At 65.5% G+C, this 55612-nt stretch carries 55 protein-coding genes (2 of these 55 only partly in view); 25 read left to right on the forward strand and 30 right to left on the reverse strand.

Annotated elements, in window-relative coordinates:
- Window positions 1-284, reverse strand: the 5' portion of a protein-coding gene (locus LPB04_RS01440) for an adenylyltransferase/cytidyltransferase family protein (protein ID WP_193687045.1). It extends 193 nt beyond the left edge of the window; only the first 284 of its 477 coding nucleotides appear in the window; the start codon lies at window positions 282-284; its stop codon lies beyond the left edge, outside the window.
- Between the two features lie 20 nt (window positions 285-304).
- Window positions 305-1489 carry a PilT/PilU family type 4a pilus ATPase gene (locus tag LPB04_RS01445; RefSeq protein ID WP_193687046.1) on the reverse strand — a complete coding sequence of 395 codons (1185 nt, stop codon included), beginning with the start codon at window positions 1487-1489 and terminating at the stop codon, window positions 305-307.
- Window positions 1490-1646: 157 nt separating this feature from the next.
- Here LPB04_RS01445 and LPB04_RS01450 point away from each other — a divergent pair, with 157 nt between their 5' ends.
- From LPB04_RS01450 to LPB04_RS01470, 5 genes are all read left to right on the forward strand, one after another.
- Complete coding sequence (locus LPB04_RS01450) at window positions 1647-2588, forward strand: hydrogen peroxide-inducible genes activator (RefSeq protein WP_193687047.1); 942 nt, start codon at window positions 1647-1649, stop codon at window positions 2586-2588.
- A 74-nt stretch (window positions 2589-2662) separates the two neighbouring features.
- Window positions 2663-3517, forward strand: coding sequence for a 4-hydroxybenzoate octaprenyltransferase (ubiA, locus tag LPB04_RS01455; RefSeq protein ID WP_193687048.1), 855 nt, complete (start codon window positions 2663-2665; stop codon window positions 3515-3517).
- An 83-nt stretch (window positions 3518-3600) separates the two neighbouring features.
- Complete coding sequence (locus LPB04_RS01460) at window positions 3601-3915, forward strand: DUF883 family protein (protein ID WP_193687049.1); 315 nt, start codon at window positions 3601-3603, stop codon at window positions 3913-3915.
- Window positions 3915-4292 (forward strand): phage holin family protein, encoded by a 378-nt coding sequence (locus LPB04_RS01465; RefSeq protein WP_193688822.1) that lies wholly within the window; start codon window positions 3915-3917, stop codon window positions 4290-4292. The genes LPB04_RS01460 and LPB04_RS01465 overlap by 1 nt, the downstream gene beginning before the upstream one ends.
- Window positions 4285-4647 (forward strand): YqjK family protein, encoded by a 363-nt coding sequence (locus LPB04_RS01470; RefSeq protein WP_193687050.1) that lies wholly within the window; start codon window positions 4285-4287, stop codon window positions 4645-4647. Before LPB04_RS01465 ends, LPB04_RS01470 begins: the two co-directional genes overlap by 8 nt.
- A gap of 48 nt (window positions 4648-4695) precedes the next feature.
- Here LPB04_RS01470 and proC read toward each other — a convergent pair whose 3' ends face one another.
- Complete coding sequence (proC, locus tag LPB04_RS01475; protein WP_193687051.1) at window positions 4696-5505, reverse strand: pyrroline-5-carboxylate reductase; 810 nt, start codon at window positions 5503-5505, stop codon at window positions 4696-4698.
- Window positions 5506-5514: 9 nt separating this feature from the next.
- Window positions 5515-6216: a YggS family pyridoxal phosphate-dependent enzyme gene (locus LPB04_RS01480; protein ID WP_193687052.1), complete on the reverse strand. Its 702-nt coding sequence runs from the start codon at window positions 6214-6216 to the stop codon at window positions 5515-5517.
- A gap of 80 nt (window positions 6217-6296) precedes the next feature.
- On the opposite strand from LPB04_RS01480, the gene LPB04_RS01485 reads away from it, so the two are divergent.
- From LPB04_RS01485 to LPB04_RS01495, 3 genes are read left to right on the forward strand one after another with little or no spacing between them, the layout of a single operon-like run.
- Window positions 6297-7340, forward strand: a complete 1044-nt coding sequence (locus LPB04_RS01485) for a type IV pilus twitching motility protein PilT (protein WP_193687053.1) — start codon at window positions 6297-6299, stop codon at window positions 7338-7340.
- Between the two features lie 2 nt (window positions 7341-7342).
- Complete coding sequence (locus LPB04_RS01490; RefSeq protein WP_193687054.1) at window positions 7343-8479, forward strand: PilT/PilU family type 4a pilus ATPase; 1137 nt, start codon at window positions 7343-7345, stop codon at window positions 8477-8479.
- A gap of 33 nt (window positions 8480-8512) precedes the next feature.
- Window positions 8513-8995: a glutathione peroxidase gene (locus tag LPB04_RS01495; RefSeq protein ID WP_193687055.1), complete on the forward strand. Its 483-nt coding sequence runs from the start codon at window positions 8513-8515 to the stop codon at window positions 8993-8995.
- 89 nt (window positions 8996-9084) lie between these two features.
- On the opposite strand, the gene LPB04_RS01500 is transcribed toward LPB04_RS01495, so the two are convergent.
- The 8 genes from LPB04_RS01500 to LPB04_RS01535 form a co-directional block, all read right to left on the reverse strand.
- Window positions 9085-9621 carry a hypothetical protein gene (locus LPB04_RS01500; protein ID WP_193687056.1) on the reverse strand — a complete coding sequence of 179 codons (537 nt, stop codon included), beginning with the start codon at window positions 9619-9621 and terminating at the stop codon, window positions 9085-9087.
- A gap of 98 nt (window positions 9622-9719) precedes the next feature.
- The gene (locus LPB04_RS01505; protein ID WP_193687057.1) at window positions 9720-10109 is read right to left on the reverse strand and encodes a hypothetical protein; all 390 of its coding nucleotides are present in this window, start codon (window positions 10107-10109) and stop codon (window positions 9720-9722) included.
- A 143-nt stretch (window positions 10110-10252) separates the two neighbouring features.
- Window positions 10253-10939, reverse strand: a complete 687-nt coding sequence (locus LPB04_RS01510) for a pentapeptide repeat-containing protein (RefSeq protein ID WP_193687058.1) — start codon at window positions 10937-10939, stop codon at window positions 10253-10255.
- A gap of 18 nt (window positions 10940-10957) precedes the next feature.
- Window positions 10958-11272, reverse strand: a complete 315-nt coding sequence (locus LPB04_RS01515) for a hypothetical protein (RefSeq protein WP_193687059.1) — start codon at window positions 11270-11272, stop codon at window positions 10958-10960.
- A gap of 148 nt (window positions 11273-11420) precedes the next feature.
- The gene (locus LPB04_RS01520) at window positions 11421-14210 is read right to left on the reverse strand and encodes a TonB-dependent receptor domain-containing protein (protein ID WP_227496584.1); all 2790 of its coding nucleotides are present in this window, start codon (window positions 14208-14210) and stop codon (window positions 11421-11423) included.
- Window positions 14211-14590: 380 nt separating this feature from the next.
- Window positions 14591-15832 (reverse strand): glycolate oxidase subunit GlcF, encoded by a 1242-nt coding sequence (gene glcF, locus LPB04_RS01525; RefSeq protein WP_193687060.1) that lies wholly within the window; start codon window positions 15830-15832, stop codon window positions 14591-14593.
- Between the two features lies 1 nt (window position 15833).
- On the reverse strand, window positions 15834-16877 hold the full coding sequence (gene glcE, locus LPB04_RS01530) for a glycolate oxidase subunit GlcE (protein WP_193687061.1): 1044 nt from the start codon (window positions 16875-16877) through the stop codon (window positions 15834-15836).
- Window positions 16878-16885: 8 nt separating this feature from the next.
- Entirely contained in the window at window positions 16886-18376 is a 1491-nt protein-coding gene (locus LPB04_RS01535) for an FAD-linked oxidase C-terminal domain-containing protein (RefSeq protein WP_407943893.1), read from the reverse strand.
- 64 nt (window positions 18377-18440) lie between these two features.
- Between LPB04_RS01535 and LPB04_RS01540 the strand changes: the two genes are divergently transcribed.
- Window positions 18441-18995, forward strand: a complete 555-nt coding sequence (locus LPB04_RS01540; RefSeq protein ID WP_193687063.1) for a cob(I)yrinic acid a,c-diamide adenosyltransferase — start codon at window positions 18441-18443, stop codon at window positions 18993-18995.
- A 9-nt stretch (window positions 18996-19004) separates the two neighbouring features.
- The gene (locus tag LPB04_RS01545; RefSeq protein ID WP_193687064.1) at window positions 19005-20048 is read left to right on the forward strand and encodes a rhomboid family intramembrane serine protease; all 1044 of its coding nucleotides are present in this window, start codon (window positions 19005-19007) and stop codon (window positions 20046-20048) included.
- A gap of 89 nt (window positions 20049-20137) precedes the next feature.
- On the opposite strand, the gene pepA is transcribed toward LPB04_RS01545, so the two are convergent.
- Entirely contained in the window at window positions 20138-20995 is an 858-nt protein-coding gene (pepA, locus tag LPB04_RS01550; protein WP_193687065.1) for a flocculation-associated PEP-CTERM protein PepA, read from the reverse strand.
- A gap of 411 nt (window positions 20996-21406) precedes the next feature.
- Between pepA and LPB04_RS01555 the strand changes: the two genes are divergently transcribed.
- The 5 genes from LPB04_RS01555 to LPB04_RS01575 all read left to right on the forward strand — a co-directional run bounded on the left by LPB04_RS01555 (window position 21407) and on the right by LPB04_RS01575 (window position 25601).
- On the forward strand, window positions 21407-21670 hold the full coding sequence (locus LPB04_RS01555) for a XapX domain-containing protein (protein WP_193687066.1): 264 nt from the start codon (window positions 21407-21409) through the stop codon (window positions 21668-21670).
- A gap of 29 nt (window positions 21671-21699) precedes the next feature.
- A complete protein-coding gene (locus tag LPB04_RS01560) occupies window positions 21700-22392 on the forward strand; it encodes a hydrolase (RefSeq protein WP_193687067.1) in 693 nt (230 codons plus the stop codon).
- A gap of 64 nt (window positions 22393-22456) precedes the next feature.
- On the forward strand, window positions 22457-24328 hold the full coding sequence (locus tag LPB04_RS01565; protein WP_193687068.1) for an amidohydrolase: 1872 nt from the start codon (window positions 22457-22459) through the stop codon (window positions 24326-24328).
- 2 nt (window positions 24329-24330) lie between these two features.
- Window positions 24331-25011 (forward strand): YoaK family protein, encoded by a 681-nt coding sequence (locus LPB04_RS01570; RefSeq protein WP_193687069.1) that lies wholly within the window; start codon window positions 24331-24333, stop codon window positions 25009-25011.
- On the forward strand, window positions 25008-25601 hold the full coding sequence (locus LPB04_RS01575) for a TMEM175 family protein (RefSeq protein ID WP_193687070.1): 594 nt from the start codon (window positions 25008-25010) through the stop codon (window positions 25599-25601). Before LPB04_RS01570 ends, LPB04_RS01575 begins: the two co-directional genes overlap by 4 nt.
- Here the strand turns inward: LPB04_RS01575 and LPB04_RS01580 are convergent.
- Window positions 25596-26477 (reverse strand): DMT family transporter, encoded by an 882-nt coding sequence (locus LPB04_RS01580; RefSeq protein WP_227496585.1) that lies wholly within the window; start codon window positions 26475-26477, stop codon window positions 25596-25598. The genes LPB04_RS01575 and LPB04_RS01580 overlap by 6 nt on opposite strands.
- Window positions 26478-26664: 187 nt before the next feature.
- On the opposite strand from LPB04_RS01580, the gene LPB04_RS01585 reads away from it, so the two are divergent.
- On the forward strand, window positions 26665-27747 hold the full coding sequence (locus LPB04_RS01585) for a DUF3466 family protein (RefSeq protein WP_193687071.1): 1083 nt from the start codon (window positions 26665-26667) through the stop codon (window positions 27745-27747).
- Window positions 27748-27916: 169 nt separating this feature from the next.
- Here the strand turns inward: LPB04_RS01585 and LPB04_RS01590 are convergent, their stop codons facing one another.
- Window positions 27917-28600, reverse strand: coding sequence for a FadR/GntR family transcriptional regulator (locus LPB04_RS01590; RefSeq protein ID WP_227496586.1), 684 nt, complete (start codon window positions 28598-28600; stop codon window positions 27917-27919).
- A 115-nt stretch (window positions 28601-28715) separates the two neighbouring features.
- Between LPB04_RS01590 and LPB04_RS01595 the strand changes: the two genes are divergently transcribed.
- Both LPB04_RS01595 and LPB04_RS01600 read left to right on the forward strand, forming a co-directional pair.
- Complete coding sequence (locus tag LPB04_RS01595) at window positions 28716-29585, forward strand: fumarylacetoacetate hydrolase family protein (protein ID WP_193687072.1); 870 nt, start codon at window positions 28716-28718, stop codon at window positions 29583-29585.
- A gap of 84 nt (window positions 29586-29669) precedes the next feature.
- Complete coding sequence (locus tag LPB04_RS01600) at window positions 29670-30653, forward strand: Bug family tripartite tricarboxylate transporter substrate binding protein (protein ID WP_193687073.1); 984 nt, start codon at window positions 29670-29672, stop codon at window positions 30651-30653.
- A 205-nt stretch (window positions 30654-30858) separates the two neighbouring features.
- Here the strand turns inward: LPB04_RS01600 and LPB04_RS01605 are convergent, their stop codons facing one another.
- The 10 genes from LPB04_RS01605 to LPB04_RS01650 form a co-directional block, all read right to left on the reverse strand.
- On the reverse strand, window positions 30859-31791 hold the full coding sequence (locus tag LPB04_RS01605; RefSeq protein WP_193687074.1) for a cytochrome c oxidase assembly protein: 933 nt from the start codon (window positions 31789-31791) through the stop codon (window positions 30859-30861).
- Window positions 31752-32084, reverse strand: a complete 333-nt coding sequence (locus LPB04_RS01610; RefSeq protein ID WP_193687075.1) for a hypothetical protein — start codon at window positions 32082-32084, stop codon at window positions 31752-31754. The genes LPB04_RS01605 and LPB04_RS01610 overlap by 40 nt, the downstream gene beginning before the upstream one ends.
- Before the next feature lie 14 nt (window positions 32085-32098).
- Entirely contained in the window at window positions 32099-32713 is a 615-nt protein-coding gene (locus LPB04_RS01615; protein ID WP_193687076.1) for a cytochrome c oxidase subunit 3, read from the reverse strand.
- Window positions 32710-34614 carry a cytochrome c oxidase subunit I gene (gene ctaD / locus LPB04_RS01620; protein ID WP_193687077.1) on the reverse strand — a complete coding sequence of 635 codons (1905 nt, stop codon included), beginning with the start codon at window positions 34612-34614 and terminating at the stop codon, window positions 32710-32712. Before ctaD ends, LPB04_RS01615 begins: the two co-directional genes overlap by 4 nt.
- Window positions 34611-35627: a cytochrome c oxidase subunit II gene (coxB, locus tag LPB04_RS01625; RefSeq protein ID WP_193687078.1), complete on the reverse strand. Its 1017-nt coding sequence runs from the start codon at window positions 35625-35627 to the stop codon at window positions 34611-34613. The genes ctaD and coxB overlap by 4 nt, the downstream gene beginning before the upstream one ends.
- Window positions 35628-35629: 2 nt before the next feature.
- Entirely contained in the window at window positions 35630-36184 is a 555-nt protein-coding gene (locus LPB04_RS01630) for a c-type cytochrome (protein WP_193687079.1), read from the reverse strand.
- Window positions 36181-36984 carry a substrate-binding domain-containing protein gene (locus LPB04_RS01635; RefSeq protein WP_193687080.1) on the reverse strand — a complete coding sequence of 268 codons (804 nt, stop codon included), beginning with the start codon at window positions 36982-36984 and terminating at the stop codon, window positions 36181-36183. Before LPB04_RS01635 ends, LPB04_RS01630 begins: the two co-directional genes overlap by 4 nt.
- Complete coding sequence (locus LPB04_RS01640) at window positions 36965-38752, reverse strand: methanol/ethanol family PQQ-dependent dehydrogenase (RefSeq protein ID WP_193687081.1); 1788 nt, start codon at window positions 38750-38752, stop codon at window positions 36965-36967. Before LPB04_RS01640 ends, LPB04_RS01635 begins: the two co-directional genes overlap by 20 nt.
- A 175-nt stretch (window positions 38753-38927) precedes the next feature.
- Entirely contained in the window at window positions 38928-39803 is an 876-nt protein-coding gene (locus LPB04_RS01645) for a DUF3494 domain-containing protein (RefSeq protein ID WP_193687082.1), read from the reverse strand.
- 220 nt (window positions 39804-40023) lie between these two features.
- Window positions 40024-40914 carry a LysR family transcriptional regulator gene (locus LPB04_RS01650; RefSeq protein WP_193687083.1) on the reverse strand — a complete coding sequence of 297 codons (891 nt, stop codon included), beginning with the start codon at window positions 40912-40914 and terminating at the stop codon, window positions 40024-40026.
- A 234-nt stretch (window positions 40915-41148) separates the two neighbouring features.
- Between LPB04_RS01650 and LPB04_RS01655 the strand changes: the two genes are divergently transcribed.
- From LPB04_RS01655 to LPB04_RS01680, 6 genes are all read left to right on the forward strand, one after another.
- The gene (locus tag LPB04_RS01655) at window positions 41149-41844 is read left to right on the forward strand and encodes an RraA family protein (RefSeq protein WP_193687084.1); all 696 of its coding nucleotides are present in this window, start codon (window positions 41149-41151) and stop codon (window positions 41842-41844) included.
- Entirely contained in the window at window positions 41838-42770 is a 933-nt protein-coding gene (locus LPB04_RS01660) for a hydroxyacid dehydrogenase (protein WP_193688825.1), read from the forward strand. Before LPB04_RS01655 ends, LPB04_RS01660 begins: the two co-directional genes overlap by 7 nt.
- A gap of 52 nt (window positions 42771-42822) precedes the next feature.
- Complete coding sequence (locus LPB04_RS01665; RefSeq protein WP_193687085.1) at window positions 42823-44145, forward strand: MFS transporter; 1323 nt, start codon at window positions 42823-42825, stop codon at window positions 44143-44145.
- 46 nt (window positions 44146-44191) lie between these two features.
- Window positions 44192-45163 carry a Bug family tripartite tricarboxylate transporter substrate binding protein gene (locus LPB04_RS01670; protein WP_193687086.1) on the forward strand — a complete coding sequence of 324 codons (972 nt, stop codon included), beginning with the start codon at window positions 44192-44194 and terminating at the stop codon, window positions 45161-45163.
- 144 nt (window positions 45164-45307) lie between these two features.
- A complete protein-coding gene (locus LPB04_RS01675) occupies window positions 45308-46360 on the forward strand; it encodes a porin (RefSeq protein WP_193687087.1) in 1053 nt (350 codons plus the stop codon).
- A gap of 100 nt (window positions 46361-46460) precedes the next feature.
- Window positions 46461-48068, forward strand: coding sequence for an MFS transporter (locus tag LPB04_RS01680; protein WP_193687088.1), 1608 nt, complete (start codon window positions 46461-46463; stop codon window positions 48066-48068).
- A 6-nt stretch (window positions 48069-48074) separates the two neighbouring features.
- Here LPB04_RS01680 and LPB04_RS01685 read toward each other — a convergent pair whose 3' ends face one another.
- Entirely contained in the window at window positions 48075-49061 is a 987-nt protein-coding gene (locus LPB04_RS01685) for a tripartite tricarboxylate transporter substrate binding protein (RefSeq protein WP_193688826.1), read from the reverse strand.
- A gap of 191 nt (window positions 49062-49252) precedes the next feature.
- Between LPB04_RS01685 and LPB04_RS01690 the strand changes: the two genes are divergently transcribed.
- Window positions 49253-50752 carry a CitMHS family transporter gene (locus LPB04_RS01690; protein ID WP_193687089.1) on the forward strand — a complete coding sequence of 500 codons (1500 nt, stop codon included), beginning with the start codon at window positions 49253-49255 and terminating at the stop codon, window positions 50750-50752.
- 64 nt (window positions 50753-50816) lie between these two features.
- On the opposite strand, the gene LPB04_RS01695 is transcribed toward LPB04_RS01690, so the two are convergent.
- From LPB04_RS01695 to LPB04_RS01710, 4 genes are all read right to left on the reverse strand, one after another.
- Entirely contained in the window at window positions 50817-51773 is a 957-nt protein-coding gene (locus LPB04_RS01695) for an IS1595 family transposase (RefSeq protein WP_193687090.1), read from the reverse strand.
- Window positions 51774-51871: 98 nt separating this feature from the next.
- Window positions 51872-54301, reverse strand: coding sequence for a hybrid sensor histidine kinase/response regulator (locus LPB04_RS01700; RefSeq protein ID WP_227496723.1), 2430 nt, complete (start codon window positions 54299-54301; stop codon window positions 51872-51874).
- A 12-nt stretch (window positions 54302-54313) separates the two neighbouring features.
- Window positions 54314-54970: an MEDS domain-containing protein gene (locus tag LPB04_RS01705; RefSeq protein WP_193687092.1), complete on the reverse strand. Its 657-nt coding sequence runs from the start codon at window positions 54968-54970 to the stop codon at window positions 54314-54316.
- 170 nt (window positions 54971-55140) lie between these two features.
- Window positions 55141-55612: the 3' portion of a LysR family transcriptional regulator gene (locus tag LPB04_RS01710; protein ID WP_193687093.1), read on the reverse strand. Its footprint extends 461 nt past the window's final position; only the last 472 of its 933 coding nucleotides appear in the window; its start codon lies beyond the right edge, outside the window; it ends in the stop codon at window positions 55141-55143.

Genomic DNA, 55612 nt, shown 5'->3' on the forward strand with positions numbered 1-55612 from the left:
TCCACCACCAGGCTGACCGATTCCAGGGCCGCCAGCACGGCCATCCGGTCCGCCAGCGTGTTCAGGGGACGGTCATCGCCTTTCCCCAGGCGTTTCACGGAAGCGTCGGTATTGGCCGCGACCACCAGCGAAGCGCCCAGTTCGCGCGCCTGCGCCAGGTAGGTCACGTGGCCGCGGTGCAGGATGTCGAAGACGCCGTTGGTCAGCACGACAGGTTTTGGCAGGGCGGCGACGCGCGCCTTGAGCTCGGCGCGCGAGCAGATTTTATTTTCGAAATTCGGCATAAGGTTCGGCTTTAAATGCGTCAGCTTGGATTTGCAGGGTCTTCCGGCTCTTCTTCGAGCATCATCGACAGCGGCGAGGCCTTGGCGCCGCCCTCGTCGGCTTCGCGCCGTTCGCCCGACAACTTGATTTGCAGGCGCAGGCCGTTGGCCGAATCGGCGTTGCGGATCGCCTCGTCGTAGCTGATATGGCCCTTGTTGTAGAGCTCGTAGAGGGCCTGGTCGAAGGTGCACATGCCCAGTTCGCGCGACTTGTGCATGATCTCCTTGATGCTGTGGAAATTCCCCTTCAGGATCATCTCGCCGATGGTCGGGGTATTCAGCAGGATTTCGATCGCGGCTTTGCGGCCCTTGCCGTCCTCGGTGCGCACCAGGCGCTGCGAGACGATCGCGCGCAGGTTGGCCGACAAATCCATCAATAACTGGTTGCGGCGCTCTTCCGGGAAGAAGTTGATGATGCGGTCCATCGTCTGGTTCGCATTGTTCGCGTGCAGGGTGCCGAGGCACAGGTGGCCGGTTTCGGCAAAGGCGATTGCGTGCTCCATGGTTTCGGTGTCGCGGATTTCGCCGATCAGGATCACGTCCGGCGCCTGGCGCAGCGTGTTTTTCAGGGCGTTGTGCCAGGAGTGCGTATCGACGCCGACCTCGCGGTGCGTGACCAGGCAGTTCTTGTTCTTGTGGACGTATTCGACCGGATCTTCGACCGTGATGATGTGGCCGGCCGAGTTGCTGTTGCGGTAGTCGATCATCGCGGCGAGGGTGGTCGACTTGCCGGAACCGGTGCCGCCGACGACCAGCACCAGGCCGCGCTTGGTCATCACGACGTCTTTCAGGACTTCGGGCAATTCCAGCTTCTCGAAGTTCGGGATTTCGGAAGCGATCGTGCGCACCACCATGCTGACGCTCTGCTGCTGCACGAAGACATTCACGCGGAAGCGGCAGACGTTCGGCAGGGAAATCGCGAAATTGCACTCCATCTGCGCTTCGAACTCGGCGCGCTGGCGCTCGTTCATCAGCGACAGGGCCAGCGCCCGCGTCACTTCCCCGGTCAGGCGCTGCTGGCTCATCGGTTTCATCGCGCCCTGGTGTTTCATGCTGGGCGGGAAATCGGCCGAAATGAAGAGATCCGAGCCGCCCTGCTGGTGCATGACGGTCAGCAGTTTCTGGATGTAAGCGAGGGCTTCGGCCGGGCCAAAGGTGGAGGTCATGGTGCCTTTCTGAACTGTTGGGCAAGGATTCGTCGTCGATCTCACCCAGAGCGCATTATATCGACTAAGATTCTGGTTAAATTACTATCCTGGCTGACCACGCCGGGCGGTGGCAGGTTTATTATTGCATCTCTGCAATGCGACTGACCATACTTCTATGACACTCACCGAGCTGAAATACATCGTCGCCGTTGCGCGCGCCAAACACTTCGGCCATGCCGCCGAGTCGTGTTTCGTAGCCCAACCCACCCTCTCGGTCGCCATCAAGAAGCTCGAAGACGAGCTCGGCGTTACCTTGTTCGAGCGCGGCGGTTCGGAAGTGTCGGTGACGCCGGTGGGAGCGCAGATCGTGGCCCAGGCCGAACGCGTGCTCGAGCAGACCGCCGCGATCAAGGAGCTGGCCAAGCAGAACAAGGACCCGCTGGCCGGCCCCCTGCGCCTGGGCGTGATCTACACGATCGGCCCCTACCTGCTGCCGCCGCTGGTGAAAAACCTGATCGACAATGTGCCGCAGATGCCGCTCGTGTTGCAGGAAAATTTCACCGTCAAACTGCTGGAGCTGCTGCGCCAGGGCGAACTCGACGCTGCCATCATGGCGCTGCCGCTGCCCGACCACGGCATGCTGATGCAGACCCTGTACGACGAGCCCTTCGTTGTCGCCACGCCGCGCACCCATCCGTGGTCGAAGCGCCGCGAGATCCCGGCCGACGACCTGAAAGCGGAAACCATGCTGCTGCTGGGCAGCGGCCACTGCTTCCGCGACCAGGTACTCGAAGTGTGCCCGGAAATGGCGCGTTTCTCGTCGCCGGGCAACGGCATGCAGCGCACCTTCGAGGGCTCGTCGCTGGAGACGATCCGCCACATGGTGGCCAGCGGCATCGGCCTGACTGTCCTGCCGCGCGCCTCGGTGCGCGACATGGAAGATCCGAACGGCATGCTTTCCTTCGTTCCCTTCTCCAAGCCGGCGCCCTCGCGGCGCGTGGTCATCGTCTGGCGCAAGAGTTTTACGCGGCGGGCGGCGATCGAGGCGGTGTGCAATGCGGTGGCGCAGTGCGACTTGCCGGGGGTGGATATGCTGGCGCTGGAAAAAGCCGCGTAAACTCGTCGGGGGTGCCAAACCCGGTAAAATCGCTGTCTTGTCCACAATAATTCTTGCACGACAAGAAGCGACTCATGAACAAGCTGGCGCTCTACTTCCGGCTGGTCCGCGCTGACAAGCCGATCGGCATCCTCCTCCTGCTCTGGCCCACGCTGTGGGCGCTCTGGATGGCCTCCGGCGGCAAGCCCGATCCGGTGGTGGTCGTCATCTTTGTCCTCGGCACCGCCCTGATGCGCTCGGCCGGCTGCGCCATCAACGATTACGCCGACCGCGACTTCGACAAGCACGTCAAGCGCACCGTCGACCGGCCGCTGACTTCCGGACGCATCAAGGGCTGGGAGGCGGTCATGGTGGCCGCCGTGCTGGCCATCGTCTCCTTCCTGCTGATCCTGCCGCTCAATGCCCTGACCAAGCAGTTGTCCGTGCTGGCCGTGATCGTCGCCGGCTCCTATCCGTATTTCAAGCGCTTCTTCGCGATTCCCCAGGCCTACCTCGGCATCGCCTTCGGCTTCGGCATCCCGATGGCCTTTGCCGCGGTGCAGGGCCAGGTACCCGCCATCGCCTGGTGGCTGCTGCTGGCGAACGTCTTCTGGGCGGTCGCCTACGATACTGAGTACGCGATGGTCGACCGCGACGACGATTTAAAGATCGGCATCCGCACCTCGGCCATCACCTTCGGCCGCTTCGACGTGCTTGCGGTCATGCTGTGCTATGGCGCGGCGCTTGCCATCGACCTGGCCTGCGGCTGGATGCTCGGCCTGCGCTGGTGGTTTGTCGCGGGCGTCGTCGTCGCCGCCGGCATGGCGCTGTACCACTACACCCTGATCCGCGACCGCGACCGGATGCGCTGCTTTGCCGCCTTCCGCCACAACAATTGGTTGGGTGCGGCACTATTCGTTGGTGTCGCGTTAGACTATGCATTAGGATAATATTGTCCGAAATGCACGACCCTTGTGTTGCACGATCGTGGCCGCCTGGCCGCGACCCACATTTAGATAAAGAGGACCTCCCCATGATGGAAAAAATCCCGACCCAGACCGGCGCCCGCGACCAGCTGATGGCCGACCTGAAGACCGTTATCCAGGACGCCGAAGCCTGGCTGCGCCACGGCGGCTCGCTGACCGGCGAAGAGCTCACGAAAGCGAAAGCCAAGTTCGAAGGCGCCCTGACCAGCGCCAAGGAAGGCCTGGCCAACCTGGAAGTCGTCGAGAAATCGAAAGCTGCCGCCAGGGCCACGGACACCTACGTCAAGGACAATCCGTGGAAGGCCGTCGGTATCGGCGCCGCTGTCGGCGTCGTGCTGGGCATGCTGATCAATCGTCGTTGATGGTCTTCACCGAGACGGTCGGCCGGATCGGGTCGACGCTCGTTTCCATGGCGCGCACGCGCCTGGAGCTGGCCGCCGTCGAGGCGCGCGAGGAAGCGCAGTCGCTGCTGGGCTATGCGGCCTGGACGCTGCTGGCCGCCTTCCTCGGCGCTTTCGCGTTCATGCTGGTGGCCCTGTTCGTCATCGTGCTGTTCTGGGACGAGCACCGGTTGCTCGCGATCGGCGCCATGGCCGGCGCGTTCGCCCTGGCCGCCGTGCTGATCCTGGCGAAGGTGCGTGCCGGCTTCGCCGCGCGCGGCCCGATGCTGGCCGCCACGCGCGCGGAACTGGGCAAGGACATCGGCTTCATCCAGGGCACGGGAGCGGCACATGAGTAAGGGGAAAAACGGCGAGAAAACACCGCTGGCGATGCGCCGTGCGCACCTGGTTGCGGAATGCGCGCGCCAGCGTGGGGACCTGGCCGATCACCTCAATTTGCTGAAGGCGCCCGTGGAGCGGGTCCAGGGTGCGGCAGGGTTTATCGGCGCGCATCGCAAGACCTTGCTGGCCGGTGCCGGGGTCGCGGCTGGCATGATGATCGCGCGGCCCAGGCCGGTGCTGGGCGTGATCGCGGCGGGTGCGTCGCTGTGGCAGGTCGCGCAGCGCGTGGTGCCGCTGGTGCAGAGGATGCTGCCGACGGTGCAGCGGGTGCTGCCGATTGTTCGCTCGCGCTTGGGCGGGCATCTGGAATAGCCGGTCAGGCTAGCGCTTTGCATGGTGGGCACAGGGTGCCCACCGCTCTTAATCCTTCCCCAACTCGTCTCCCAGCTCGCGTCCACGTGCGGCTGCCGCCTTCATGGCTGCGACGATCGCTTCTTTCACGCCCGCCGCTTCCATGCTGGTTATCGCCGCATGCGTCGTGCCGCCCTTCGAGGTCACGCGCTGGCGCAATACGTCCAGGGATTCGTCAGACTGCGCCGCCAGCTGGGTGGCGCCGCTGAAGGTCGCCAGGGCCAGCTCCCTGCCCTGCTCCGCGCTGAGACCCATCTCCTGCGCGGCGGCGACCATCGCCTCCAGAAAATAAAACACGTAAGCCGGACCGCTGCCCGACACCGCCGTCACCGGATCGATCAGGGCTTCATCAATCAGCCACACGGTCTGGCCGACCGCGCGCAGCACCTCGTCGGCGGCCTTGCGCTGCGCCTCGCTCACGCCGGCAAGGGCCACCAGGCCGGTAATGCCCTGCTTGATGAGCGCCGGCGTATTCGGCATCGCGCGCACGATGGCGCCGTAGCCTCCCAGCCAGCGCGACAGGTCCGTGCCGCGGATGCCGGCGGCGATCGACAGCACCAGCGGACCTCCCGTCAAATGCGGCGCCAGCGTGCCTGCCACCTCGCGCATCTGCTGCGGCTTCACCGCCAGCACGATCACGTCGACATCCGCCACCGCGCCGTCGATGCCGCCCGCGGTCGTGGCGCCGTATTGCGCCGCCAGCCGGGCAAGGGCTTCCGGGTTCGGATCGACCACGTGTACCTGGGTGCCGCCGACCTTCGCCAGGCCGGCGATCAGCGCAGTCGCCATGTTGCCGCCGCCAATAAAAGCAATCTTCATCTCAATCCTTCAGTCGTAATGGCGTAAGCCGAAAATGGCGCTGCCGACGCGCACGATGGTCGCGCCTTCGAGAATCGCGGATTCCATGTCGCCCGACATGCCCATCGAGAGCGTATCGATGGCCAGACCGCCCGCGCGCAGGCTGTCGGCGAGCTGGCGCAGCCTGGCGAAGGCGGCGCGCTGCAAGGCCGGGTCGGTCTGCGGTTCGGGAATCGCCATCAGCCCGCGCAGCCGCAAATTCGGCAGCGCCGCGACCTGGCGCGCCAGCTCCGGCAGCTCGGCCGCCGTGGCGCCGCTCTTGGTCGCCTCGCCGCTGATGTTGACCTGCAAGCAGACGTTCAGCGGGCCGAGCTCCGGCGGACGCTGTTCCGACAGGCGCTGCGCGATTTTCAGCCGCTCGACCGTGTGGACCCAGGCGAAGTTGGTCGCGATCGGGCGCGTCTTGTTGCTCTGGATCGGGCCGATGAAATGCCACTCCAGGGGTAGGTCCGGTTGCGCGCGCGCCACGGCGGCGATCTTTTCGACGCCTTCCTGCAGATAGTTTTCGCCGAAAGCGCGCTGTCCCGCAGCCACCGCTTCGAGCACGGCTTCCATTGGGAAGGTCTTCGATACGGCCAGCAGCTGCACGCTCGATGGCGGCCTGTTGGCGGCCCGCACGGCGGTCGCGATTATCGCTTCGACAGCTTGCAAGTTGGCGGCGATTGTGGACATAATTGTTTTCTATAGGAAATTTTCGCGCAGGTACTGAAGAGGTACGCCGGAGCTGTTCCTCCACCGCATAGGGATTATAAATGGACATCTCAGAACTACTCGCCTTCTCGGTGAAGAACAAGGCCTCCGACCTGCACCTCTCGGCCGGCCTGCCGCCGATGATCCGTGTGCATGGCGACGTACGCCGCATCAACCTGCCGCCGCTCGAGCACAAGGACGTGCACGCCATGATCTATGACATCATGAACGACGGCCAGCGCAAGCAGTACGAAGAAATCCTGGAATGCGACTTCTCGTTCGCGATCCCCGGCCTGGCGCGCTTCCGCGTCAACGCCTTCAACCAGGAACGCGGCGCCGCCGCCGTCCTGCGTACCATTCCGTCCAAGATCCTGACGCTGGAAGAACTGAACGCGCCGAAGATCTTCGGCGAACTGGCCTTGAAACCGCGCGGCCTGGTACTGGTGACGGGTCCGACGGGCTCGGGCAAATCGACCACGCTGGCGGCGATGGTCAACCACCTGAACGAGACCGAATACGGGCACATCCTGACGATTGAAGATCCGATCGAATTCGTGCACGACTCGAAGAAATGCCTGATCAACCAGCGCGAAGTCGGCCCGCACACCCTGTCGTTTTCCAACTCGCTGCGTTCGGCATTGCGCGAAGACCCGGACGCGATCCTGGTCGGCGAACTGCGCGACCTCGAGACCATCCGTCTCGCCTTGTCGGCCGCCGAAACCGGCCACCTCGTGTTCGGTACCCTGCACACCTCGTCCGCGGCGAAAACGATCGACCGTATCGTCGACGTCTTCCCGGCCGAAGAAAAGGAGATGGTGCGGGCGATGCTGTCGGAATCGCTGCAGGCCGTGATTTCGCAGACCCTGCTGAAAACGAAGGACGGTACGGGCCGCGTCGCCGCCCACGAAATCATGATCGGCACGCCGGCGATCCGCAACCTGATCCGCGAAGCGAAGATCGCCCAGATGTATTCGGCGATCCAGACCGGCAGCAATGTCGGCATGCAGACCCTGGACCAGAACCTGACGGACCTCGTGCGCCGCAACGTGATCTCCAGCGCCGCGGCCCGTTCGGCCGCCAAAATTCCTGAAAACTTCCCGGGCTAAAAATGGAACGCGACCAGGCCTCAAAATTCATGTTCGACCTGCTGCGCCTGATGGTCAGCAAGGGCGGCTCGGACCTGTTCATCACCGCCGGCTTCCCGCCGGCGATCAAGATCGACGGCAAGATGACGCCGGTCTCCAGCCAGCCCCTGACGGCCGCCCACACGGCCGATCTCGCGCGTTCGATCATGAACGACAAGCAGACAGCCGGCTTCGAGCTGACGAAAGAGGCGAACTTCGCGATCAGCCCGGGCGACCTGGGGCGCTTCCGCGTCTCCGCTTTCGTCCAGATGAGCAGCGTCGGCATGGTGCTGCGCACGATCACGACGCAGATCCCGAAGTTCGAGGACCTGGCCCTGCCGAACGTGCTGAAGGACGTCATCATGTCCAAGCGCGGCCTGGTGATCATGGTCGGCGCCACCGGCTCCGGTAAATCGACGACGCTGGCCGCCATGGTCGGCTACCGCAACGAAAACAGCTACGGCCACATCATCACGATCGAGGACCCGGTCGAATTCGTCCACCCGCACAAGAACTGCGTCATCACGCAGCGCGAAGTGGGCGTCGATACCGACAGCTTCGAGGCGGCCCTGAAGAACTCCCTGCGCCAGGCGCCGGACGTGATCCAGATCGGAGAGATCCGCGACCGCGAGACGATGGAACATGCGATCGCCTTCGCCGAGACCGGCCACCTGTGCTTGGCCACCCTGCACGCGAACAGCGCCAACCAGGCGCTCGACCGCATCATCAACTTCTTCCCCGAAGAGCGCCGCCAGCAGCTGTTGATGGACCTCTCGCTGAACCTGCGCGGCCTGATTTCGCAGCGCCTGATCCCGAAGAAGGAAGACAAGGGCCGCGTAGTGGCGATGGAAATCATGCTCAATTCTCCGCTGATCTCGGACCTGGTCTTCAAGGGCGAAGTCCACGAGATCAAGGAGATCATGAAGAAGTCGCGCGAACTGGGCATGCAGACTTTCGACCAGGCCCTGTTCGACCTGTACGAGGGAGACAGGATTTCGTACGAGGATGCGCTGCGCAATGCCGATTCGGTCAACGACCTGCGCCTGAACATCAAGCTCAACAGCAAGAACGCGAAGGACCGCGATTTCTCGAGCGGGACCGAGCACCTCGGCCTGGTCTGACCGCGCGCGGGTGATACGCGTTATCATCCTGCCATGAACGTTTTCGACTTCCAGGCCGCCCTGTTGGACGGCACCCCCATCGACCTGTCGCGCTACCGCGGCAAGGTACTCCTGATCGTCAACACGGCCAGCGCCTGCGGCTTCACGCCCCAGTACAAGGGCCTGGAAGAAGTCTATCGCCAGTTCCGCGAGCGCGGCGTCGAAGTGCTGGGTTTTCCCTGCAATCAGTTCGGCCACCAGGAACCCGGCGGCGAAGCCGAGATCGGCGCCTTCTGCGAAAAGAACTACGGCGTGAGCTTCCCGCTGTTCGCCAAGGTCGAGGTCAACGGTCCCGGCGCCCATCCCCTGTTCCAGCACCTGAAGCATGCTGCGCCGGGCGTGCTCGGCACGGAACTCATCAAGTGGAATTTCACGAAATTCCTGGTCGGGCGCGACGGCAAGGTCGTCAGGCGTTATGCGCCGCAGACCAAGCCGGAAGAGATCACGGGCGATATTGAACAGCTGCTGGGCCGGTAACAAAACCCTCGCGACGCGGCACCCGGAAACGCATCCGCACATGAAAAAAGCCCGCACTGGTGCGGGCTTTTTTCACTACAGGCGTGCGCTTACTTCGTGATCGGCGTCGGCGCTGGAGCGGCCGGCGTGTCGACTGGCATCGGGGCCGTGGACGGCGCGACGGTGGCATCGACATTGGCGCTGACCGGCGTCGTGGCCGGGGTCGTGGTCAGGACGGGGGCAGCTGGCGTGGTCGCCGCGGCACCGGCCTGCACTTGGGTCGAGGACGAGGTCGAACCCGCAGCCGAGCTCGAACCGGAGGTCGATGCCGACGTGTCCGCGGCTTCAGTCTTGGCTTTGGCCTTCGCCTGCTTGTGCTTCGGCTTGGCGTGGGCGGTTTTCTTCGCCTTCGGGGTTTCCGACTTCGCTGCCGGCTGGGCGTCCACCGTCGTGGTCGTGGTGGTCGTGGCGGTCGCAGGCGTCGCCTTGGCGTTCAGGGTCGTCTTGACGTCCTTGTTGTCCACCAGCACAGCGGTCTTTGCATCGACCTTGCCGGTATGGGCTTTGGCGGCAGGGGTGGCCGGGGCTTGTGCGAAGGCAGCGCTTGCAAACAGGCCGGCGATCAGGGTGGCGGTGATTTTCTTCATGGTGTGGCTCCTTGTATTGGTCGTCGTCCGTGCGACAGTATCCGGGCAGAGAAACCCGCGGCGACGCGGGCTTCATCGGTCATTGGTGCTTGCCTGGCTTATTTGGTTTTTGCGGTGGCCGAGACATCGGCGCCATGGGTGCCGGTGTGGGTAGTGGTGGTCACCTCGGCTGGCGGCTTCACGCTCGATTTGGCGGCGGTCTTGGCTTCCTTGGCGTCGGCCTTCACGGCGGCCTTGGCTTCCTTGGAGTCGCTCTTGATCGTTTCCTTGGCTTGCTTGGTATCGGCCTTCAGGGTCGCCTTCGCTTCCTTCGTATCGGCTTTCACGGCAGCTTTCGCTTCCTTGGTATCCGCTTTTGCATCCGCCTTGACTTCCGCCTTGGTCGGTGCCGGCGTCACGGTCGTGGCGGTGGTGGCGGTGGTAGTGGTTTGGGCGAATGCGGCGCTTGCGAACAGACCGGCGATCAGGGTGGCGATGATTTTTTTCATGGTGCGGCTCCTAGTGGGTTGTCTTGTCAGTGCGCGTTTCTTACGTCACTGAGCCAATAACGGAGCGGCTACCTGGGCTGTTGACGTGTTTAACAATCCCTTACATTCCTGGCATTTGCTTACAAGTGCGCCAACAAGTGTTGCTATGCGACGGAGAGTCCCATCGCCCGCAGCAGTTCCGCGGCCTGGCGCGGCGAGATCGTCGCGCCCGCGAACAGTTTTGCATTGACCAGCTTCAGCCCGCCCAGGTCCGCCTCGCGCAGGTCGGCACCCTCGAACCGCGTGTCCTTGATGTGGGCGTCGCGCAGGCTGCCGCCTTCGAAGACAGCCTCGCGGAAGTCGCAGCCCGACAAATCGGCGTCGGCGAAGTCGAGTCCGACGAGCGTCATCTTCCTGAAGGACATGCGGCGCAGGTCGGCGCCGATCAGGAGCGAATCTTCGAACGAGAGGCCGAGATAGCTGACCTCCTCGAAGGCGGCGCCGGTCAGCTTGCAGCTGCGAAAGGTGCAGGAAGCCAGCCTGGCGCGGCGCCAGCTGGTGTTGTTCAGGTCGCAGGCTTCGAAGCGCGCGTCGACCAGGTCGCCGGCCTCGAAATCGGCCTGCCCTGCCCGGCAGCGCTGCCAGTGCGTGCGCGCCAGGTTGGCTGCGTAGAACGAGGTCTCGGGCAGTGCGCAATTCCTGAACACGCTGTCCTGCAGGTTCAGGCGCGCCAGGTCGGCGCCCGAAAAATCGCAGTCTTCGAAGACGAGCAGCGCGTCCTCTTGCAGCAGCTGTTCGATGCGGGCGCGGTCGATCGCTTCGCCGGAAACGGTGCTGGTGTGACGCGTCATGGGGAAGCCGTGTCGACGCTAGCGCGTCTGGACCTGCGCCGTCCGGTGGATCACGCAGGCGCGGTTCACGTCTTCGAGGAAGCGGATCGCTTCGCCCTGCGACAGCGAGGGCGGTATCAGGCGCGCGAGCGAGGCGTCCTCGCTGACCCGGTCCAGGCCATAGGCAATGCTGGGCGACACTTCGCGCGCGGATTTGCCGTCGCTGTTGTACAGCGAATCGTAGACCCCCACCTCTTCCCACAGCGGCACGAAGCCCGGGCTGGTCGAATCTTCGAACACGACGACGGGCTCGAGCCCGCCCTCCTCGCGCACCAGGCGAAATACGAAACTCATTGCTTTCTCTTGCGGATATCGAAAAGGAAGGGATGCTATCACGACCGTGCGGACGATGCGGGCGCAGTGCCGCGCGGCAGCGTCCCGCAAAAAAAAGACCAGGCCGAAGCCTGGTCTCTTGCTAGGACATCGTCAAACGCTCAGACGATCAGAAGGTGTAGCTTGCCGCGACGCCGAAAGTACGGAACTGCGGCGAGGTCGTGCGCCAGCCGTCGCGCCACTCGATCGGACGGTCTTCGCCGAACAGGTTGTAGACGTACAGGTTCAGCTTCACGTGCGGAATGCCCGAGTAAGCCAGCGTGTAGTCGACGGTGGTGTTGTGGTCCACACGTTCGCAATCGGCCAGGTTTGCCGCCACCACTTTCTGCGTGGCGCAGTAGGTTGGCTGCAAGATGCTGTTGTTGCTGTAGCCGCTGGCGTAGTTCCAGGTGACGCCGTGGTCGAAGTCGCCCTGCTTCACGTAGGCGCGTGCCTTGACGGTCATGCGCGAACCGAAGTCCCAGGTGCCGACCATGTTGCGGTCGTAGGCATTCGTCGCTTCGCTGAAGGTCTGGTACTTCAGCACATAGGTGCCGTCCAGTTTCAGGCGCACGTCCGTGCCCAGCAGCTTGAAGCGGCCCGACGCATCGAAGTCGATGCCCGAGACGCGCGTCTTGCCGCTGTTGACGTACGGGTTGTAGACCATGCCCAGCTGGCCGACGTTGCCGTAGTTGATGGTGTTGTTCGGCGCGTACTTCTTCACCAGGGCCAGGAACTCGTTGTCGGCGGCGCTGTTGTCGACACGGATCAGCTGGCCGGCAGGCAGGTCCGCCTCGCCTTTCAGGATGTCGGTCGTCGCGCGGGTACCGATCTGGTTACGACGCTCGATGAGGTAGTAATCCATCGCCATCGTCCAGTTCTTGACCGGTTCGAAGACCAGGCCCGCGGTGTACGAACGGGAGGTTTCTGGTTCCAGTTCCGGATTCGAACGCACGAAGCTCGGCAGGTTGCCCACGCATTCCGCGTTGCGGAAGGTGTTGGCCTGCGCCTTGTCGGCGGCGGTGGCGCCGGCGCCTTTTTGCACCAGGTCGTTGAGCTGGTTGGCGATCGGGCAGCGGCGCGGGTCGACGACACTGGTGGCGACCGAACTGCGGCCCAGGCCGTTACCCGATTCGACGATGTTCGGTGCGCGGAAGCCGCCCGATGCGGTGGCGCGCAGCAGCAGATTGCTGGCGGCGTTCCAGCGCAGGCCCAGCTTCGGCGACAGGTGCGAGTCGAAGCCGTCGGTCTTGTCGGCACGCAGGGCCGCGCTCAGTTCGACGTTCTTGACGACTGGCACGCTCGCTTCGGTGAAGACCGCGTACTGGTTGACGGTGTCGTCGACCTGCAGGCCGAACACGCCGACCAGCTCGCCGCGCAGGACGTTGTCCGAGCTCTTCATGCGGTAGCCGTTGCTGCGGATGTCGGTACCGACCGCGACTTTCAGCGGACCGGCAGGCAGTTGCATCACGGTACCGTCGATGGTTGCATCGAAGAACTTGATGTGCGCTTCGCCCGACGTGGTACGGACCGGGAACATCGCTTCGAGCAGGGCCGGATCGTTCTGCTGGCCGAACTTGTAGGTGCCGTTGACGATGGCGTTGGTGTAGCCGGTGGCGCTGACGGCGCGGGTGGCTTTCACGGCCGACGATTTCATCGAACCGACGGCCGAACGCCAGTCGAAGCCGCCGATCGTGCCGTCCAGGGTCAGCATGACGCGCGACTGCTCGGCTTCGGTGCGGTTGAAGTTGAAGCCGTTACCGGTGTCCATCATGCGCGCACGGTATTCGGTCGGCACGCTGTACGGATTCATCGGGTGACCGACCGGCAGTTTCGGATACGAGAACGGCCCGACCATCTTGTTGCCGTACACGTCGTACCAGATGCTCGTCGAGCTGGTCGCGCTCTGGTTGCTCACGCTGAACGGCGCGACGATGTATTCGCTGGTCGAGCGGGAGGTCGTCACTTCGAAGTTGGCGTTGATATCCTTGCCGATGCGGAAGTGGGTGTTGCTGGCGATCGCATGGCGCTTGTTGTCGGTGGTCAGGCCGGAGTACGGCAGCGCGTCCCATTTGCACAGCTTGTCGGCCGGGTCGATCGCATCGGCCGGGCAGCCTGGTGCGGCGACGATGTTGGTGCTGCTGCGGAAGTAGTTACCGGTCGGCGAGTAGGAGCTCTTCGCATCCCAGGTCGAGCGGCCCGGGGTCTGGCGGTGCCATTCCGGGTAGTACGGGCGCAGGTCGCCGACGCTGTAGCCGTCGCTCTTGTAGCCTTCGGCGGTGATGTAGGTATTAAAACCCTGCTGTTCGAGGTCGCCGAAACCGACGATCGCCGAGACGTTACGGTTGCGGTTGTCGTGGAAATGCTGGGATTCGGTGTAGCTGCCGCGGATCTTGGCGCCCTGGAAGTCCTTGCGCAGGATGATGTTGACCACGCCGGCGATGGCGTCGGAACCGTAGATGGCCGACGCGCCGTCCTTCAGCACTTCGATGCGCTCGATCGCGTCGCTGGCGATGGCGTCGAGGTTGGTGAAGTTGTCCTGGGCGCCGTCGGACAGGCCGTATTGGGCAATGCGGCGGCCGTTCACCAGGATCAGGGTCGAGACCTTGCCCAGGCCGCGCATGCTGACGGCCGATGAACCGGTGGCGAAGCTGCCCGAGCTGCTCGTGGCCGAGTTCAGGCTGGTGTCGATGGAAGCGGTGCTGGTCAGGATGCCGAGGGCCGTCGTCTGGCCGGTGCGCTCGATATCGTCGCGCGTCAGGACCTGGACCGAGCCCGCAGCTTCCGCCTGGGTGCGCTTGATGCTACTGCCGGTAACGACCACGCGCTGCATCTGGGCGGCCGGTTCGGCCGCCTGCTGGGCGTTGGAAAAGGCCGGATAGGCCAGGGTCAGCGCCAATGCGATTGCGCTTTTATTCAAAGTACTCTTGTGCTTCAAAACCACTCCCACTAGTCAATTTATTTTAACAACACACATCATTCACCACAGTTACACGTGAACCAGGACGATGACGCGGAGAAATACTGTTGCACAACATTGACCAACGGCAAAGTTACGAATCACTAATTATTTCTTTTGTGTTAAACAATGTGACTTCCGTCGCTTTTTCGATACATTACGTTACTTTCAAGTAACATGAGCGAAACATGGAAGGGTAGCGGAGTTGCGCACGCGTTGGAATGAATACCCTTTATCGGTGCGATAAAGAGAATGCGCAGCCGTGCCTGTACCGCCAAGGCGACCGCACACTGCACGAAGGTAAGGGTTGGCAATCGCCTGTGGCCAGGCGGCCGCGCCGGTCAGGCCGGCGCGCGCTCCTGCAAGGCCCGATCGACCAGCTCGATCCAGTGCGTGACGGGCGTATCGGTCCCCGACTGCAGATGCGTCATGCACCCGATATTCGCCGACACGATCTCCTTCGCGCCGGTCGCCTCGAGCTTGGCCAGCTTGCGGTCGCGCAGTTCGTGGGCGATCTGCGGGTGCAGCACGGAATAGGTACCGGCCGAGCCGCAGCACAGGTGGCTGTCGGCGCACAGCACGACGTCGACGCCGGCCGCGCGCAGCACGCCTTCGACCTTGCCGCGGATTTGCTGGCCGTGCTGCAGCGTGCACGGCGGGTGGAAGGCGACACGTTCCGTGATCTTGCCGCGCAGGGCCACGGCAAGCTGCTCTTCGAACTCCGGCATGATTTCCGACAGGTCGCGCGTCAGCATCGAGATGCGCCCTGCTTTCGCCGCATACTCCGGATCGTGCGCCAGCAGGTGGCCGTATTCCTTGACCGTCACGCCGCAGCCGGAAGCCGTCATCACGATCGCCTCGATTTCTTCGCGCTCGACATGGGGCCACCAGGCGTCGATGTTGCGGCGCATGTCGTCCAGCCCCGCTTCCTGGTCGTTCAGGTGATAGCGCACGGCGCCGCAGCAGCCGGCCTTCGGCGCCACGAGCAGTTGCACCCCGAGCGCATCGAGCACGCGCGCGGTGGCCGCGTTGATGTTCGGGGCCATCGCCGGCTGCACGCAGCCCTCCAGCACCAGCATCTTGCGCGCGTGGGCGCGGGTCGGCCAGTGGCCGGCATGGCGCGGACGCTGCACCTTGTCCTGCATGTCCTTCGACAGCAGCGGCCGCAGCGCGGTGCCAACGCCGTAGGCCGGCTTGAACAGGCCCGTTCGCGGCAGGAATTCCTTGAGCATCGTGCGCTTGATGCGGTCAGCAGCGGGACGCGGCACGCGCTCCTCGACCACGCGGCGGCCGATGTCGACCAGGCGCCCGTACTTGACGCCCGACGGACAGGTCGTTTCGCAGTTGCGACAGGTGAGGCAGCGGTCCAGGTGCAGTTGCGTCTTGCGCGTCGGTTCCGCGCCTTCCAGCACCTGCTTGATCAGGTAGATGCGCCCGCGTGGGCCATCGAGTTCGTCGCCCAGCAGCTGGTAGGTCGGGCAGGTGGCGGTGCAGAACCCGCAGTGCACGCAGGCGCGCAGGATCGCTTCGGCCTCGTTGCCTTCCGCCGTGCCCTTGATGAAGTCGGCCAGATTGGTTTGCATGCTATGACATCCGTCCAGGATTAAAAATGTGCGCGGGGTCGAAGGCCGTTTTCAGGCGCTCGTGGATGCGCGCCACGGCCGGCGCGAGCGGCTGGAACACGCCAACGGCCTTGTCGCCGCCACGGAACAGGGTCGCGTGGCCGCCGGCCGCGCGCACCGCGCTGCGGATGGTCTCGGCGTCGCCGGAATCCGCGCGCAGCCAGCGCTGCGCCCCGCCCCACTCGATCAGCTGTTCGCCGTTCAGTACGATGGCGCCGGTCGTCGAGGGCACGGACAGGCGCCACACCGGCGCGTCGCCGGCGAAAAAGGCGTGACGCTGTTCGCGCAGGTCGGTCCAGAAACCGGCGGCGTCGTCGACTACCTGCCCGCCCAGCGATTTTACCGCCGCGTCCACGGCCGCCCGCGCGCCCGACAGGCGCAGCGCCAGCACGCCCCGGTGCCAGCAGCTGGCCGATACCGGCAGCGGCTGCCCGCCCCAGACGTTGAGCATGCGGATCGCCTCGATCTCGTTCGCCTCGAAGCGCAGCGTGGCTTCAGCGAAGCTTCGCGGCAGCACCTTCACCGACAGTTCCGTGATCAGCCCGAGCGTGCCGAGCGACCCGGCCAGCAGGCGCGAAACGTCGTAGCCGGCCACGTTCTTCATGACCTGGCCGCCGAAGTTGAGGAGGTCTCCCTTGCCGTCCATCAGCTGGGCGCCCAGCACGAAGTCGCGCACGCCGCCGCTGTTGGCGCGGCGCGGGCCGGACAAGCCGGCCGCGATCGCTCCGCCGAAGGTGGCGCCTGGACCGAAATGCGGCGGCTCGAAGGCCAGCATCTGGTTCTGCTGCGCCAGCACGGCTTCGATCTCGGCCAGGGGCGTACCGCAGCGCGCCGTGATCACCAGTTCGGTCGGCTCGTAGTCGACGATACCCGTGTGGCCGCGCGTGTCGAGGATCTCGCCTTGCAGCAATCCGCCGTACCAGTCCTTGGTGCCGCCGCCGCGGATGCGCAGCGCTTGTTGCCGAGCCGCGGCCGCGCGGATCTGGTCCCTGAATTGTTCGATCATTTTTTAAATTAAAACCGCGGGAGTTCGGGGAACGGCACAGCGCCGTGGTGCACATGCAGCTTGCCGAATTCGGCGCAGCGGTGCGGGGTCGGGATCGCCTTGTCGGGATTGAGCAGCATCGGCACGTCGAAAGCGCGTTTGACGGCGGAGAAGGCGTCGAGTTCCGCCCGCTCGAACTGCACGCACATCGAATTGATCTTCTCCATGCCCACGCCATGCTCGCCGGTGATGGTGCCGCCCACTTCCACGCACAGCGCCAGGATGGCGGCGCCGAAGGCTTCGGCGCGTTCGAATTCGCCCGGCTGGTTGGCATCGAACAGGATCAGGGGATGCAGGTTGCCGTCGCCCGCGTGGAACACGTTGGCGCAGCGCAGGCCATAGGTCGTTTCCATCTGCTCGATCCCGGTCAGCACCTGCGCCAGGTTTTTACGCGGGATGGTGCCGTCCATGCAGTAGTAATCGGGCGAGATGCGTCCCGCCGCCGGGAAGGCGTTCTTGCGGCCGGACCAGAATTTCATGCGCTCGGCTTCGGTCTGCGACACCGCGATCGCACTGGCGCCGGCCGCTTCCAGCACCTGCGTCATGCGTTCGATTTCCTCGGCCACCTCGAGCGGCGTGCCGTCGGCCTCGCACAGCAGGATGGCGGCGGCGTCGGTGTCGTAGCCGGCGTGCACGAAGGGCTCGACCATGCGCGCCGAGGTGCGGTCCATCATCTCCAGGCCCGCCGGGATGATGCCGGCCGCGATCACGCTGGCCACCGCATTGCCGCCGGTAACGACATCGTTGAACGAGGCCATGATCACCTGGGCCGCCGCCGGCTTCGGCACCAGTTTCACCGTCACTTCGGTGACGATGCCGAGCATGCCTTCCGAGCCGATGAAGACGGCGAGCAGATCCAGGCCCGGCGCGTCCAGCGCCTCGCTGCCCAGCTCGATGATCTCGCCCTCGATGGTCGCCACGCGCACGCGCAGCACGTTGTGGACCGTCAGGCCGTATTTCAGGCAGTGCACGCCGCCCGAGTTCTCGGCCACGTTGCCGCCGATGGTGCAGGCGATCTGCGAGGACGGGTCCGGCGCGTAGTACAGGCCGTACTGGGCCGCCACTTCCGAGATCGCGAGATTGCGAACCCCGGGCTGGACCACGGCCGTGCGCGCGTAATCGTCGACCCGCACGATGCGGTTCAGGCGCGCCGTCGACAGCACCACGCCATCGATGATCGGCAGCGCCCCGCCGGACAAGCCCGTCCCGGCGCCGCGCGGCACGATCGGCACGTTCAGCTCGCGGCAGACGTCCAGGACCGCCAGCACCTGCTCCTCGTTGGTGGGCAGGGTGACGATCATCGGCAGCTGGCGGTAGGCCGCCAGGCCGTCGCATTCGTAGGGACGCGTGTCTTCCGGATCGGACAGGACGGCGCCAATCGGCAACCGTGCACGCAGGGCCGCCGCGACCTGCTCGCGGCGCTCGTGGGGGACGTGGAGAGGGGCGGACATGACGTCGATTGTAGGCCACAATCACATCGATTTGTCGTATGCTCGGGCTATCTTTTTTCAGGGGCAGCACATCATGGGTAATCGACTCTCCAAAATTGCCACGCGCACCGGCGACGACGGCAGCACCGGCCTCGGCGACGGCAGCCGTACCGGCAAGGACAGCGCCCGCATCCATGCCCTGGGCGAGGTGGACGAACTCAATTCCTTCGTCGGCCTGCTGCTGTGCGAAGACATGCCGGCGGACCTGCGCGAAGAACTGGTGTCGATCCAGCACGACCTGTTCGACCTCGGCGGGGAATTGTGCATTCCCGGCTACCAGATGATCAAGGACGAGCACGTCGCACGCCTGGACGGCCTGCTCGAAAAATACAATGCCGACCTGCCGGTGTTGAAGGAATTCATCCTGCCGGCCGGCTCGCGCGCGGCCTCGACCGCCCACGTCTGCCGCACGGTCTGCCGCCGCGCCGAGCGCGCCATCGTCGCGTTATCGAAGGAAGACACGATCAACCCGCAGCCGCGCCAGTACGTGAACCGCCTGTCGGACCTGATGTTCGTGCTGGCGCGCGTGCTGAACCGTTTTGCAGGCGGCAGCGATGTGCTCTGGAACCACGAGCGCCGGCGCGGCTGAAGGGTGACGATGACGGGTAGTACGCTGTTCGACGTCCGTTTCTACACGGCCGGGTCCAAATGGCCGACCAACCCCTTCCGCCTGCGCGGCAAGGGAACGCTCGAGGTGCAGGACGATTTCCTGATCATCCGCGGAACCAGCCAGCGCTCGTTCCGCATGCCGAAGCGCGAGGAGCATCGCCTGCGCCGCGTCGACATCGTCAACGCCTGGGCCAGCGGCCAGGACGTCCGGTTCGACGAGCTCGGCGTGAAGGGCGACAGGACGATCGGCTTCAGTGTCGCGGACCGCGAGACGGCCGCGCGCATCGTCGCCCTGCTCCCCACGCGCCAGACCGAGCAATTCGTGCAGGAGCACGAGGAAAACGAGGTCTTCCACGACCGCATCGACTACTGGAGCCCGTCGACGCCCGTGATCTGGGGCCTGCTCGCGGCGAACATCGGCATTTTCGCATTGATGTGGCTGGCGCGCCAGAAATACCAGGCGGCGCTCGAGGGACCACTGCGCCAGCTGTTCGCGCTGAACCCGACCGTCTCGGCCATCCTGCACGCCCAGCAGCTGGTGGAATGGGGCTCGAACGTCGGACGCCTGACGCGCGGCGGCCAATGGTGGCGCCTGGTCAGCTCGATGTTCCTGCACGGGAGTATCTGGCACCTGGGCTTCAACATGCTGGCGCTGTGGCAGGTCGGCAGGCTCACCGAACGGATCTTCGGCAGCCCCCGTTTCGTGGCCCTGTATTTCCTGGCCGGCGTGTCGGGCAGCCTGGCCAGCGTGCTGTGGAATCCGCACGTGAACAGCGTCGGCGCCTCGGGCGCGATCTTTGGCGTCATCGGCGGCCTGCTCGCCTTCCTCGGCCGTCCGAACAGCGGCGTGCCACCGACCGTCGTGTCCGAACTGCGTTCGTCGCTGGTACCGTTTTTACTGTTCAGTTTATGGATGGGCTTCGTGTATCCGCATACCGATAACGCGGCGCACATCGGCGGCCTGGTCGGCGGCTGGCTGGCGGGACATTTGCTGGCACGCTCGATTCATTTGCCGGAGCAGCAGCGGGCCTGAACGGGGCGGCTTTGCCAACCAATAAGAGCGAAAAAAAAGAGCAGGCAAGCCCGCTCTTTTTTCATTACGACAAAACCGACATCACCCGATTACACCTTGCTGGCGCGCTTGCGGGTGGCGAATCCGGCACCCAGCATGGCGATGCCGAACAGGGCCAGCGAACCTGGCTCCGGCACTTCCGCCAGCTTGAGTTGACCGTTTCCGCCAATGAAGAAGTACTGGCCAGGCGAATTCGCGTAAGCCGTACCGTTGCAGCCCGCACCCGTGAAGCCCGAGTACTGGCAAGCCACTTCGTTGACCAGCGTGGAAGTCGGATTGGCAATCGTGTTCGCGTTGGTGAAGGCGAAGGCCATGATCGACTCGGTCGACAGGTCCTGGCCGTTTTCACGGAAGAAGTAGCCCGCATCCAGCGCACCGGCCTCGGCCCGTGCAAGCACGGTCACCTGGCCGTTATTGGTCGGCGAACCGCTGGCATCGACCAGGCCGCCGCCGCCCGCCATCACGCTGAACTCGGCGATCAGGTTGCCCTGGTCGGCGCCGTAGATCCCGGCCGTCGTGCCGTACTGGTTGGTGGTGTTCTGGTAGATGCGGATGGTGCCGCCGCTGAAGGTGAAGGCGCCACCGAAGCTACCGGTGCCGGTCGCCTGGAAGGTTGCGCTGATGTTGCCACCTGGGTAGTTCACTGGGAACAGCTGGTTGTTACTGTCGGCCTGGACGATATTGAACACCCCATGCTCGGAGAACGAGAAGCTGGAGCCACCGGACGGGTTGATCTGGATGAAGGCATTGCCGTTCACGTCCAGGTATTCGTTGATGGTCTGCCCGCTGGCGAAGCCGCCGCCGGTCGGATTGAATACCCAGTCGTTCAGGACGGTGGCGGCGTTGGCGCCCCCAGCCATGGTCATTGCAACAGCGGTAGCACAAGCCAGTTTCTTCAGAAATTTCATGATCGTCATCCTCATCGGTGGTTGATAGGCAGACAGCACTTCAGTACTAGCATCAGCCGTGCCAGCGTATTGACGACCTTACAGATCAATGACTTACGTTTTTTTGTTAACTCATCAATAAGAAAAATGTAAAGAAAACCGACGCTTCTCGCGCGAAATTTTTCATTCCTTCAGGCAGCAATACGCCTCCTGCCTGTACCGTTTTCAGCCCGCCACAGCGACATTCGAAAATTTCGATTGTATGTCCGCAAATATTCCGTTTTTCAGCCCCGCTTTCGTTCCGCATAATGCATTCATCGCATCGAAACACGACGAGAGCCAGGAGGCGAACGCTGTCCTGAAGCTTCGAAGCATTCGATGATCTCAACAGCGATGCCGGCCGGTCGCCCACGGTAGAAGGAGGAACGAACGATGTATTTGATTTCCCTGGGGGCCGGCATCCTGGCCGGCCTGCTCTACGGCCTGATCAACGTGCGTTCGCCGGCGCCGCCGGCCATCGCCCTGATCGGTTTGCTGGGCATGCTGGTCGGCGAGCAGATCGTGCCGGTGGCCAAACGCGTGATCGACGGCGCACCGCTCACGAAAGCCTGGTTCGCCAGCGAATGCAAGCCGAAGATCACCGGCATCCAGCACGATGCCAAAAAAGAAGCCGCCGGCGATTCCCGCCACGGCTAACCTGCACTGATGACGACAAGGAGCACAGCATGAACAACCCGAAACTCGAAGTCCTGACCCCACACAACTCGCAACTGATCATCATCGACCACCAGCCGCAGATGGCCTTCGGTGTGCAATCGATCGACCGCCAGACCCTGAAAAACAACGTGGTCGGCCTGGCCAAGGCGGCCAGGGCTTTCGGTATCCCGACCGTGATCACCACGGTGGAGAGCGACTCGTTTTCGGGCCGCACCTATCCGGAAATCCTGGACGTGTTCCCGGACCACCCGATCCTCGAGCGCACCTCGATGAATTCCTGGGACGACCAGAAAGTACGGGACGCGCTGGCGGCAAACGGCCGCAAGAAGATCATCGTGGCCGGCCTCTGGACCGAAGTGTGCAACACCACCTTTGCCCTGTCGGCCATGCTGGAGGGCGAGTACGAGATCTACATGGTGGCCGACGCATCGGGCGGCACCTCGAAGGACGCCCACGATTTCGCAATGCAGCGCATGGTGCAGGCCGGCGTGGTCCCGGTGACCTGGCAGCAGGTGCTGCTCGAGTGGCAGCGCGACTGGAAGAACCGCGACACCTACGATGCCGTGATGAAGATCGTCACCGAGCACTCGGGCGCCTACGGCATGGGTGTCGACTATGCTTACACGATGGTGCACAAGGCTGCCGCCCGCAACCAGGGAAATAACGCAGTGCTGGCGCCCGTCCCCGCGCCGGTCCGCTGAAGCGCGCCACCCACTCACCCGGTCCGCCGCCGCGGACCGGGTCCACCATCCACGGAGCAGAACCATGAACGCACAGTCCACCCAGGCCGCAGCGCCCCTCATCCTCATCAACGGCAACTTCGCCACCCTCGACCGTGCGCGGCCGCAGGCGAGCGCCGTGGCGATGCAGGACGGCCGCTTCCTCGCCGTCGGCGACATCGAACACGTGATGCGCTACCGCGAATCGGGCAGCCAGGTCATCGACCTGAACGGGCGCACCGCGATTCCCGGCCTGAACGACTCGCACATTCACCTGATCCGCGGTGGACTGAACTACAACCTGGAACTGCGCTGGGAAGGCGTACCCTCCCTTGGCGACGCGCTGCGCATGCTGAAGGAGCAGGCCGAGCGCACCCCGCATCCGCAATGGGTGCGCGTGGTGGGCGGCTGGAGCGAATTCCAGTTCGCCGAACGCCGCATGCCGACGCTCGAGGAAATCAACGCCGCCGCGCCCGATACCCCTGTCTTCATCCTGCACCTGTACGACCGCGCCCTGCTCAACCGCGCCGCCCTGCGCGCCGTCGGCTATACGAAAGACACGCCGAACCCGCCGGGCGGCGAGATCCAGCGCGACGCCCTGGGGAACCCGACCGGCATGCTGATCGCGCGTCCGAACGCAATGATCCTGTATGCGACCCTGGCCAAGGGCCCGACCCTGCCCATCGACCTGCAGGTGAATTCCACCCGCCAGTTCATGCGCGAACTGAACCGCCTCGGCCTGACGAGCGCGATCGACGCCGGCGGCGGCTTCCAGAACTACCCGGACGATTACGCCGTCATCGAAGAACTCGACCGGAATAAACAGCTGACCATCCGCGTCGCCTACAACCTCTTCACCCAGAACAAGGGACGGGAACTGGAAGACTTCCAGCGCTGGACCGGCATGGTGAAACCGGGCGAAGGCAGCGATTACTACCGCCACAATGGCGCCGGCGAGATGCTGGTGTTCTCGGCCGCCGACTTCGAGGATTTTCTCGAACCGCGTCCGGAACTGGCGGCCGGCATGGAAGACGAACTGGAAAAAGTGGTGCGCCACCTGGTCGAGAACCGCTGGCCGTTCCGCCTGCATGCGACCTACGACGAATCGATCACGCGCATGCTCGACGTCTTCGAGAAGGTGAATCGCGAGATCCCCTTCAATGGCCTGCACTGGATGTTCGATCACTGCGAGACCATCAGCGAGCGCAATATCGAACGCGTCAAGGCGCTCGGCGGCGGCATCGCCATCCAGCACCGCATGGCCTTCCAGGGCGAGTATTTCGTCGACCGCTACGGCAGGCAGGCCGCGAGTGCGACGCCGCCGGTCAGGCAGATGCTGGCGAGCGGCGTGCCGGTGGGCGCCGGCACCGACGCCACCCGCGTGGCCAGCTACAACCCCTGGACCGCGCTGTACTGGCTGGTATCCGGGCGCACCGTGGGCGGCCTGCCGCTGTACGGAGACAAGGGCCTGCTCGACCGCAGCGTCGCCCTTGAACTGTGGACCTCGGGCAGCGCCTGGTTCTCGAACGAGCAGGGCCGCAAGGGCAGGATCCAGGAAGGCATGCTGGCCGATCTCGCCGTACTGTCGCAGGACTTTTTCACGGTGGACGACGAGACCATCAAATCGATCGAATCGGTGCTGACGGTGGTGGGCGGGAATGTGGTGTACGGCGCCGCCGAGTTCACAAGCCTGGGGCCGCCGCCGATTCCGGTGCTGCCGGAGTGGTCGCCGGCGCGATCGGTGCCGGGACACTGGCGCAAGGCAGCCCCGCAAGCGCAAGCCGCCCTGCCCCACCAGTGCAGCGGCCCTTGCGGCGTCCACGCCCATCGCCACGACCGGGCCCGCAAGTCGACCGTTCCCGTGTCGGACTTCGGCGGCTTCTGGGGTGCCTTCGGCTGCAGCTGCTTCGCGTTCTGATCATGAAGAGCGCACAATTCCAACGGTTGCAAGGCGTCGGCATGGGCTTCCTGGCGGGCTATGTCGACACCCTCGGCTTCATCGCCCTGTTCGGCCTGTTTACCGCCCACGTCACCGGCAACTTCGTCCTGATCGCGGCGGCCCTGGCCGATCCGGCGCAGACGCCCTCGCTGCTGAAACTGCTCGCCTTCCCCGCCTTTATTATCGGCGTGGCGGTTGCCCGGCTGCTGGTGGCCGGCTGCGAGCGGCGCGGCACCTCCGCCGTCAAACCGGTCTACCTGCTGCAGCTGGTGCTGCTGGTCGGCTTCATGGTATGCGGCATGCTGGCCGAGCCGGTTGGCCGCAAGGTCGCGCCGCTGGCCTTCGCCGCCGGCCTGTTGGGCGCGGCCGCGATGGGCGCGCACAGCGCGGCCAGCAAACTGCTGCTGACCAATCTGGCCCCGACCTCGATGATGACCGGGAACGTCACCCAGCTCGTAATCGACACCGTCGACCGCCTGCGGGGCGCGGCCGACGCGGCAACCAGGGCGCGCTGCGCCAAGTTCTTCTGGCCGGTGCTCGCCTTTGCCCTGGGCTGCGCGGCGGCGGCCTTCGCCTTTCGCGCGTTCGGCTTCGTCGCACTCGGGGTGCCGGTGGCGATCCTGTGCTGGCACTTGTCGTTGAACGAACCGGAGGAAAAATGAACAAGAACCGCCTGGAGGCCTTCAGCGACGGCGTGATCGCTATCATCATCACGATCATGGTGCTGGAACTCAAAGTCCCGCACCACCCGGACTTCAGTGCCCTGCTGCCGCTGTGGCCCGTCTTCATGAGCTATGTGCTCAGCTTCATTTACGTCGGCATCTACTGGAACAACCACCATCACCTGATGCACGCGGTGAAGGAAGTGAACGGTGGCGTGTTGTGGGCCAACCTGCACCTGCTGTTCTGGCTGTCGCTGATCCCCTTCGTCACCGGCTGGATGGGAGAAAACCATTTCGAGACCGGGCCGATCGTCGCCTATGGCTTCGTGCTGTTCATGTGTGCGGTGGCGTATTCGATCCTGATCGGCCGCCTGCTCGCTCACCACGGCAAGAATACGACCCTGGCAGAAGCCATCGGCAGCGACCGCAAAGGCAAGATCTCGATCGTGCTCTACCTGCTCGGCATCGCGCTGGCCTGGTTCGCGGCCTGGCTGGGCTTCCTGGTGTATGTCGGCGTGGCGGTGATGTGGCTGATACCGGATCGCCGGATCGAGCAGAAGGTGGTCGAGGAGGAAGCGGCAAGGCTATGACCTGGACGGCCGCAGCGCCAGGGCGACCCCGGCGAACGTCAGGGTCATCGCCACGAACTCTTTCGTGCCGAGCGCTTCGCCAAGGCTGAAGGCGGCCGCCAGCACGCCGACCACCGGGGTCAACAGGGTGGCAATGGAGGCCAGGGCGGGCGGCAGACGGCGCAGGGCCGCGAACCAGGTGACGTAGCACAGGCCCATCGGCACCAGCGTCATGTACACCATGACCGCCAATCCCTTGCCGCTCAGCGCATGCGGATCCGGATGCTCGACCAGCAGGCCGAACAGGACCATGGGCAGGCAGCCCAGTGCAAGCTGCCATGCGACCGCGGCCAGCGGCGCAATCGGAAGCGGCTTGAGGACGATGGTCCCCAATGCAAACAGCAAGGCCGCGCCCAGCGCGAACAGCACGCCAGGATGCTGATCCGACCGGATGCCGCTCTCCGCGCCTGCGAACAGCAAGGCAATCCCCGACAGGCAGAGCACCAGCCCGGCCAGGCTCGCGGCAGCCGGCCTCTTGCCAAGCACCGGCCAGGCCAGCAAGGTCGCCCAGACCGGCATCGTATAGACCAGCAGCGCGCCCTGCCCTGCAGTGAGCCAGCGGATGGACAGCGTCGCGAATCCCATCCAGGCAAAGATGTTGAGGAAGGCGGCCAGCGCCAGTTTGCCCCACAGGGCACGCGGCACCCTCAGGCTTTGGCCTGCCTTGAAGGCGACCAGGGCGATCAGGAGCGCGGCGCACAGTCCCGCGCTTCCACGGGCGAACAGGGGCGGCCACTCCTTCAGCAGGAACTTCATCGCCGGCCAGTTCAGGCCCCATCCGACTGAGGTCACGAGCAGGCACAGCAGGCCGATGGAGCGTGCGTTCGAAGTGGTCACGGCAGGCGGCTCATCCGATGATCGAAAGCCAGATCTTACTCCTGGCTCTTTGATACAAGTCAATCTGCTCGGAAACCTTGTTATGACATAAATGTTATCAGTTAAATAATGATGACGATGGGTGGCGGCTCAGTACGCTGCTGTCTGCGACGTTGGGCCGCACCCCCAAGACGAATACGGAGTCTTTATGTCATCTCTGAAACTTGCAATCATGCCGGCCCTGCTGACCGTGGCACTCGGCGCGTCGGCCGCTGCCAATGCGGAAGTGAAATATACGCTCACCCACCTGAAGCCCAGCTGCGACGGGAGCGTGATCCCGATTGCCATGAACAACCGGGGCCAGGTGCTTGCGTCCGTCTATCCCGTCGCTTCACCCAGAAGCTCCCGCCCTGTGATGTGGAGTGCCGGCGTGCCACGCGACCTCAACATCGGTGAGGCGGGCGAACTGATCCCGGTCGCCATCAACGATGCAGGTACCGTCGCCCTGAACCGTGCCAGCGACGGGGCCGCTTTCCTCGTCCAGGCGGCGCGGTCCTTGCACATGCTCGGGCGCGTGATGGCAACCCAGCCGAATACGCGCGTCACCGCCATCAACCGCTATAACCAGGTTGCGGGCTATTTCGAAGACCTCAATGTCCGGGTGGACCAGCCGGAAAACACCCCGAGCTATTCGTTCGCCGGCGCGGCGCGCAACGAAAAGATCATCAGCGGGCTGCCGGCTTCCAGCAATGCGACCTCCATCAACGACGCAGGCCAGGTCGTGGGTTACATGAACATCGCCGCCGACCAGTTTCGCACCGTCAACCATACCTTCCTGTACGCGAACGGCCGCGTGACCGACCTGGGCTCCCTGAACGGTGCGCAGGGCAGCAGCGTCCCCGCAAAGATCAACAACCACGGCGTGGTGGTCGGCTACTCGACCGTGAAGGACAAGTACGGCACCAATGCCTTCGCCTGGGCCGGCGGACAGATGTACGACCTCGGTGCGCTGGTCTCGTGGGGAACCAGCGCGGCGAAAGACGTCAACGACGCCGGCGACGTGGTCGGGACCAGCCAGGCGATGCACACCGGCGCCCCAAGCCTGAATGCCGCCTTCATCCGTCCCCGCACCGGCGTCATGCAGGACCTGAACACGCTGATCGACCCGGCTTCCGGCTGGTACCTGGCGGAAGCGGTCGCCATCAACGCCAGGGGGCAGATCCTGGTTCGTGGCTACAAGCGCGAACGGAACGAGTGGCAGTCGGGCGCGGTCCTGCTGACGCCGCGCTGATTGACGCCCATGGGCAGCCTGGCCGGCAGCAACCTCGACCGGACACCGCAGCGGTCACAGGCAAGGGTGACCGCTGCAAACGGGGAAATCGCATGGTTCCCCGGTCGTCGCTACCGCGCAGCTGCCTGTGATCGTGGCGGCACTGCCGGCAGGCCGATGTCTGCCTGTCCTAATACCCGAGCAGGTTGTGTCGGATATGCACCAAATGCTCCATGATCAGCCCCCGCGCGCCATCCTCGTCGCGGTCCTTCAGCGCATTCACCAGCGCGCGGTGTTCGAGCTCGTAGGCCCGGCGCCGCTCCGGCGTCAGGCTCCGCATTTTCAGGGCGCCCCAGTCGCCCTGCTCGCGCACCCGGTTCATCAGCTGGAACACCTGCTTGATGAAGGTGTTGTGGGTGGCGTCCGCAATCGCCTGGTGCAGCGCGCCGTCCCACACCTCGAACTCCTGCATCGAGCCGGCGTTCTCGGCGCGCGTGCAGCACTCTTCCATGCGCAGGAAATCGGCGCTGGTGCCGTTGCGCACGATGAGGTTCGCGATCATCGGTTCGATGATGATGCGCGCCTCCATCAATTCCGCCGGGCTGGTGTGCATGCCGGACGCTTCGCTGTCGTCGGCCTCCAGCAAGGCCGCGGCTTCCTTCGACACATAGGTGCCGCTGCCGACCAGCTGCGTGATCAGCCCGCGCTCCTTGGCCTCCGCCAGGATCTGGCGTACCCCCGCGCGGCCGATCTGGTAGGTCTCGCTCAGTTCGCGTTCGGTCGGAAGTTTGTCGCCGGCGCGCCAGTGCCCGGAGCGCATGTTCGCCAGTAATGCGGCACGGAGCGCGGCGGCACCGTTCTGGTTTTTCATCATCTGCTTTCAACGGAAATTGGTTGAATTTTAAACCAATTTTGCCTTTGACTGGTGTCTTCACCTGAGGTAAATTGGTTTTAGAGACAAACCATTTAAAACCAAAGCAAGGACGACAATGCGCATTGCCACCATCGAAGTCCAGTCCTCGTCGCGCGTAGTCATCGTCGACGATGCTGGCGAACACTACTGGGATATCGCCGACCTCGTGCCGGGGTTCACGGGCGACATGCTGGACCTGATCAAGGCCGTTCCGGAGCCGGCAAGCCAGCTGGTACCGAACGGCCCCGGGCGGCCACTGGCGGAGGCCCGGCTCAAGGCGCCGCTGGGCCGCACCGATCGCAACCTCTTTTTGGTCGGAAAAAACTATCACGAACATGCCAAGGAATTCAGCGGCTCCGGCTTCGACTCGTCGGCCCAGGTCGTGCCCTCGGCGCCGAACGTGTTCACGAAACCGGCCAGCACCATCGTCGGGCCTGGCGACGACATCCTGTCCCATCCGGAAGTGACGCAGCAGATGGATTACGAGGCGGAGCTTGCCGTCATCATCGGCAAGGGCGGGCGCGGCATCCGCAAGGAAGACGCCTACGCGCACATCTGGGGCTATACGATCGTCAACGACGTGACCGCGCGCGACCTGCAGAAGCTGCACGGCCAGTGGTTCATGGGTAAATCCCTGGACACCTTCTGCCCGATGGGCCCGTGGATCGTCAGCGCCGACGCGATCGATCCGGAAAACACGCGCGTCCAGTGCTGGGTCAACGGCGAGCTGCGCCAGGATGCCAACACGGCCGACCTGATCTTCGACATTCCGACCCTGATCGCCACCATCTCGGCCGGGATCGCACTGCGGCCGGGCGACGTCATCGTCACCGGCACGCCAGTCGGCGTCGGCATCGGCTTCAAGCCGCCGAAATTCCTCAAGGCCGGGGACGAAGTGCGCATTGCGATCGAGGGCATCGGCACGATCGAGAACCGGGTCCGCTGACGGGACCACGGCAGCATCCATGCATTGCAGCCCGGCGCGGCTGCGCATTTGCCACATCATCACCACATCCATAGCGAGAGCACGATGAACATGCACTTCCTGAAAACGCCCGTCCTGGCCGCGGGCCTGATTTGCAGCGTCTTTTCCAGCCTGGCCGGCGCAGCCGACGCCTATCCCAATAAAGTCATCACGATGGTCGTCCCCTTTCCGCCCGGCGGGGTCGCCGATACCGTGGCGCGTCCGGTAGCGGCAGCCATGGAAAAGCACCTGAAGGGCAGCATCATCATCGAAAATAAGGGTGGCGCCGGCGGCGCGATCGGTATGGGGCAAGTGGCGCGAGCGGCGCCGGACGGCTATACGGTCCTGATGGCGCTGTCCTCGATCTCGATCATTCCGGAAGCCGACAAGGTCACCGGGCGCAAGCCGCTGTACCAGATGGCGCAGCTGAAACCCATCGCCCGCTTTACCGCCGACCCGACCGTGCTGGTGGTGCGCGCCGACAGTCCCTGGAAAACGCTCCCCGAATTCGTCGCCGCCGTGCGCAGCAAACCTGGCGAATACAGTTTCGGCTCGTCGGGCAATTACGGAACCATGCACGTGCCGATGGAAATGCTGAAGCACGAGGCAAAACTGCACCTTCTCCACGTTCCCTACACCGGCGCGGCACCGGCCGTCATCGCCCTGCTCGGCGGCCAGGTGACTGCCCTGTCGACGGGACCTGCCAGCGTGGCACAGCACGTCAAGGCCGGCAAGCTGCGCGTGCTGGCGCACTGGGGCAGCGAGCCGCTGGCCGCCTTCCCGGGCGTGCCGAGCCTGAAGGAAGCGGGTCATCCGGTCGAGTTCGCGCAGTGGTCGGGGCTGTTCGTGCCAAGCGATACGCCGGAACCGGTGGTTGCCAAACTGCGCGAGGCGGCGCGTGCGGCTGCCAACGATCCGCAGGTGCGCCAGGTCATCGCCGGAGCCGGCAGTCCGATCCAGTATCTCGATACGCCGGAGTTCCAGGCGTATATCGCCGAGGATGCGAAGAAGCTCAAGGAGGCGGTGCAGAAGATCGGGAAGGTGGAGTAGTTTGTAAACCGCAAGCTCTTGATCTCGACCGGATAGCCGCGCACTGTAGGGTGGGCACTCGTGCCCACGCGTTCGTGCCGATGAATGCTGCGCCCTGTTCAGGGCACTCACGTTTCGTCCGATCGATGACGAACGGGTTGATCTTCAGTTCCATACGCGTGGGCACAAGTGCCCACCCTACGGTGCGCGCCCGCCCGAAGCGAGTTCACACGATGCGGCTAGCGCCCTCCCCCTGCGGCGCAGGCCTCCCCAGCCATTTCGACACCAGCGCCAGCCCGGCGATCAGGTAAGCCAGCCCGCCCGGCACCCACATGATCAAACCGCCGAGCTGCTGGTCTTCCAGCGCATCCATGCCGAAGGCTTCGCCGGCGCCGATATAGCTCGGATACCAGACCACGCCCGACCAGGTCAGCAGCGCGCCGAGGGCGCCCGTGTGCGCCATGGTCGTGAAGATGTAGAGCATCGACAAGCCCCTCTGCGGGCGGAAGCCGCCGTCGCCGAGCACGGCCCACCAGAACAGCAGCGCCGAACCGAGGAAGCTCACATGCTGCAGCGTGTGGATGGCATTGCTGTGCAGCGCCGCCTCGAACAGCAGCGGCGCGTGCCACAGCCACAGGACGGCCGCATGAAACAGCCAGGCGAACACCGGCATGGTCAACAGCGCCCAGCCGGCCTGCACGCCGCCCGTACGCACCGCGGCGGCAACCGGACGCCGCCAGCCGGGGGGCAGGCCCCACATCCAGAGCGCGAACGGACGCCCCAGCACCAGCAGCGGCGCGGCGACGATCATCATCGCTTCGTGCTGCAGCATGTGGGCCGAGAACAGCTGGGTGCCCATCGCGTCCAGCGGCGACACCAGCGCGGCGACCAGCGCCAGCCAGCCGCCGAGGAACCAGCAGGCGCGGCGCCGCAGCTGCGCGCGCCCGTCACCGGATTTTTTCCACAAGCGCACCAGGCCCACACCGTAGAGCAGCGCGGAGAGGCCCAGGCAAATCACCACCCAGGGCTCGAAGGTCCAGCCGGGTGCGGGGGGCGCAGGTGCCGCCACGTCGTGCGCATGCGCGGCGCCGGACAGGAACAGGACGAGCGTGCCGCAGATCAGCCGTAGCACGGCGACACCATCCAGATCGGCAGCCATTCGGCCAGCACCACCAGCGCAGACAGCAGCCCGCACAGCGTCGCCACCTGGCTCAGGAAGCGGCGCCGCGATTGGTCCGGCGTTTCGCCCGGTCCCGCCAGCGCGCGCGCGCGCTGCCAGTTCAGCAGCGCACCGAAGGTGACGAGCAGGCAGGCCAGCAGGCTGCAGATCGTCAGCACGTGCAGCGTGCTGGTGTCCTGGCCCGCGCAGCTGGGCGAGGTGAGCGCGTAGGCGACGCCCGCGTTGGCGAGGGCGATCGAAGGGGCAAGCAGCATTGCGGGCCAGTTCGGCATCGTTATTCGCGCCCTTACAGGCGCGCTCCCCAGTAGATGACGGCATAGATCGGCAGCCAGCTGCCGACCACGAAATACCAGTACATGGCGTTCTCGCTGACGTCGACGAAACGTTTACCTTCGAGCGGCCCGGTGAACATCAGCACGGCCAGCACCGTGGTGTCGATGGTGTCGGTGACCAGGTGGGTCGTATGCAGGGCCAGCAGCATCCAGACCACCGAGCCGTAGGCGTTCGAATCCCATCTCGTGTTCAGGGCGCCGAACTCGAACACGCGCACGACAAGAAAGGTCAGCGCGAACAGCAGGCAGGCGACCAGCCACCAGCGCGCACGCTGTTTGTCCTCGCGCTCGGCGGCGCGCTTGGCCAGCTGGTTCGGCACCAGGCTGGCCAGCATGATCAGGGTATTCAGGCCGCCCCAGAACAGCTCCGGCGCGCGGTTGACCGGCCAGGTCTGCGAGTGGCTGCGCAGGTAGAAATACACGACCACGGTGATCGCGAAGACGGTGCCCTCGATCAGCATCAGCCCCATCGTGCCCCACCACATCATGCTGTGCGAACCGTAGACATAGGTCGGCAGCCGGGCGACGTCGATGTCGTGCGTGGTGACGTTGGTATCGACCTTGTTCATGGCTTGACCTCGCGCTCGATGTTCTTCTGCGTGGGACCGCGTTTCGGCCAGAACCAGATGACCAGCGGCGGCGTGCACAGCACCGCGCCCCAGACGATCGCCCAGGGGGTGAAGATCGAGCCGATGAACAGCACCGTCACGGCGACCGCTGACACGAAGGGCCAGGGGCTCGATTCGGGCATCACCGCGCGGTGATTCGGCACGGCGTCGTTCACGCTGGTGACCAGCACTTCGCGGCGGTCATCGGCCAGGCCCCGCACGGTGCCGGCCACGCCATCCTTGCTCCACAGCGGAAAACGCGAGCCCACCACCGGCGGGCGCGGGAAATTGCCGGGCGACGGAGGGGAGGACGTCGCCCACTCGAGGGTGCCGGCAGCCCAGGGATCGGCGCCGGCCATGTCGCCGCGCTTGCGGCTGAGCAGGACGTTGACGACGAAGAGCAGGATGCCGACCGCCAGGATGGCGGCGCCGATGGTCGAGATCAGGTTCAGCAAGCCCCACCCCATCTCGGCCGGATAGGTATAGACCCGGCGCGGCATGCCGCGCAGGCCGGCGATGTGCATCGGGAAAAACGCCACGTTGAAGCCGACGAACATCAGCCAGAAGTTCCATTTCCCGAGGCGCTCGCCCATCATGCGGCCCGTGAACTTGGGGAACCAGTAATAAAAGGCGCCGAACAGCGGGAACACGGCGCCGCCGATCAGCACGTAATGCAGGTGGGCCACGACAAAGAAGGTGTCGTGCACCTGCAGGTCGAGCGAGACCGAGGCCAGCATCACCCCGGTCAGGCCGCCGATCAGCAGGATGAAGAAAAAGGAGAGCGCGAACAGCATCGGCGTGCGGAAGTTCAGGCGTCCGGCCCACAAGGTGGCGATCCAGCAGAACATCTGGGCCGCGGTCGGAATCGCGATCATGGCGCTGGCCGCCGTGAAGAAGCTTTTACCGAGTTCGGGCACATTGGTGGCGAACATGTGGTGCACCCACAGGCTGAAGGCGAGGAAGGCGGTGGCGATGATCGCCAGCACCATCACCGGATAACCGTAGATCGGGCGGCGCGCAAAGGTGGCGATGATCGAGGACATGAAGCCCAGCGGCGGGATGAAGATCAGGTAGACCTCGGGGTGGCCGAAGAACCAGAACAGGTGCTGCCACAGGACGACGTCGCCGCCTTCGGCCGGGTTGTAAAAATGCGTTCCCACCAGGCGGTCGGTGATCAGGGCGGTACTGGCCAGCATCACCGACGGCATGGCGAACATCACCATGAAGGAGGTGACCAGCATGGTCCAGACGAACAGGGGCATGCGGTTCAGGGTCATGCCGGGCGCGCGCATCTTGAAAATGGTCGTGATCAGGATCACCGCCTCCAGCAGGCCGGAAAGCTCCGTGTAGGTGATCAGCTGGGCCCAGAAATCCGTCCGCTTGCCGGGAGAGTATTCGGGGCCGGCCAGCGGCGGGTAGGCGAACCAGCCGGCGTCGGGGCCGATGTCGAGGATGAAGGCGGCGTACAGCATCAGGCCGCCGAACAGGAAGATCCAGTAGGCGAAGGCGTTCATGCGCGGGAAGGCGATGCCGCGCGCGCCGATCATCAGCGGCACCAGGTAGGTCGCCACCGCCTGCATCACCGGCACCGCGAACAGGAACATCATCGTGGTGCCGTGCATGGTGAACAGCTGGTTGTAGAAGTCCGGGCCGATCAGTTTGTTGTCGGGGACGGTCAGCTGCAGGCGGATCAGCAGCGCCAGCACGCCGCCGGCGGCGAAGAAGCCGAAGGTGGTGAGCATGAAGCGCACGCTGATGGTCTTGTGGTTGATCGCGGAGAGCCAGCCGATGAGGCCCGGCGGATCGCTCCAGGTGCGGTCCAGCACCGCATTGCGCGGTTCGACAGCCGGGCTCGGGTTCATTTGAGCGTCTCCAGGTAAGCCATCAATGCCTCCAGCTCGTGTGCGGACAGGGGCGTGGCAGGCATGTTCGCCCCTTTCTTGAATTTTTGGGGGTCGAGGATCCAGGCCGCCAGGTATTGCGGCGTGTTGGGCAAGGTGCCCGAGGCGAGCATGCTGCGGCTGGCCAGGTGGGTCAGGTCGGGGCCGAGCCGGGCGCCCGCCTCGGTGCCGGCCACCGTGTGGCACATGGCGCAGGTGCTGCGCATGAAGACCTCGAGTCCCTGCTTCTGCAGTGCGGTCGCCGGCGCGGGGGCAGGCAGCCGCTGGCGTGCGGCCCAGGCTTCGTACTCAGCAGGCGGATGGGCGACGACCGTAAACGCCATCAGCGCGTGCTCGAAGCCGCAGAACTCGGCGCACTGGCCCCGATACACGCCAGGCTGGTCGGCGCGGAAGTGCAGCAGCGAGGTGCGGCCCGGTATCAGGTCCTTCTTGCCGTGCAGGCTGGGCGCCCAGAAGCTGTGGATCACGTCGGCGCTGTTCAGTTTGAGGATGACGGGTTTGCCGGCCGGGACGTGGATTTCGTTGGCGGCGTCGAACATGCGCGAAGGCTCGTCGTCCAGGTAGCGCGCGCCCCACCACCACATGTGGCCTGTGACCTCGATGCGCACCGCATCCTTCAGCGGCAGGCGCGCCAGGCGGCGCTCGGTGACGAAGTCAGCCACGATCAGCACCGCCAGCAGCACGATCGAGATCGCGACGCCGATGACGACCGGCCGGCCCAGCTTCGGTTCGGGCTGGTCGAGCGTGGAGACATCCGGCGCCAGTTGGACCTTGCTGTGCGGCGCGCGCCAGATCGCGTAGAGAAAGGCGGCCAGCACGGCCGCGAACACCAGGGTGCAGATCAGCAGCGTCAGGCGCCACAGGTCGTGGATCCCGGCGGCCTGCACGCCGAGCGGCTCGAGCGCGTTCTGCGCCGGCACAGCCGCCGCCAGCTTCGAAGCGCCCAGCAACAGGAAGGACATCAGCGCGCGCATGCTCATCCCTTCGGCGTCGCGGCAGCGTCGGCGGCGTCTTTCGGCTCGGCCTTCTCGCGCCGGCCTTCGGGCGGCGCGGTCTGGAATTCGTCGCTGCGCGAAGGCGCCGCATCTTCCCTCACCTGCCCGCTCATCGAGCGTACATAGGCGACCAGCTGCCACACCTGTTCGTTGGTGAGGTGGCCGCCGAAGGCCGGCATGCCGTTCGGTCGCCCCTGCACGATGGTGGCGTAGATGTTCGCCGGCTCGCTGCCGTAGCTCCATTTGTCGTCCATCAGGGCCGGCCCCATGCCGCCGCCGCCCTGGCCATGGCAACCGCTGCAATTAAATTTGCGGAACATCGATTTGCCTTGCGAGAGCGCATAGGCGTTCTCCTCGTAGCCGTTCGGGACGGCGGCCGCGATCCGCTTCGCGCCCGGCTCGATCTCGCTCTGGCGCACGGCCGACACGGTCGCGTCGCGCGGTTCCGCCGGTGCCGGCGGATTCGGGCGCTCCTCGCGGTAGCAGCCTGCCAGGCCGGCCAGCAAGGCCAGCATCAAACACACCGGTGCCTTCATCGCCCCTCCCCTTTGTCCGTGCGCGGCACGTGGTATTGCGCCAGGATGCCGTCGATCTCGCCCTGCCTGCGCGTGAGGACGCCCTCGAGTTCGGCCAGCAGCGCCTTGTTGCCGCGCTTGACGCCGAGCGCCACGTCGAATTCGAAGGGTTCCGGCGTGCCGGCCGGCGGCCTGGCGATGCTCACCTTTAAAGGCAGCTGTGCGCGCGCGGCGAACCAGCCGGCCTGCGGCCCCCACAGCAAGGCGGCATCGATCTCGCCGGAGTCGACCGCGTGCACCATGCGCTCTGCGGCCGGGCCGTCGCCGAAAATCGTAAAACCGGTGACGTTCGCGGTCGCGCCGGCACGCGAGAGCGCGTGCCCGGCGGGCGTGGCCGCCATGTCGTTGCCGATCAGTTGCACGCCGATGCGCCGTTCGCGGATCGCGGGACTGCCGAAATCGGGCACCGGGTCCGCCCTGCGCGTCACAAACACATAGGCCGAGCGGTAATACGGCCTGGTCGTGGCGACGCGCTCGAAATCGGCCGGCACGCCGATCAGCAGGTCGCACATGCCGGCGCCGATCGTGCGCCGCACGAAACCGCGGCGTTGCGGCCACCAGTCGTATTCCAGCGTGGCGTGCAGGTCCTGCGCGATCAGTTCGGCGATCTTGTTTTCGAAGCCGGCGCCTTCCTGGTTCGAGTACGGCAGGTTGTCGGGATCGGCGCAGACCCGCAACTGGCGCGGCTCGAAGGCCTGCGCTTCCGCACCCAGGGCCAACGCGGCCGCCGCAAACAACAGCTTACGGAAGGGCGAAGACATACAGCATCCCTCCCTTGGCGGTGTATTTCGGCAGGTCGCGGGTCAGGTTGATCATGCCGGTGGCCGCCGTGCCGTCGCGCGGATCGATCTCGCCGGCGACGATGGTGCCGGCCCAGCCGCCGATCCCCGACAGCACCGCGACGTACTGCTTGCCGTCCGGCCCGCGGTAGGACACCGGCTGGCCGATGATCCCGGAACCCACCTTGTACTGCCACAGCAGCTTGCCGGTCTTGCCGTCGAGGCCCTTGAACCAGCCGTCCATGGTGCCGTAGAAGACGACGTCGCCGGCGGTGGCGAGCGCGCCGCTCCAGACCGGGAAGTTTTCCTTGATGCTCCAGACCTTCTTGCGCGCGACCGGGTCCCAGGCCGCGAATTCGCCGCGGTGGCCGCCCGGACCGGCGTATTGCTTGATGCTGGCGCCGACATAGGGCGTGCCGGCGATATAGCTGGTCTCGAAGGTCTCCGCATCCTGGCAGATGTTCTGCATCGGCAGGTACAGCAGCTTCGTGCGCGGCGACCAGGCGGACGGTTGCCAGTCCTTCGCGCCCGACGAGGCCGGGCAGATGTCGCGCACCGCCTTGCCCGCCTGCGGGTCCTTGGCCGGGTTGTAGACCAGCTTGCCGGTCTGGAGGTCGACCCGGGTGCTGGTCGTAATCGTGGCGTAGGGACTCGCCGAGAGCACCTGGCCGCTCGCGCGGTCGAGCACATACAGATAGCCGTTGCGGTCCGGGTGCAGGATCACCTTGCGCTGCTTGCCGTCGATCGGCATCTCGGCCAGCACGTTCTCGTTGACGCCGTCGTAGTCGTGCAGATCGTGCGGGCTCCACTGGTAGTACCAGACCGCCTCCCCGGTGTCCGGCTTGCGCGCGAAGATCCCGGAGGTCCACTTGTTGTCGCCGGGCCGCTGCTCCGGATTCCAGGGTCCCGGATTGCCGGTGCCGTAATACACCAGGTCGGTCTCGGGATCGTAGGTGAGGAAGCCCCAGACCGTGCCGCCGCCGATCTTCCAGCTGTCGCCGGGCCAGCTGCGCGTGCCCAGGTCCTTGCCGCGGTCCTGCGCATAGAAGGGTTTGAACGAGGGCCCGATCAGGACTTCCTTGTCGGGGCCGGTGCTGTAGGCGCGCCAGGCGATCTTGCCGGTGTTGGCGTCGAGCGCCGTGAGCCAGCCGCGCACGCCCAGTTCGCCGCCGCTGTTTCCGACCAGGACCTTGCCCTTGACCACGATCGGCGCCATGGTGACGGTTTCGCCCTTGTCGATGCTGCCCAGCCGCGTGCGCCAGAGCTCCTTGCCGGTGGCGGCGTCGAGGGCGATCGTGTCCATGTCGAGGGTATTGAAAAAGATCTTGCCGTCGGCGTAGACGAGGCCTCGGTTGACCACGTCGCAGCAGGCCACGCCCTGCGCGCTGGCGCGCGGCTTGGGATCGTATTTCCACTTCTGCGGTGCGCCGGGTTTCGTCAGGTCGAGCGCATAAACCAGGTTCGGATAGGGCGTGACGATGAACATCGTGTTGTCCGCCACCACCGGCGCCGCTTCATGGCCGCGCAGCACGCCGGTCGAGAAGGTGAACGCGAGGCTGAGTTTATTCAGGTTGGCCGGGGTGATCTCCCCCAGCGGGCTGAAGCGCGTGTTGCCGTAGTCGTGGGCGACCATGCGCCAGTCGCCGTCGGCAGCCGCAGCCGCAGCAGGTTCAGCCGCGAATGCCGGCGCGGTGGCGCCTGCCAGGAGAGTCAGGGCTGCAAGAGTGAGGGCTGAAAGAGTCGCTTTCATTGACTGCCTTATCCGGAGATCGGTGAAGCTGCGAATAAGGAAATTGTATTGAGATGTAAGCGGCCCGATTGTGCGGCATTTAACTCTGCCGTAGTGAAACTTGCAATTGAAATATAGGTTTTCTATCGTCCCGGCCGGGACGATGCCGAGGACGGTATCGAGACCGCCCTCTCGCTCAGGCGGCGGCTGTTTTCAGCCCGGCACGCCGGCCGCGCCGCAATACGCCGACCGTGCACAGGCCCAGTGCGAACAAGGCCAGGCTGGCCGGCTCCGGTACGTCGGACGGCGGCAGGACGGCCACGCCGAAACCGCCGTAGCCACCGCTGCCGTAGTCACCGCCCAGGCTGGTCGGGGAATAGGCATTGCAGTCGTTGGAAACGGTGTTGCCGATCATCGTGACCGCCGCCCCCAGCGCCAGCGCCCGTCCGCACGCAATGCTGGAAGCGGACCCGAAACTCACGCTTTGCTGGGCCAGGATATTTCCCGCAAAAACGGCATCCGCGCCCAGGGTGGCCGAGCTGCCCACCTGGAAGTAGATCCCGTTGGTGCTGGTGCCGTTGAGCACGTTGACGAAGGAATTCGCCGCCGTGATCAGCGTGCTGCCGATCTGGAAGACGATGACGCCGTTCGGGTCGTTGGCAAAATCGATCGTCATGCCGCCGGTCAGTGCCGCCGACGACGAGAAACGATAGACGCCTGAACCAAGCACGCCGACGCTGCCGAGATCCTGGCCGCTCAGGTCGATACCGCCGGCCAGGGCCGCAAGCCGCTCGTACGATGAGCGCGCATCGGCCTGTGCCCGGACCGCAATCGCATCGGTCTGGTGGATGGCGCCGCCCGAGGCGAAGGTGACGCTGTCGGTACCGGTGATCGACGAACCAGGTGCGACGCCCAGGTCGCCGTGCAGCGTGGTGGCGTTGGTGTTCGTGACCGTTTCAGCCCCCAGCACGGCAAATTGCTGGGCGCCCCCGAGGAAAGGCAGTACGCCGGCATTCGCGGAACCGCAGGCCAGTGCCAGCATCAGCGGCAGGATCAATTTGTTGGTGTTCATGTTCTCTCCAGGTGTTTGTCTCATCAATGCCATGCCACGACCCATGCCGTGCGGGCTACACCTGAAGAGAATTGCATTTATTGCAATAATATTAACATCAAAACACCCCACTCGCCGTTCAGCTCAGCAATATTTACGTAAACTGCCCAATGTTCGTTTCCGAACGGAAGCGCAGGCATGGGGCGGCGGCGCCCACGGCCGGCAAGCTTGCTTGCCCTGCTCAGTCCAGCAGCGTGGCGCCCCGGGTGCGCAAGAACGCCGAGATGCGTTGCATGACCGGGGAAATATAGCCTGTCCTCCTGTAGGTCAGGCCCAGGCGGCGGCGCATCGTCGTCTCGGGCAGCTCGACTTCGCGCAGGTCCGCACTGGCCGAGCGCAGGTTGAAGCGCGTGACAAAGCCCAGCAGGTGGGTCTTCTCCAGGATCGGCAGGATCATGTTCAGGACATTCGATTCGATCTGGATCTGCGGGCGCGCCAGGCCGTTGCGCTCGAAGGTCTGGTCGAGGAACTGGCGGGTCGCCACGCCGGGCGCCGGCAGGATCCATTTGTAGTCCAGCAGGTCGCGCAAGGCATACTCGCCCTGGAAGATGCGGTGGTTGCTGGCGGCCATCACCACGACCACGTCCTCGGCGAACTGTTCGGATTCGAGCTCCTCGTCGGCGTCGACCACCGGCCCCACCACCAAGTCGAGCTGCCCCTCGCGCAGCGCGCGCAGGATCGGGTCGTTCATGGCCACCATCAGCTCCACCTTCACCTCGGGCGCCTCGGCCAGCAAATCCTGGAACACGGACGGCATCAGGTGCTGGGCGAGCGTCGGCACGCAACCGATGCGGATCGTGCCGCGCAGCCCGCTCGCGTGCTCCTGCAGCTCGCGCGACGTATCCTCGACCATGATCGCCAGGCGCCGCGCGCGCGCCAGCAGCGCCGTTCCCGCTGCCGTCAGGCGCATGTGGCGGCCGCTCTTTTCGAACAGCTGGGCGCCGAGGTCCGCCTCGAGCCGGTCGATGCATTTGGTGAGCGCCGGCTGGGTGCGGAACAGGCGCTCGGCGGCGCGCCCCAGGTTGCCTTCGGTAGCGATCACCTCGAAGTAACGCAAGTCGCGGAAGTCCATGAACTATTCCTGAAAGTTTAAGAATTCAAAAAATAAGTGAATATACATTATAGATTGGCCTTCCTATACTCGAATCCATACCAAACCACGTGCCGCCACAGGCAGGACACGGGAACAAGACGGAGACACGCACTACCCGCAGCATTGCACCAATCGGTGCGGCTGCCTCCTGTCGATACGCCCGTGTACAGCACCTGTTGGCACGCCGCTCCACTCCATCGACAAGGATCCAGCATGAGCCAGTTTTCCCTCCCTGAAGTCATCCGCGATTTCGACCGCGTCGACCCCGCCCTGGTCAAGGCAGCTGCCCAGTACCAGGCCTCGATCCTGGCCGACGTGGCCGGCCGCCGCGGCACCCTGTGCAGCCGCGTGGCGCCGCTGTCCCCCAGCATGCGCATCGCCGGCCCGGCCCTGACGGTCGAAGTGCGCCCCGGCGACAACCTCATGATCCACGCCGCCATGTCGCTTGCAAAACCGGGCGACGTGCTCGTCATCGACGGCAAGGGCGACGAGACCTGCGCCCTGATGGGCGAGATCATGGTGTCGCAGTGCATGGCCCTGGGCCTGGCCGGCGTCGTCGTCTACGGCTCGGTGCGCGACACGGAAGCCATCCGCGAACTCGGCTTCCCGGTATTCGCCGTCGGCGCCAACCCGAACGGCCCGACGAAAGTGGTGCCGGGCCGCGTCAACTGGCCGGTCTCGCTCGGCGGCGCGGTCGTCAACCCCGGTGACCTGGTCGTGGCCGACGCCGACGGCGTGGTCGTGGTCGAAACCAGCAAGGCCGGCCTCGTGGTCGAACTGGCGGCGAAAAAAGTAGCCGACGAAACGGCGCGCCTGGAAGGCATCCGCAGCGGCGCCCAGCTGCGCCCGACCTGGCTCGACGAAGCCCTGCGCAAGGCGGGCGTCGTGATGGAAGGAGCCGCATCGTGAGCGATAAAAAAGAAGTCATCCTCGTCACCGGCGCCGACTTGGCCCCGCAAGCGGTCGCCCTGCTGTCGGACTTCGAGATCGTCTACGCCGGCAAGGAGTGCCCGGAAGACGCGCTCGAAGCGCTGTGCCGCCAGTTCGAACCGGTCGCCATGATCGTGCGCTACGGCCGCATCTCGGAGCGGGTGATTGCCGCCTCCCCCAAACTGCGCGTGATCTCGAAGCATGGCACCGGCATCGACAACATCGATTCCAACGCCGCCAAGGCGCGCGGCATCGTGGTCCGTGCCGCGACCGGCGCCAACGCCCCGGCCGTTGCCGAACACACCTGGGCCCTGATCCTGGCCTGCGCCAAGAACGTGGTGCAGCTGGACGGCCGCATGCGTGCCGGCCATTGGGACAAGGCCACCCATAAAAGCCTGGAGCTGAAGGGCCGCACGCTGGGCCTGGTCGGCCTGGGCGCCATCGGCCGCCGCGTCGCCGACGTCGGCACGGCGCTGGGCATGCGCGTGATCGCCTACGATCCGTTCGCAACAAGTGTGCCGGAAGGGATCGAGCGCCGCGAACTGGCGGAAGTGATTTCCACCTCCGACGTGCTGTCGCTGCACTGCCCGCTCACCGCGGACAACGCGAAGATGATCAACGCCCAGACCCTCGCCACCATGCGCGACGGCGCGATCGTCGTGAATACCGCACGCGGCGGCCTGATCGACGAAGCGGCGCTGGCCGAAGCCCTCACCAGCGGCAAGCTGCGCGCGGCGGGACTCGACAGCTTCCAGGTCGAGCCCTTCACCGCCGGCCACGCCTTTACCGGCCTGGCCAATGCGATCCTGACGCCGCACATCGGCGGCGTGACATCGGATGCGTATATCGGCATGGGCACTGGCGCGGCGCGCAACATCCTGGACGAGCTGGCCGTCACGGCATAAGGCGATGCGCCCCACGGGGTGCATCGCCGAATCGGAATTTTGGAGGAAGACAATGACTACAACGAGAGACGACGCGCGCCTGGAAAAGGAGACCGTCAGCAAGGTCACCTGGCGCCTGATGCCATTCCTGATCGTGTGCTACCTGCTGGCCTTTATCGACCGCGGCAACATCGGCATGGCGGCCCTGCAGATGAACAAGGATATCGGCATCACGCCGCAAATCTTCGGCTTCGCCAGCAGCCTGTTCTTCATCGCCTATTTCTTCTTCGAGGTGCCCAGCAACCTGGCCCTGCAGAAGTTCGGCGCCCGCAAATGGATCGCCCGCATCATGATCACCTGGGGCCTGGTCTCGGCCGGCAATGCGCTGGTACAGGGCGCCCCCTCGCTCTACTTCCTGCGCTTCCTGCTGGGCGCGGCCGAAGCGGGCTTCTTCCCCGGCGTCATGCTCTACATGACCTACTGGATTCCCTCCGCCTACCGCGCCCGCTTCGTGGCCGTGTTCATGGTGGCGATCCCGATGGCCAGCTTCATCGGCTCGCCCATTTCCGCCCTGCTGCTGCAGGCCGACGGCGTACTCGGCCTGCGCGGCTGGCAGTGGCTGTTCATCCTCGAAGGCCTGCCGACGGTCGTCATGGGAATCGTCTGCCTGTTCTTCCTGACCGATCGTCCGGAACAGGCCAAATGGCTCAGCACCGAGCAACGCGACTGGCTGTCGGCGCGCATGGAGCGCGAACGCAGCGAGAAGAAGGCCGGCGCCCACGTCCCGCTCTGGAAGCTGTTCCGCAGCAAGGAAGTGCTCGGCATGGCCCTGGTCTGCTCGACCGCCTCCGCCGCCGGCACCGTGCTCGGCGTCTGGCAGCCGCAACTGATCAAGTCCTTCGGCCTGACCGTCATGCAGACCGGCCTGCTCAATTCGGTGCCCTACGCCGTGGCCGCGGTCCTGATGGTCCTGTGGGGCCGCCACTCCGACCGCAAGGGCGAACGCCGCTGGCATACCGTGATCCCGCTGGCCATGATTGCCGTCGGCATGCTCGGCACCCTGTTCATCAAGTCGCTGCCGCTCACCATCATGCTCTTGACCTTCGTGCTGGTCGGCGCCTATTCGTTCAAGGGCCCGTTCTGGGCGCTGAGCACCGGCTGGCTGTCGACGGGTTCGGCCGCGGCCGGGCTGGCAGGCATCAACGCGGCATCCAACCTGATCGGCGGCGGCCTGATGGTCAACGTCTACGGCTGGATCAAGACCGCCACCGGCAGCTATGCATTGGCCCTGGCGCCGATCGCGCTGCTGGCCATCATGAGCATCACGGTGCTGCTTTCCCTGAGCCGCCAGGCGCAGCCGGCAGCACCCGCAGCAGGCAGCAAGATCGCGGCATAAGACCGCGCACCACAGTTCGCCCACGATTGATAACAACGGAGACCGCATGAACACACTTACCCGCAGCATCCTTACCCTGGCCCTGCTTGGGACCAGCGCGCTGGCCTCGGCCGGGGAGGCCTGGCCGAAACAGCCGATCCGCCTGGTGGTCCCCTTTCCGCCGGGAGGCGGTACCGACATCATCGCCCGCGTCGTCGGCAACAAGCTGACCGAGACGCGCAAGTGGGTGATCGTGGTCGACAACCGTCCCGGCGCCGGCGGCAACATCGGCATGGACCTGGTCGCCAAGTCGAAACCCGACGGCTACACGATCGGCCTGGGACAGACCTCGAACCTGGCGGTCAACCCGACCCTGTACACGAAACTGCCCTACGATCCGGTCAAGGATTTCGCGCCGGTCAGCACCGTCGCCGACGCGCCGCTGGTGCTGGTCGTGGCCAGCAACTCGCCGTACAAGACCCTGGCCGACGTGGTCGCCGCCGCCAAGGCCAAGCCCGGCCAGATCACCCTGGCCACGCCCGGCAACGGCACGGTCGCCCACCTGACCGGAGAGTTGTTCCAGAAGGCGGCCCACATCGACCTGCAGCACGTGCCGTATAAAGGCTCGTCGCAGGCCATCACCGACCTGCTGGGCGGCTCGGTCCAGGTCTTCATGTCCTCGGTGCCGACGGCGCTGTCGCAGATCCGCGGCGGCACCATGCGCGCCCTGGCGGTGACCTCCTCGAAGCGGGCGGACGACCTGCCGAACGTCCCGACGATCAACGAATCGGGCTACAAGGGTTTTGACGCGCGCACCTGGTTCGGCATGGTCGCGCCGGCCGGCACCCCGCCGGCCATCGTCGCCGAGCTGAACGCCGAGATCAACAAGGTGCTGGCGATGCCGGAAGTGCGCAAGAAAATCACCGTCGAAGGCGGCGACGTAATGGGCGGAACCCCCGAGCAGTTCAGCAACCTGATCAAGACCGAAATCCCGCGCTGGGGCAAGGTCGTCAAGGATTCCGGCGCCCGCATCGACTGAGATGCCTGACCGGTTTCACCCCGCCCGCCACCGCGCGGGCGCATTCCTGAAAAAAACCATCCGCAGCTTACGCGGAGGACCCGTGCCGGTCCGTCCCTTCCCGGGACGTGCCGGCGCGCCCACGACAACATGGAGACAAACCAGATGAACAAGACTTGCCTGACCCTCGCCCTCGCCACCCTTGCCGCCACCAATGCCTGCGCCGAATCGAGCGTCACGGTCTACGGATCGATCGACGCCAGCATGCGTTACCAGACCAATGTGGACGCCGCCGGCAACGGCATGTGGAACGTCGCATCGGGGAATTACTATTCCAACCGCCTCGGTTTCCGCGGCGTGGAAGACCTGGGCGGCGGCCTGAAGGCCCGCTTCACCCTGGAGACCGGCTTCGCCAGCGACACCGGCGCCCTCGACAACACCAACAACGTACTGTTCAACCGTACCGCCTCGGTCGGGCTCAGCGGCGCCTGGGGCAGTATCGACGTCGGCCGCATGTACACGCTTGGCTTCCGCACCGAAAAATTCCTCGACCCGTTCGACCACCACTACACCCCGATCGTGCCCCTGTCCTCGGGCGCCGGCACCACCCTGCCGGCCGCGGCCAGGACCGCCGGCCTCAGTGCGAGCGCCTCGTCCGGCACGCGCTTCAACAACAATATCGAGTATTCGAAATCCATGGGACCGCTGACCGTGCGCGCCGAACTGGCGGCCGGCGAGGTGGCGGGCGACAGCAGCCGCGGTGCAGCCCAGGCCGTCGCATTCTCCTACGACAACAAGGCCCTGCTGCTGGCCGGCGCCTACACCCACAAGGAAACCCCGACCGGCTTCGCCAACCGCGCCTGGGTCGCCGGCGCCGGCTACAACATCGGGAACACCACGGTCAAGGTCGCCCACTCGCGCGAAGAACAGGATGCCGGCGCCGTCGACTACCGCAACCAGATCACCTGGGCGGGCGCCACCTATCAGGCGACGCCGGCCCTCGACCTCACCCTGGCCTTCTACCACACGCGCTACAACGGCCCGGCCGCAGCCGAAGGCAAGCGCGACCTGCTGCTGTTCGGCGCCAGCTATGCGCTCAGCAAGCGCACCAACCTGTACGCCGAACTCGACCTGAACCGCTACGACGGCGCCCTGCTCCCGGCGACCGGCAAGGAACGCCAGCGCGGCGCTTCGGTCGGCATCAACCACCTGTTCTGAGGCCCCATGCGGCGGCGACCGGCTCCTTGCTGGCCGGTTGCGCCGGCATGGCGGCCGGTTTCGTTATACTGGCTTACCTGTTCAGCAAGGTGGTCTGCCCATGCCCGCTTCCGCGTCTCCCGATTCCCCGACTCCGGCGCCTTCCGTGCCGGCCTCGCTGGCACCCCTGCTTCACCCCACCTTCCGCATGCTGTGGAGCGCCTGGTTCGCCGCCAACCTGTGCATGTGGATGAACGACGTGGCCGCAGCCTGGATGATGACCTCGCTCACCAGGGACCCGATCTGGATCGCCCTGGTGCAAACCGCGTCGACGCTGCCCGTCTTCCTGCTCGGCCTGCCCAGCGGCGCACTGGCCGACAACGTCGACCGGCGCCGCTATTTCATCCTGACCCAGTTCTGGGTCGCCGCCGTGGCGGTCGCCACCTGCCTCGCCGTCCTTTCCGGCGGCATGACGGCGCCGCTCCTGCTGCTGCTCACTTTTACAAACGGCATCGGCCTGGCGATGCGCTGGCCCGTGTTTGCCGCCATCGTGCCGGAACTGGTGACGCGCGCCCAGCTGCCGGCGGCGCTGGCCCTGAACGGGGTCGCCATGAACGCCTCGCGCATCGCCGGTCCGCTGATCGCCGGCGCCATCATCGCCAGCCTGGGCACGGTGTACGTGTTCGTCCTGAACGCGCTGCTCTCGGTCGCCACCGGCTTCGTGATCATGCGCTGGCGCCGCGAGCACGTGCCGAATCCTCTGGGGCGCGAACCGCTGCGCAGCGCAATCCGGGTCGGCGTCCAGTTCGTGCTGCAGTCCGCGCGCGTCAAGGCGGTGCTGGCGCGCATCGCCGTGTTCTTCTTCCACTCGACCGCCGTGCTGGCCCTGCTGCCGCTGGTGGCGCGCAACCTGAATGGCGACGCCGCCACCTTCACCCTGCTGCTGGCCTCGATGGGCAGCGGCGCCATCGTCGCCGTGCTGTTCCTGCCGCGCCTGCGCCAGGCCATGACGCGCGATACGCTGGTGCGCAATGGCGCCCTGCTGCATGCGGCGATGACGCTGACCGTCGCGCTGAGCGGCCACCTGGTGCTCTCGATGGCGGCCATGCTGTTGTCGGGCGTGGCCTGGATCACGACCGCGAATTCGCTGAGCGTGTCGATCCAGCTGGCCCTGCCCGACTGGGTCCGTGCGCGCGGGATGGCGATCTACCAGATGGCCCTGATGGGCGCGAGCGCGCTGGGCGCCGCGGCCTGGGGCCAGTGGGCGAGCATCGACAGCGTGCAAAACAGCCTGATCATCGCGGCAATGAGCGGCGCGATCGCGATGCCGGTGGTGCTGCGCCTGGTGCGCGACCCGGGCCAGGTCGAGAACCTGGCGCCTGGTGTCCCTTTCAGCGTGCCGGTTGCCGAGCGCACGCCCGAGCAGGGCCGCATCGTGATCGCGATTACCTACCGCATCGATCCGGCGCGCGCGGACGCGTTCCTCGCCGTGATGCAGGAAAGCCGGCGCAGCCGCCTGGCCCAGGGCGCCCTGCGCTGGGAATTGCTGCAGGACCTGAACACGCCGGGGGAATATGTCGAGCAGATCGTCGACGTCTCCTGGACCGAGCACCTGCGCCGGGTCCAGCGCATCACGCAGGCCGATGTCGCCCTGCGCGAACGCAAGTTCGCCTTCCATATCGGAGAAGAGCCGCCGCGGCTGACCCGGCGCCTCGTGCTGGCGCCGTGAGCGAGGCTAGTGCGGCCGTGTCAGGTTGAACTGCTCCGCCTGCCGGTCGTAATTCGCGACGGCCTGCTTCACGTAGCGGGTCAGCGCATCGCCGGTCAGCGCGAACGGATATAGCCCGGCCTGCGTACGCATCCGCTCGAACTCGGGCTGCGTCTCCATGCCGGCAAAAGCGGCGACCCAGCGCCGGTAGTCCTTCTCCGGCACGTCCGCCCCCATGTACACGCCGCGAATCACCGGCCACACCGCATCGTAGCCCTGCTCGCGCGCGGTCGGCACGTTTGCCAGCACGCCCGGCAGGCGGTGTTCGGACAACACGGCCAGCACCCTCACCTTGCCAGGGTTGAGCAGGGCCTCGGAGACGTCGCCCGAAATCGCCTGGACATAGCCCGCCTCCATGGCGATGAATTGCTCGCCGCCGCCCTCCAGCGCAACGAAGCGCATCTTGCGCGGATCGAGGCCGGCCTGGCGCGCCAGCAGCGCCATCTTCATCCAGTCCTGGCTGCCGATGGTGCCGGACATGCCGATCAGGACCCGCTTCGGCTCGCGCCGCATCGCCTTCAACAGCTCGCCCAGCGTGCGGTAGGGAGAATTGGCCGGCACGGCGATCATGCCGTAGTCGGCGGCAAAGGCCGCGACCCAGCGCACGTCGTCGACGCTGGCCTTGCCGAACTTGCCGCGCGCCAGGTTCAGCACCGAGCCGCCTGAAAACGCGACCAGGGTATTCGGCTCGCCGCGCCGTTGCGACACCAGGGTGTGCCAGGCCACGGCGCCGACCCCGCCGGGGAGATAGCTCAGCTTCAAGGGGGGGCCGCCCGCCGCATCCTGCAGGGCCTTGCGGGCCAGCTTGCAGGTCAGGTCCATGGCGCCGCCCGGTTTCGAGGGAACCAGACACTCGGCGTCGGCGGCGTTCGCAGCATGCGCCGCGGCGGCCGGCAGGCAGCCCAGCGCCAGGATCGGCAACAGGAGATTACGCAGGATGTTCACGGTGCCCATCATAGCCGGGACGCCTGCACGGTGCACGGCCGCACTCTTGCGGTGCGCTGGCAACGCGGTGAAAGCTGTTTGAAAGCTCCATACGCATATAGTTCACGCTGATAAGAGCAATACACAACCGTGATAACGAACTGTTTGGAGCGCCTGCCTGTCCTCGCAAGGGGAAGACGGCACTCCCGAGGAGAAAGAAGATGTTGACCGCCCTGGCCTATGCAATGATTGTCGTGTTCATGTTCCTGATCATGACCAAGCGCCTGCCTGCCCTGGTTGCCCTGATCGTCGTGCCGATTGCCTTCGGGCTGATCGGCGGCTTCGGCGCCGGACTCGGACCGATGATGCTCACCGGTATCAAGAACCTGGCGCCGACCGGCGTCATGCTGATGTTCGCGATCCTGTATTTCGGCGTCATGATCGATGCCGGCCTGTTCGATCCCGTCATCCGCCGCATCCTGGCGCTGGTGAAAGGCGATCCGATGAAGATCGTGGTCGGCACCGCAGCGCTGGCGATGTTCGTCTCGCTCGACGGCGACGGCGCCACCACCTACATGATCACGGTGTCGGCCATGCTGCCGCTGTACAAGCGCCTCGGCATGAGCCGCCTGGTCCTGGCCTGCGTGATCATGCTGGCCGGCGGCGTCTTCAACATCCTGCCATGGGGCGGCCCGACGGCGCGCGCCGCCAGCGCGCTGGGCGTGGACGTGAGCGAGATCTTCGTGCCGATGATTCTGCCGATGATCGTGACCATCGGCTGGGTCCTGTTCGTGGCTTATGTGCTGGGCAAGCGCGAACGCAATCGCATCGGCACGCTGCAGATGGAAGCGCAGGCCAATGCACCGCAGGCAGCCAATGACAGCCTCCTCAAGCCGGTGCTGGCCGAGATGGCCGTCGCGGGCCAGAAGGACGGCACCACCGGCCAGTGGCTGACGCCTGCAGGCGCCGCCGCCGCGGCCGGTGGTGCCGGTTTCGCCGAACAGCGCGGCGCCGCTGCGCCATCCCACCCGGCCGGCGCCGCCGCGTCGGCGCACAGCACCGCCGCAGAGTTCGCCGCCTCGAATGCAGCCACCGCCCGTCCGAAGCTGATCTGGGTGAACGCTGCGCTGACCGCGGTCCTGATGGGCCTGCTGATCAAGGGCGCCCTGCCGCTGCCGGTGCTGTTCATGATCTTCTTCGCCATCGCGCTGATGATCAATTATCCGAAGCTGCAGGACCAGAAAGAGCGCATCGCCGAACATGCGGCCAACGTGGTGCCGGTCGTTTCGCTGATCTTCGCCGCCGGTATTTTCGTCGGCATCCTGCAGGGCACCAAGATGGTCGATGCGATCGCCACCAGCGTCATCGCCGCCGTTCCGGCCTGGATGGGTCCCTACATGGCCATCGTCACCGGCGTGCTGAGCATCCCGTTCACCTTCTTCATCTCGAACGACGCCTTCTACTTCGGCGTGGTGCCGATCCTGGCCAAGGCCGCCGCCGTGTACGGCATCAGCGCCGCCGAAATCGGCCGCGCCTCGATCATCGGCCAGCCGGTGCACCTGCTCAGCCCACTGGTGGCCTCGACTTACCTGCTGGTCGGCATGTCGGAAGTCGAGTTCGGCGACCACCAGCGCTACACCCTGATCTGGTCGATCTCGGCCTCGCTGGTGATGCTGGCGGCGGCACTCGTCTTCGGCGTGATTCCGTTCATGGGCCACTGAACGCCGCGCTCCTTGAAAAGCCTGTTCCCTTCGCGGGAACAGGCTTTTTTTGGCGCTGTTCGCGTTAAGTGTGGAATACGCCGATTGCCGCTCGCAGCAAAGCCTCCGGCGTCTTGACGCGAGCGCCGTCGAGCGCCCAGCGCCAGCCGAGGTAGTTGCCGAGGTAACGGCTGGCAACCCCGCGAAACGGCTGTAGCCAGCCGCGCAGACGGCTGTGATAGGCGTTCACATTCTGGACGTGGATCGCGCCGCGCACCCGGATTCCTGCCTGCAAGTTCACCGCCTCATGGGTGATACCGGCTTCGCGCGCGAAATGCCGATACGCCGCATGGGCGTCCGTCACCAGCAACACGTCCGGCTCCAGCCGCACTTTCAGATGTTCGTGCAATTGCGCCCGCGTTACCGGCCCCTTGCCGGGGACCCAGTCGAGCGTCTGGCCGGTCCGGTCGCGTGCGACCAGGATGCACATCTGCTCGTTCGAAATGCCGCGTTTTGTCGCCTTTCCGCCGCGCTTGCGTGGAGGTCGATCGAGCGAGCGGGACCCTTTGTGTGATTCGAGCACATACATCTCGTCGGCCTCGGCGATCCCGGCCAGGCGCTGGGGCCGGTCGTTTTGAGTGAGCGCGAGAAAACGGTGGCGCCAGCGAAAGCTGGTGGCGCTGGCAACGCCGAGCTGCGCGGCGCTGCGCCGGATGCTGTGCGAGTCGAGCATGCCGCCCAGGTAATCGAGCCAGCGCCCTTTGTGGCGCAGGCGCGCCAGCGGCGTACCGGTGAGCGCGTTGCAGGTGCGCCCGCAAGCGCGGCAACGAAAGCGTTGCAGCCCGTTGGCGCGGCCGTGCTTGTGGAAGCGATTCGAGCCGCAACCGGGACAGGCAAGTTGCGGTGCTGCCGCCTGTTCGATGACGTCCACCGCCTGATCGCGCTTGACCGTCGGCAGCAGCAGGCCGAGCAGCCGTTCGCGCTGGCGCCGGGTCAGCGCGGCCAGGTTCTTCAGGAAGTGCTCGAACTTGCGTGCTTGCATGCGAACCTCCTCACGGGTGAAGTCCGGGTTGGACCTCAGCCGTTCAAGAAGATTCCACACTCAACGCGAACAGCGCCCTTTTTTTTCGGCCCGGCCGCCTACTGCAGCGAACTCAAAAATTCGCTGACCCGCGCCGGCGCAACCGGCTTGGTGAAGTGCTGGTCGAATCCGGCCTGCTTTGAACGCAGCAGGTCATCCTGTGCGCCCCAGCCCGACACGGCAACCAGGGTGCTCCCATGCAGCTCGGGCATCGCCCTGAGCGCGCGCGCCACCTCGTGGCCGCTCATGCCCGGCATGCCGATGTCGAGGAAGGCGACGTCGGGACGGAACTGCGCCGCGATCTCCAGTGCGGCCGGTCCATCGTGCGCGACCCGGACATCGTGACCGTACATCCCGAGCAGCGACGCGAGGGTGGCCGCGGCATCGACGTTGTCATCCGTGACCAGGATGCGGAAGAGTTTCGGCGCCGCGGGAGCGGCTGGTACGCCATCGTCGCCGCGGCCGGCGAGCGCGCCGGCCAGCTCCAGCGGCAGCCGCACGCTGAAGGTGCTGCCCTGTCCCGCGCCCGCGCTCGCCACGCTGACGGAACCGCCGTGCATCGTGACCAGCTGGCGCACGAGCGACAGGCCGATACCGAGGCCGCCCTGGGAGTGCGCCATGTTCTGACCGACCTGGCTGAACATGTCGAAGACCGACCCAAGCGATTCGGGCGGAATGCCGATCCCGTTGTCGACGACCGAGATGAGCGCTTCGCCGCCTTCGCGTTCGACGCTCAGCCTGATGGTGCCGCCCTGCGGCGTGTACTTCGCCGCATTCGTCAGCAGGTTGCCGATCACCTGGACGATGCGCGTGGCATCCGCGTTCACCGGCAGCGGCGCGGGGTGCAGCGTCAGGCTGAATGCATGGCGGCCTTTTTCGATCAGCGGCAGGCTGGCCTCGACCGCGTTCGAGACGATGCCCTTGAGGTCGTGCACTTCCTTCCTGAGCTCGAGTTTGCCGTTGGTCACGCGGGCGATGTCGAGCAGGTCGTCGATCAGGTGCGACAACTGCCTGACCTGGCGCTCGATGATCCCGCGCACGTTGACGACGACGTCCGCACTGCCCGCGCGCAGGCGCATGATCTCGAGGCCGGTCAGGATCGGCGCCAGCGGATTGCGCAGTTCGTGGGCGAGCACGGCGAGGAACTCGCTCAGGTTCTTGTTCGATCGCGCGACTTCGTCGAACAGGGCGCGCTGGTTCGCCTCGGACAGGCGCAGCGCCGCTTCGGTACGTTTGAAGGCATCGATGTTCATGACCACCGTGACCTGGCCGTCCGGCCTGCCATCGCTGCCCGCGAGCGGCACCGCGGCGATCTGGGTCCAGATCTCGCTGCCGTCGTCGCGGGTATAGAGCGCCTCGACACCGGGGACCACCCGTTCGCCGCGCAATGCGCGCGCACCCGCGAATTCCTCGCCGGCATATGACCGGCCATCGGGGTGCACGGCGCGCCAGCGCTCACGGCGGACGTCGTCGAACGAGGGCAGCACTTTGGTCGGCAAGTACTGGTGCATTTCCTGGTTCGACAGGCGCACCTTGCCTTCCTGGTCGGACACCGCAACGCCGACCGGCAAGGCCTCGAACACTGCCGACAGCATGCCCTGCGCCGCGTGCAGCGCCTGCTCCGCTTTCTTGCGGTCGCTGATATCGAGGACATTGCCGACGAATCCGAGGAAGTCGCCGGCCGCGGAAAAGCGGGGCCGGCCCGCATCGATGACCCAGCGGTAGCTGCCGTCGGCATGCAGCATCCTGTGTTCGAGGCTGAATTCCTTCTGCTGCGCGTTGGCGTCCGCGAAGTGGCGGCGCGCCGCCTCCCGGTCGTCCGGGTGGACCACCCCGGTCCAGCCGAAGCCGAGGCCCTCGTCCGGGCCTTGCCCGGTGAACGCATACCAGCCGCGCGACAGGAAGGAACAGCTGCCGTCGGCTTCCGTCACCCAGAGCATGGCCGGCGCCGCATCGGCGAATTCGAGGAAACGCGACTCGCTGCGCGCCAGTGCCCGCTGCGCGAGGTGACGCTGCAAGACGACGGCCGCCTGGTTGGCCGCCACGCCCAGCAACAGGCGCTCGTGATCGGAGGGGAAGCCGGGCCGGCGCGAACCGGCGACGATGCTGCCGATGTCGCCGCCAATGCCGAGCTGGACCAGGCTCACGCGCAGCGGCTGGCCGCCGGCCGGGTCGAGAACGCCTTCCAGCGCATCGCTGCCCGGTCCTGCCGCGTCCAGCGCCGTGCGCAGCGCCGCAAGCGCAAGATCGGCCGTCGCCTCCTGCCTGCTGCGCAGGGCATCGATCGCATCGTGCCCGCCGGGTTCGGCGACCCGGACATAGGCCAGGTCCAGGTCGAGCGTCGTCAACAGGACACCGGCCAGGCTCTTGACCACGCCCTCGGGCGCCAGCTCGCCCCAGATTGCCGGCAGGGTCGACAGGGCGACGAGGTCGCGCATGGTTTGCCGCAGGCGCGCCCCTTCCGGATCGTGTGCTGCCGGGATCTCCATGCGCGACACGCGTCAGCTCCCGGCGACGGGCTGGACGCGGCCGGCAGCCTTGCGCGCCTCGATTTCCTGAAGCATCTGCTCAGCCGGGACGAAGAACGGGTTTTCCTGGAGAATGCCGCCAATGATGATCATCGGGTGGGTGCGCATGATGTCGATCACGACGCTGGCGTCGAACTGGGACAGGTCGTAGGTGCAGACCACGGGGTCATGCTGTTCGGGCAGCGCGCGATTGAGCCGTGCCTCGTATTCGACGATCTCGTGCGCGCCGGGCCGGTCTTCGAGCGCCCACTCCATGTTCGCGACATTGCGCGAGATGGTTCCCGGCGGCGTCTTGCCGGGCGCGAGCATCTCGAGCAGGGTAGCGATCATGCGGTCCTGGTCGAAACGGCCATCCTTCAGATAGGTGTCGTCCCAGGTCAGGACCTCGAGCTGCCCTTGCGCCTGCGCAGCCCCGGTATCGACCCCCTCCTGGCGCAGGCGCTCGAGGTGCGCGGCGCGGCGCTCGGGCTGGACGATATGGAAGGCCCGGTCACCGCGTTCGAAGCCTTCCATGATGAAAGGCAGGAGCACCCGGTATTCTTCTTCCCTGGTATGGAAAAAAGCGCAGGCATGGCAGGAGTGCTTCAGGGCGGAACCCGCCAGGTTCACGGGTTTGGTTTCGGTCGACATATGCGCACGGATGAAAAAGTGAGCACGGCCGCAATGATGGTGCGCTGCGCTCGGGATTGTCCAGGTATGCCCGGAAGGAACAGGGTCGCCCGCACTTCGTCGGGCGCTGCCGTTCAGTGTAACAGAGGCGCCGCCGACCTCTCCGGCCGGGACGCTGGCCAAGCCATTTTTCACCCCGGCTGGAACCCATCCCACCCCGGCCGCTCGCCGATCTGCTCGACCAGATAATCGATAAACACGCGCACCTTCGGCGGCAGGAAACGGTTTTCCAGGTAGACCGCATACAGCCGGTCGCCGAAGGCGCCGACCGGCCTCCACTCCGGCAGCACCCGCAGCGCAGCGCCGCTCCCGATATCCTCGCCCACGACATAGGTCGGCAGCAGCGCGATGCCGCCGCCACGCAGCATCGCCAGGCGCAGCGCCGGGCTGCTGTTGGCGCACATGGCGCTGTCGACCCTGACGCTTTGCTGGACCCCTTCGCGTTCGAACTGCCAGGTCAGCGGTGCGCCCGAGGTGCCGAAGGTCAGGCAGCGGTGGGCCGCCAGTTCCGCGATGCTTGCGGGCGTGCCGTTCTTGTCGAGGTAGGCGGGCGAGGCCGCAAGCACGTAGCGGATCGGGGCGATCGGCCGCGCCACGGCGCTC

The organism is Massilia litorea (assembly GCF_015101885.1).
In the GTDB taxonomy this organism is placed as follows: domain Bacteria; phylum Pseudomonadota; class Gammaproteobacteria; order Burkholderiales; family Burkholderiaceae_D; genus Telluria; species Telluria litorea.

Excerpts from the sequence above, each read along its gene's own strand:
- LPB04_RS01635 (WP_193687080.1), bottom strand. The coding sequence starts at position 36,984 with ATGTCTTCGCCCTTCCGTAAGCTGTTGTTTGCGGCGGCCGCGTTGGCC.
- glcF (WP_193687060.1), bottom strand. The coding sequence starts at position 15,832 with ATGCAAACCAATCTGGCCGACTTCATCAAGGGCACGGCGGAAGGCAAC.
- LPB04_RS01465 (WP_193688822.1), top strand. The coding sequence starts at position 3,915 with ATGGTCTTCACCGAGACGGTCGGCCGGATCGGGTCGACGCTCGTTTCC.
- LPB04_RS01485 (WP_193687053.1), top strand. The coding sequence starts at position 6,297 with ATGGACATCTCAGAACTACTCGCCTTCTCGGTGAAGAACAAGGCCTCC.
- LPB04_RS01505 (WP_193687057.1), bottom strand. The coding sequence starts at position 10,109 with ATGAAAAAAATCATCGCCACCCTGATCGCCGGTCTGTTCGCAAGCGCC.
- LPB04_RS01675 (WP_193687087.1), top strand. The coding sequence starts at position 45,308 with ATGAACAAGACTTGCCTGACCCTCGCCCTCGCCACCCTTGCCGCCACC.
- ubiA (WP_193687048.1), top strand. The coding sequence starts at position 2,663 with ATGAACAAGCTGGCGCTCTACTTCCGGCTGGTCCGCGCTGACAAGCCG.
- LPB04_RS01585 (WP_193687071.1), top strand. The coding sequence starts at position 26,665 with ATGTCATCTCTGAAACTTGCAATCATGCCGGCCCTGCTGACCGTGGCA.
- LPB04_RS01645 (WP_193687082.1), bottom strand. The coding sequence starts at position 39,803 with ATGAACACCAACAAATTGATCCTGCCGCTGATGCTGGCACTGGCCTGC.
- pepA (WP_193687065.1), bottom strand. The coding sequence starts at position 20,995 with ATGAAATTTCTGAAGAAACTGGCTTGTGCTACCGCTGTTGCAATGACC.
- ctaD (WP_193687077.1), bottom strand. The coding sequence starts at position 34,614 with ATGAACCCGAGCCCGGCTGTCGAACCGCGCAATGCGGTGCTGGACCGC.
- LPB04_RS01685 (WP_193688826.1), bottom strand. The coding sequence starts at position 49,061 with ATGGGCACCGTGAACATCCTGCGTAATCTCCTGTTGCCGATCCTGGCG.
- LPB04_RS01480 (WP_193687052.1), bottom strand. The coding sequence starts at position 6,216 with ATGTCCACAATCGCCGCCAACTTGCAAGCTGTCGAAGCGATAATCGCG.
- coxB (WP_193687078.1), bottom strand. The coding sequence starts at position 35,627 with ATGCGCGCGCTGATGTCCTTCCTGTTGCTGGGCGCTTCGAAGCTGGCG.
- LPB04_RS01640 (WP_193687081.1), bottom strand. The coding sequence starts at position 38,752 with ATGAAAGCGACTCTTTCAGCCCTCACTCTTGCAGCCCTGACTCTCCTG.
- LPB04_RS01450 (WP_193687047.1), top strand. The coding sequence starts at position 1,647 with ATGACACTCACCGAGCTGAAATACATCGTCGCCGTTGCGCGCGCCAAA.
- LPB04_RS01655 (WP_193687084.1), top strand. The coding sequence starts at position 41,149 with ATGAGCCAGTTTTCCCTCCCTGAAGTCATCCGCGATTTCGACCGCGTC.
- LPB04_RS01615 (WP_193687076.1), bottom strand. The coding sequence starts at position 32,713 with ATGAACAAGGTCGATACCAACGTCACCACGCACGACATCGACGTCGCC.
- LPB04_RS01680 (WP_193687088.1), top strand. The coding sequence starts at position 46,461 with ATGCCCGCTTCCGCGTCTCCCGATTCCCCGACTCCGGCGCCTTCCGTG.
- LPB04_RS01610 (WP_193687075.1), bottom strand. The coding sequence starts at position 32,084 with ATGCCGAACTGGCCCGCAATGCTGCTTGCCCCTTCGATCGCCCTCGCC.
- LPB04_RS01515 (WP_193687059.1), bottom strand. The coding sequence starts at position 11,272 with ATGAGTTTCGTATTTCGCCTGGTGCGCGAGGAGGGCGGGCTCGAGCCC.
- LPB04_RS01570 (WP_193687069.1), top strand. The coding sequence starts at position 24,331 with ATGAAGAGCGCACAATTCCAACGGTTGCAAGGCGTCGGCATGGGCTTC.
- LPB04_RS01490 (WP_193687054.1), top strand. The coding sequence starts at position 7,343 with ATGGAACGCGACCAGGCCTCAAAATTCATGTTCGACCTGCTGCGCCTG.
- LPB04_RS01560 (WP_193687067.1), top strand. The coding sequence starts at position 21,700 with ATGAACAACCCGAAACTCGAAGTCCTGACCCCACACAACTCGCAACTG.
- LPB04_RS01575 (WP_193687070.1), top strand. The coding sequence starts at position 25,008 with ATGAACAAGAACCGCCTGGAGGCCTTCAGCGACGGCGTGATCGCTATC.
- glcE (WP_193687061.1), bottom strand. The coding sequence starts at position 16,877 with ATGATCGAACAATTCAGGGACCAGATCCGCGCGGCCGCGGCTCGGCAA.
- LPB04_RS01495 (WP_193687055.1), top strand. The coding sequence starts at position 8,513 with ATGAACGTTTTCGACTTCCAGGCCGCCCTGTTGGACGGCACCCCCATC.
- LPB04_RS01555 (WP_193687066.1), top strand. The coding sequence starts at position 21,407 with ATGTATTTGATTTCCCTGGGGGCCGGCATCCTGGCCGGCCTGCTCTAC.
- LPB04_RS01510 (WP_193687058.1), bottom strand. The coding sequence starts at position 10,939 with ATGACGCGTCACACCAGCACCGTTTCCGGCGAAGCGATCGACCGCGCC.
- LPB04_RS01500 (WP_193687056.1), bottom strand. The coding sequence starts at position 9,621 with ATGAAGAAAATCACCGCCACCCTGATCGCCGGCCTGTTTGCAAGCGCT.
- LPB04_RS01670 (WP_193687086.1), top strand. The coding sequence starts at position 44,192 with ATGAACACACTTACCCGCAGCATCCTTACCCTGGCCCTGCTTGGGACC.
- LPB04_RS01565 (WP_193687068.1), top strand. The coding sequence starts at position 22,457 with ATGAACGCACAGTCCACCCAGGCCGCAGCGCCCCTCATCCTCATCAAC.
- LPB04_RS01690 (WP_193687089.1), top strand. The coding sequence starts at position 49,253 with ATGTTGACCGCCCTGGCCTATGCAATGATTGTCGTGTTCATGTTCCTG.
- LPB04_RS01595 (WP_193687072.1), top strand. The coding sequence starts at position 28,716 with ATGCGCATTGCCACCATCGAAGTCCAGTCCTCGTCGCGCGTAGTCATC.
- LPB04_RS01590 (WP_227496586.1), bottom strand. The coding sequence starts at position 28,600 with ATGATGAAAAACCAGAACGGTGCCGCCGCGCTCCGTGCCGCATTACTG.
- LPB04_RS01470 (WP_193687050.1), top strand. The coding sequence starts at position 4,285 with ATGAGTAAGGGGAAAAACGGCGAGAAAACACCGCTGGCGATGCGCCGT.
- LPB04_RS01600 (WP_193687073.1), top strand. The coding sequence starts at position 29,670 with ATGAACATGCACTTCCTGAAAACGCCCGTCCTGGCCGCGGGCCTGATT.
- LPB04_RS01695 (WP_193687090.1), bottom strand. The coding sequence starts at position 51,773 with ATGCAAGCACGCAAGTTCGAGCACTTCCTGAAGAACCTGGCCGCGCTG.
- LPB04_RS01630 (WP_193687079.1), bottom strand. The coding sequence starts at position 36,184 with ATGAAGGCACCGGTGTGTTTGATGCTGGCCTTGCTGGCCGGCCTGGCA.
- LPB04_RS01460 (WP_193687049.1), top strand. The coding sequence starts at position 3,601 with ATGATGGAAAAAATCCCGACCCAGACCGGCGCCCGCGACCAGCTGATG.
- LPB04_RS01605 (WP_193687074.1), bottom strand. The coding sequence starts at position 31,791 with ATGGCTGCCGATCTGGATGGTGTCGCCGTGCTACGGCTGATCTGCGGC.
- LPB04_RS01700 (WP_227496723.1), bottom strand. The coding sequence starts at position 54,301 with ATGGAGATCCCGGCAGCACACGATCCGGAAGGGGCGCGCCTGCGGCAA.
- LPB04_RS01540 (WP_193687063.1), top strand. The coding sequence starts at position 18,441 with ATGGGTAATCGACTCTCCAAAATTGCCACGCGCACCGGCGACGACGGC.
- LPB04_RS01705 (WP_193687092.1), bottom strand. The coding sequence starts at position 54,970 with ATGTCGACCGAAACCAAACCCGTGAACCTGGCGGGTTCCGCCCTGAAG.
- LPB04_RS01445 (WP_193687046.1), bottom strand. The coding sequence starts at position 1,489 with ATGACCTCCACCTTTGGCCCGGCCGAAGCCCTCGCTTACATCCAGAAA.
- proC (WP_193687051.1), bottom strand. The coding sequence starts at position 5,505 with ATGAAGATTGCTTTTATTGGCGGCGGCAACATGGCGACTGCGCTGATC.
- LPB04_RS01650 (WP_193687083.1), bottom strand. The coding sequence starts at position 40,914 with ATGGACTTCCGCGACTTGCGTTACTTCGAGGTGATCGCTACCGAAGGC.
- LPB04_RS01665 (WP_193687085.1), top strand. The coding sequence starts at position 42,823 with ATGACTACAACGAGAGACGACGCGCGCCTGGAAAAGGAGACCGTCAGC.
- LPB04_RS01545 (WP_193687064.1), top strand. The coding sequence starts at position 19,005 with ATGACGGGTAGTACGCTGTTCGACGTCCGTTTCTACACGGCCGGGTCC.